Consider the following 57671-nt stretch of genomic DNA (forward strand, 5'->3'; position numbering starts at 1 on the left):
CCGGCGCCGCGCCAGCGACCGCCCCTGACTCGGCGCAAGGGCCTGTTGCAGATGATCGCCGCCGGGGTGCTGCTGATCTACTTCCTGGGGTTGCCGCTGCTGGTGTTGCAGGCGCGCCTGACTCGCGATGACAAACCGGTGCGGCAGGTCTCGCTGGGGGTGGGGGCGCCGGATAAAGCGCAGGGGCAGGCGGGGGGATCAGGTCACTGAGGGGCGCCACGCGCGGCCGTTCGTTTTTTCAGGGGTGCTTTGCGCCCCGACGGGAGCAAGCGCCCTCGCCACAGGGGGTGTGGCGAGGGCAGGCTTCAGGCCAGTGGATGATCGCTCAGCGCGTGCTCGCCTTGAGTGCCGGTCGTTCCTTGCGCGCCGGCAGGCAGGCGGCGTAGGCCAGGGCCTCTTCCCGGGTCCCGAAGGAACTCAGGCGGTCACCCTGGGTGCAGACTCGCCAGGGCCCATTGTTCACGCTGAGCACGTCGTAGCCGTTGATATGCATTTTGTTCAGCATCGCAACGCTCATAGTCACCTCCTTATCGCCACTCCATCTCGACCGAGACCGAGTACATGGCCTGGACTACCTTACACCCGGCTTGGCGGGTCGTGCCCGCCAGACGTCGGGACGGCGCCGGCGCTGGCGCCTCACTTTCTCTTCAGGTTGGCCAGCGGATCGTAAGCCCGGGAGCGCTGCTCGGACGGCTCATCGTGCTTGTCCAGCGGCGCCTTGGCCGGGCCGATGGGGTCGACTTGCGGGTCGGCCAGGTCCGGGGAGTCGGGATCGAACCCCAGATCATCCTGACCTGAACCATGCTCGGACGATCGCGGCCCGGTGGGTGTTCTGGCACTCATGTGCACCTCCTGCTCAGGGCTCGGCAAAAGCGCCGGCCTACAGCTAAGAACCCCCACGGCGTGCAAGGTGCAAGGCACCTGACGAATGGCCGCCGCGGCTTATGGCGTCTCGACCGGGCTCTCCAGGACCAGGCCCTCCAGGCGCTGGCGCATACCGGCACTGGCCGCGGGCCCGGCCTGCACCGTGCACTGGTCCAGGGGCACCAGGCGCCCATCGGCCACATCCACCATCATCGGTTGCAGCGGGCGCCCGCTGCCGCGCTCGACAATCTGCACGCTCTCGCCCTCGGGGGCGTAATGGCGGTTGCCCCAGGCCACCAAGGCCAGCAGCACCCCGGCGAAATCCTCGCCCTTGGCGGTCGGCACATACTGGTAGCGCAGCGGGCGCTGGCTGTAGGCCTGGCGTTCGAGCAGGCCGTCCTCGACCAATGAGTTGAGGCGCCGGGTCAGCATGTTCGGGGCGATTTCCAGGCTGCGGGAAAACTCCTCGAAGCGCCGCAGCCCCTGCAACGCATCGCGCATGATCAGGATGCTCCACCACTCCCCTACCCGCTCCAGGCTCAGGGCAATCGGGCATTCGGCGTGGATCAGGGTCTTGCGCTGCATGGGGTCTCCTTGGACGAGCGGGCGGGGTGGGCCAGGACTTTTATCGCCGTGCCATGTTACTTTCATAATGATAGTGACGTCCATAAGACGCTTCCCCCCAAACGCTGAAGGAGCTGGACCCTCATGAACAAACGCATAGTCGTCACCGGCATGGGCGCGCTGACCCCACTGGGTTGTGGCGTCGAACAGATCTGGCAACGCCTGCTGGCTGGGCAATCGGGGATCCGTCGCCTGCCCGAGGAATTGATCGGCGACCTGGCGATCAGCATCGGTGGCCAGGTCCAGGACCGCGGCCAGGACCCCGAAGCCGGCTTTGATCCCGACGCCCTGCTGGCGCCCAAGGAACAGCGCAAGATGGACCGTTTCATCCTGTTCGCCCTGGCCGCCGCCGAAGAAGCCCTGGCTCAGGCGGGCTGGCATCCCGAGACCGCCGAGGCCCAGGAACGCACCGCCACCATCATCGCCTCGGGCGTGGGCGGTTTTCCGGCCATTGCCGAAGCCGTGCGCACCACCGACAGCAAGGGGCCGCGGCGCCTGTCGCCGTTCACTATCCCGTCGTTCCTGAGCAATATGGCGGCCGGCCACGTGTCGATCCGCCATGGCTTGAAGGGTCCCCTGGGCGCGCCGGTCACCGCCTGCGCCGCCGGGGTCCAGGCGATTGGCGATGCCGCGCGGATGATCCGCGCCGGTGAAGTCGATGTCGCCGTATGCGGTGGCGCGGAAGCCGCGATCCACCGCGTGAGCCTGGCCGGTTTTGCCGCCGCCCGCGCCTTGTCCAGCGATTACAACGACAGCCCGCAGCGCGCCTCGCGGCCCTTTGACCAGGCCCGGGACGGGTTCGTCATGGGCGAAGGCGCCGGCCTGCTGGTGATCGAGGAGCTGGAGCACGCCCTGGCCCGTGGTGCGACGCCGCTGGCGGAACTGGTGGGCTACGGCACCAGCGCCGACGCCTATCACATGACCGCCGGCCCGGAAGATGGCGATGGCGCACGCCGCTCCATGCTCCAGGCATTGCGCCAGGCCGGGGTGCAGGCCGCGCAGATCCAGCACTTGAACGCCCACGCCACCTCGACCCCGGTCGGCGATAAAGGCGAACTGGCGGCGATCCAGACGCTGTTCGGCGCCGGCAGCGGCCTGGCCATCAGCTCGACCAAATCCGCCACCGGCCACCTGCTGGGCGCCGCTGGCGGGATCGAGGCGATCTTCACCGTGCTCGCGCTGCGCGACCAGATCGTGCCCGCCACCCTCAACCTGGAAACCCCCGACAGCGCCGCCGCCGGCCTCGACCTGGTCAGCGGCCAGGCCCGTCCATGGCCCATGGAGTACGCCTTGTCCAACGGCTTCGGCTTTGGCGGGGTCAACGCCAGCGTGCTGTTCAAGCGCTGGGGGTAACTCGCCGGGCCTGCAACGGGCGTTGATCGAGCGCTGAAGTTCCGCCGCCCGCTACCGGGGCGGCGGGATATTCAGGATTTAACCCAACGTATCGACACTCCAAGAATAATCCTATAGTTATATAAGATATTTCTGACAATCAACTTAACTATTGCAATTGCACAATCGATATGAACGTTAATAACTTGGTCCACAGCCGACAGACAGCCCCCCGCCGCTAGTCAAGTGAATGTTATAAAAAGTCAGCCTCATGCAGTGGCTCGTGTATTAATATTGCGACGCCAGCACACATGAGTTATTTACATGATGGATACCGAGAACAGCACTAGGGGCACTACAAAGAACCTTCTCGCGACTGACCAAGTCTGGGTCCTGACGGAGCCACCAAGACAACTGCCCGCTGCCAACCTTACGCAAACTTATTTAATAAGCGCCAAGGACAGCTATGGCCATCCCGCCAACTTTCAAGCTGCCAGCATCGTCGTTGTAACCATCGACAGACCCGCCACACTGGACAAGGGCGTGCAACTTATCAAAGACATACGCAACCTCCCTTCAATGCAACCGGTATTGGCGATACTCAACTACCGAGTGCTACAGGCCAAGATTGAGTGTTACTGGGCCGGTGCCGATCACTGCATCACCGCCAATAACAACCCTGAGCAACTCCAGTCATTGATTAACAGCCTGATCCAGAGTGAAGAATGGCAACCCACCCTCAGGCTGACTCTCGATGAACACTGCCTGCACTTATGTAATGGCGCGCAAAAGCTTGAGTTGACGTACCAGGAAGTTCAGGTATTGCACGCACTGGTCAATACGCAAGGGAATATCCTGCACCATCACCGCATGGCCGAGCTCATGGACTTGAACATCAGGATCTACGGCCCGCACATTCTGGAAAAAGCCGTCAGCCGGCTACGCAACAAAGTCAAAAAAAACTTTGGCGTCAACATCATTCACAGCGTTCGCGGGTATGGCTACCGACTGCTGCGCGGGGTCGTTTCGTTAAAGCAGATCAATAAACACTGAACACAATGCCCTGGGTTCGTCCAACACGGCCCCCAGCGCCGGGAAGCCCTCCTCAACGGACGCCGCTCCCCCACCTTGAGTGACCATCGGCAACGCCCTGCACCTTCACAACCGGTCTGAGTCGGCTGCGGATACCCACTGAGCGAGCAACGCCGATACAGCGTCCCAAGCACCTCATTCACTAGGAAGGAACCCTATTATGAGCACCTTGCATAAGCGATTAGTGGTATTCAACCCAGCCTTGATGGCCCAGCCGTCCATTGAGTTGATGGTTGGCCAACACCTGTACCTGAGGCTTGAAATCGAGCCTGCCCCCCCACCCCCCAACCACCGCTACCTCGTTTATCTACCACCTGAACCATCCGTTGCGTGCGCCGTTGAAGCGTGCGCGATCAAGGCTCTGCCCGACAGTACCCAGCCAAGCCTGAGCCCCCCTGGCCCGGTTCACGCCAAACCGCAACAAATCGCCCGCTTTGGCGTGCGCAGTACGTTGCACCAGCCGATGGCCGATGCGAAGAATGTGACGCCCATCAGTCAAACCCAGCAGGCCAGGAGCCACTCGGAGACGTGGTGGTTCAATGCCGACGCACGCACGCTATTTACAGCTGAAACCACTATCACGCTGACAACTATTGAGACATTAATGCTGGCGCAACTGGTTATCAGTGAGTGTCGCGTACTTAGCCGGGATGATTTGATTCAACGTATCGAGAAAGACCCACAATGCTACAGCGGTCTTGAAATGTGCTTGAGTCGATTGCAAAAAAAGTTCAAGAGTGCCGCCCACGGCGAACGCCTTGTACGCTCGGTTAGAAACCGGGGCTACTGCCTGACACAAAGAATACACCTTGCCTGACTCTCCCATTCAAACCATCAACGCCTGGCCGATGCTTTTTAAACCAGCAACAACCGAACTAACGGCCCCATGACACCCTGTGATCATGGGCCCACTCGCCACCATGGCTTATTACACTCACCCGCTGTTTTCCCGCTGATAAAAATAATCACATCCACGCCCGCCCACTCTTTTAAAACACCCTTCTTTTTATAACTGTGGCCAATAAGGCAATCGTTATAATTGGTCAGACACTGAACAGCGTCGTGTCGTTAATGTATCAAACCAAAGCACGATGTCTTTCTTTGGGCACCGGCTGCCGAGTGCAATCAACTATTGCTTGAGGCTCTATGTCGGCTTTCGTTATCTGCCCAAAGATAAAACCTCGAATGCCAGTGGTACTGGAACACCCCCAGCGCGTGATCGTCACTCACGGTCGACACGCACAACGCGGCGTATGCCCGAGGGAACCCGCCATGATCCATAACCGCATTCAGCGCAACCCCATGACCAGGGGGCTGACATTCTGGGGGCAATGGGCCCTCGCCCTGGTCACCGTCAATGGCTGGTTGTTCGCCCTGACGCTCTACCAGACCGGAGAAATCGCCCCCCACTACCGGGTGCTCGCGGCGCTGACCGTGCTGGGGTCGCTTCCGGCCTATTCGCTGCTGCAGGTCTACCACAAGCGCCACAGCTACCGTGCCGGCCTCGGGCGCTTGCTACTGGGCTGGTTGCTGACCCTGAGCGGGTTGACCAGCATCGGTTTTCTGAGTAAGACCAGCCAGTTGTTTTCCCGGGAAATCATCCTGGTCTGGGCGGTGACCGGCTACGGCCTGCAAGTGCTGCTCTATCTGCCGCTGCATGGATTTTGCCGGCACTACTACCGGCAATTGCACAGTCAATACAACACCCTGATTCTCGGCACCGACCCGCTGGCGGTGAAGCTGGCAGACCAACTGGCCAGCAGCGAATTCCCGCCTCTGGTCGGCCTGATCCGCGCCAACGCCAGCCCGGCGTCGGGCCGCGACTGCCCCCATCGGGTCGTCGGCCACCTGCACGAGTTGCGTGAGCTGATCAGGATTCACCAGATACGCCGCGTGTACATCACCCTCCCCCTGACCGAAGCCAAGCAAGTCGAAGCGCTGTACATCGACCTGCTGGACGCCAACGTCGACATGGTCTGGGTGCCGGACCTGGGGCGCATGACCACCCTCAACCACTGCGTCAGCGAAATGAACGGCTCGCCGGCGATTCACCTGAATGAAAGCCCCTTGACCAGCCACCCCACGGCGGCCCTGAGCAAAACCCTGCTCGACCGGGGCCTGGCGGCCCTGGCGTTGTTGATCTTGAGCCCGCTGCTGCTGGTGATCGCAGTGGCGGTCAAGCTCTCATCCCCCGGGCCGGTGATTTTCAAACAGGCGCGCCATGGCTGGAACGGCCAGATCATCCAGGTCTGGAAGTTCCGCTCGATGCGCCTGCACCACGACCAGCAAGTGCGCCAGGCCGGCCGCGAGGACCCACGGATCACCGCCATCGGGCGCTTTATCAGGCGCACCTCCATCGACGAGCTGCCGCAACTGGTCAACGTGCTGCAAGGGCATATGGCGCTGGTTGGTCCGCGCCCCCATGCCGTGGCCCATAACGATTACTACACCGGCAAGATCCGCGCCTACATGGCCCGCCACCGGATCAAACCGGGCATTACCGGGCTCGCGCAGATCAGCGGCTGCCGGGGTGAAACCGAAACCCTGGACAAGATGCAAAGGCGCGTGGAAATCGACCTCACCTACATCAACAACTGGTCGCTGTGGCTCGATATAAAAATCCTCTGCAAGACCCCTTTCACCCTGTTCTCCAAAGACATTTATTGAAGCCGGGGCCGACCTCACCTGACATTGGAAACTGCATATGCGCCGCCTCAGCCGCCGCCAGTTACTGGCCGCCACCACCTGCGCCGTGAGCGCTCAGAGCCTCGCGGGACTCACCCTGGCGGGCCCCGCCGCCGATGCCCAAGGGCCGCCCATCAACTACACCCCTGACACCGCCGCCGACCACATCGGGTTTATGCAATCCGCCGCCGGCAACCCGCCACGCACGGTCGGCGATCAATTGCGCGAACGCTACAGCCTGCTGGATTTCATGACCCGGGCGCAGCGAGAAGACGTCACCACCGGCCGCTCCCTGCTCGACCATACCGCAGCCCTGAACCTGGCCCTGGCCTCGGGACATGAGATCCACATGCCCGGCGGCGTGTTCAATGCCCGCTACCTGGAACTGCAGGACGGCTCGCGCCTGATCGGCCAGGGCCATATTGCCGGGCGGCAAGGTGTCCAGCCCCACAGCGGGACCTTGATCAGGGCACTGCCCAGCACCGAATCAACCTTCGTGCGCATGGCCGCCGGCAGGGTGCGAGGCGTGTTGCTCGAAGGCCTGACCCTGGCCGGCGACTACCTGCACAACCCCATGCAAGATGGCATCAGCCTGCAGGGCCGAGTGGCCGGGAGCGACGGCGGGCTCTGGGATTTCGAGCTGCGCCGGCTGTTTATCAAGGACTTTGCCGGTGATGGCTTGAAACTGCTGGGCGGCTATCGCGACACTCAGGCGCCCATGCAGTTTGGTTATGTCTCCCACGTGCTGGTCGAACGGCCGGTGGCTGCGGCCCGGTCCTTGGTGCTGATGGGCCAATGCGAACATATCGAGTTCGACGAGTGCCGTTTCGATGGCGTCTACGGCCTGGGGCCCCAAGGTATCGGCTCCTACCTGGGGCGGTTCAGCCCGCACTTCGACATCAGGCCCAACAACCTGACGTTTACCAACCCCAGCTTCCAGCGCGCCAGTATCGGCCTGGATATCGACCGCTGCGAAAACATCGTGCTGGTCGCCCCCTGGTTTGAAACGGTGACCACCGCCATCCGCCAACAACATGCGTCGGTCGGGCTGGAGTTGATCGCGCCGCGCTTCGCCAACGTCGTCACTGGCCTGGAGTGCGGCAGCCACTGCATGGCCTCGATGCGCTCGCCGATTGCCGCCGGCAGCATCGGCAACCTGGTGCTGGGCAGCGGCCATGGCGGCATCCGCCTGGATGCGGTGTCCAAACCTGGCGTCAGCACCCAGGGCGTACATCCGACGCTGGAGTTGCCGGCCACGAGGCAGTTGGAGGTCAAGGCTCACCCCATGGTCAAACTTGAGTGCAGCCCGGGGCAGACACTGGAGACGATCACCGGCCAGCACATGCCCGGCCAGACCCTGACGCTGCTGGTGCACGGCAATCCGCTGCGCGTCGCCGCCGTCGGCGGCAATCTTGCCCTGGGCAACCTCGGGCCCTATACAGTGCTGGCCCCCGGCAGTTGCATCAGTTTTATCCGTACCGACGCACCCGGCATCGCCTCCTGGCAGTGCATCGCCCTGATCTGAGCCGAGCCCGTCATTCAACGCATGCCGCGCCAGGCAATCAGCAACCCGGTCACGACTCCCAGGCTGTTGGCCAGCATGTCGCCGATTGAGGCGGTGCGCAGCGGCAACCAGGCCTGCACCCCTTCGATCAGCAGCCCGAGCAGCAGGCAACCCAGGGCGATCCAGAGCCATCTGGCCCGGGGAAACGCCAGGCGCGCACTCAAGGCAAACACCAGAAAACCCAGCCAGTGGTGCAGCTTGTCTTCCTCGGCGAACATTTGCTCGATCGGCTGCTCACGTAACCCGGCGCACAGCAGCACCAGGGTCACCACGCCCAAGCCCAGGGCCCGTAGCCAGAACGGCCGCTTGAGCAAGTAATGCAACACAACACCCATGGTTCGAGACTCCCGATGCTGGGGTGACGCTCGCACCTTACCGGCTGCTGGCTTCACCCAGGTTATTGGCGGAACTGGCACCCACCCCGATCAGCGTGGCGCTCGGCAGCAGTTGCCGGATCAGGCGGTTCCAGCGTGTCACCCCCGCCGCCCCGACATAGACAATGTCCTGGGGCTGCAAGTCGAACTGGCTGGCCAACATCATGGCCGCCGGTGATCGGGCATTGAGCTGGTAGACCCGGGTCGGTTCACTGAGCGGATCCGCGGCGCCGCGAATCACATACACCGCATTGCCATCGGCGGTGTTCTGGTTCAAACCGCCGACAATGCCCAAGGCATCGATCAGGTTGATCGAACGGGTCTTGAAGCTCAGTGCCCGGGGTTGGTTGACCTCGCCCATCAGGTAGATGCGCTTGCGATCGTTGTAGGGCAGGTACACCTGATCGCCATCCTTGAGGTAGACCCGGTGCAACTGCGATTGCGGCTGATTGAGGCTGTCCAGGTCCAGCCGGTACTCGCGACCGTCGCGGGTCAGAGTCAAGCCGGAAAAATCCGCGTTCATCGGTTCGACCCCGGCCGCCCCCAGGGCTTCGAGCAAACCCAGGGGGCGGCTGTTGATCGACTGGCGCCCGGCGCGGCTCACCGCACCGGATACCACCACGCTCTGGCTGGCGAAGCGCAGGACGCTGACATCGACCTGGGGGCTTTCGATAAATTGCGCCAGCCGCTGGGCAATGAACCCGCGCAACTCTTCGACGGTCTTGCCGGCAGCCAGGACGTTGCCGATGTACGGATAAAACAGCGTGCCGTCCTGGCGAATCAGTCGGCCGTTGGCTTCGGTCTGCTGTTGTGATCCCGAGGGAATGGTCAGGTCGGGGTGGTCCCAGACCGTGATAAACAGCAAGTCATTGGCCCCCACCCGGTAGCCGTCCGGCTCATAGGCCAACAGCTCTGCCGGGACCGACCAACTGATACGAGTCGCCGCCTCCTGGGCGATCCATTGCGCGGTGATGGGAATAAGCTCGAACCGCCCGCCCTCAAGCGCAGCGTCCCCTTGCCACTCGCGCGGGTCCAGATGCTGCCCCGGGGCAAACACGCACCCCTGCGCCCCTGCGCCCATCAACAGCACCAGCAGCACGCGGCCCATCATCGCGGCGGCGCGTCCGTCGCCGGCAGCATCTCGCAGTGGCGGCCAAGGTGCGTCATTGCCCCGGCTCCCCGGCCAACACCTGGGCCAGATACAGGCCGTAGCCGGTCTTACCCAGCGCGCTGGCCTGCCTGGCCAACTGCTCGGCCGACAACCAGCCCTGACGAAAGGCCACCTCCTCCAGACAGGCCACTTTCAAACCCTGGCGCGCCTCGATGGTCTGGACGAAATGCCCAGCCTCCATCAACGAGTCATGGGTGCCGGTGTCGAGCCAGGCAAAGCCACGCCCGAGCACTTGCACATGCAGGTCGCCGCGCTGCAGATAGGCATTGTTGATGTCGGTGATTTCCAGCTCGCCGCGCGCTGACGGCCGGACTTGACGGGCAATCTCCAGCACATCGTTGTCGTAGAAATACAGGCCCGTCACCGCGTAGTTGGACTTGGGTTGCCGGGGTTTTTCTTCGATCGACAGTGCCCTGCCCCGCTGATCGAACTCAACCACGCCAAAGCGTTGCGGATCGCTGACGCGGTAGCCAAAGACCGTGGCGCCATGGCTGCGCTGCACGGCCTGGCGCAAGGTCGCACTGAAGCCATGCCCATAAAACAGGTTGTCCCCCAGGATCAGCGCCACCGGGCTGTGGCCGATAAAACGCTGGCCAATCAGAAACGCCTGGGCCAGGCCATCGGGTGACGGCTGGCAGGCATAACTGAGCTCGATGCCGAAGCAACTGCCGTCCCCCAGCAGGTTGCGGAAAGCGGGCAGGTCCTGCTCGGTGGAAATAATCAGGACCTGGCGAATGCCTGCCAGCATCAGCACCGACAGCGGGTAATAAATCATCGGTTTGTCGTAGATCGCCAACAACTGCTTGGAGACGCCCCGAGTGATGGGATGCAGGCGAGTGCCGGAGCCTCCTGCCAGAACGATTCCTTTCATAGTGGGATTCCTTTACAGCGGGGTAAAAACACCCTGCACGGGCCATGGCATCAGGGGTGTTTGGGGTACCAGTGGTTCAGCAACTGCTCGTACTCAAGCAAGATGCGTGGCCAGGTGAAACGCTGCACGAACCGCCCACGGCTCGCCGCGCGCATTTGCTGCCAGGCGCCATCGTCGTCCAATAAACGGGTAAACAACGCCGCACACTCGGCACCGTCCTTGAAGTACGCCGCGGCGTCTTGCGCCACCCAGCGGTTGAACCGGTTGTCATGGGCAAGCACCGCGCAGCCGGCGCCCAGGGCTTCGACCAGGGACGGGTTGGTGCCGCCGACACGGTGCCCGTGCAGGTAAAAGCGGCAGTAAAAACGCAGCGCCTGGACCACCTCCCTGTCGTAGATGGCCCCGGGGAAGATCACCTCGGCGCTGGCCGCCTGCATGACCTGTCGATGATAGGGATGGCGCTCAGGCTGGAAGTCGCCCAACACCAGCAGGCGATGGTTACGCGGGGCCGCGCTGAAGGCACGGACCATTTCCAGGAACGAGTTTTCCGGTTCCGGCCGGGCAATGATCACCGAGAACCTGCCGGGTTCCAGGCCATAGGCCGCCAGCAGGCCTGCGTCGGCCTCCAGCACCTCGTCGCCGCCGTAGGCAATCATGCTGATCTTGGCCGCCGACACCCGGGTGGCCAGGTGTTCCTGGATCTGTGGGTGATCGGCCACCAGGTGGTTGCCGATCCAGCACCCGGCGCGCTCGTTGAGCCAGAACCAGGTCTTGGCCAGCGCGCCCCACTTGTCCCGGCGCCACTCGACACCGTCCATATTGATCAGGTTGGTCTGGCCTTTCAGCCGTTGCAGCAAGCCGAAGATCGCCGTGTTGTAGCCCAGGGTCAGAAACAGGCCGCTACGCGAGGTTGCATCCAGGGACGCCTTCCAATCAAACACCACGGTGCCCAGCGCGCCGCCCTGGCGCACCGCAATGTGAATCCGCCGGACCCCGCGCCAGGTGCTGTAGATGGTGGCGCCCGGCCCCGGTTCCTGGCAGTAGACATGCACCTGCCAACCCCGCGCGGTGAGGTACAGCGCCAACTGCTGGGCGAAGGTTTCAAAGCCGCCATGTTGCGCCGGCAGCCCGCGTATGCCGAGGATGTAGAGGTTATTGACGGGCATGGCGCATCCCCGCGAACAAGGTCGAGCACTTGCCCTGGAACGCCTCCAGGCGAAAGTCCCCGGCCCGGGCCTGGGCGTTGGCCGAGAGCCGCCGATAGGTGTCGGGGTCTGCGGCCAGGCGACACAGCGCACGGTAAAGTTCCTCGGTCTGGTAGGCGCAGATCAGGTAGCCCTCGACGTCGTCGCGCACCAGCTCGGCGGGGCCGCCCACCGGCGGCACAATCACCGGCAAGCCGTGGGCCATGCCTTCAAGAATGGTCAGGCCGAAGGTTTCCACCCAGCCATCGGTCCGCGACAGGTTCAACAACAGGTCGGCATCCGCGTAAAACTCCGACAGATCGCTTTGCCGCGAATGCAGCGTCAGGTTGCCCGGCACCCCAAGGCGCCGGAAAAAGTGTTCGACTTCAGCGTCGCTGGCATTGAGCACCAGGGTGAAATTCAAGTGCGGGTGGTCGAGGCTGCGCCGGGCCAGTGCCAGGAACTCCAACACGCCCTTGTAGACCTTGAGTGAACAGACCATCAACACCGTAAAATCCGGGCCCTGCCTGATCCGACAGCGTGGTGCAAAAGGTGAGTCCAAGGCGTTGTGAATCACCACCTGGGGCAGCTTGGCAAAACCTTCGACCCGGTGCAGGTAGTGGGACACGAACACCACCTGGGAGCAGGTCCGGGCAATCACCAGACTCAGAAACCGCTTCAGCAGATCGGGCTTTATCGAGGTTTCATGCAGGTGGTAGTACACCGGGATCCCCAGCAGCTTGCCGGCCAGGGCGGCGCCAAACGGCAGCATGGTATTGAGATAGAACACCACGTTCTGCCGCCGATATTTAAGGCACTGCACAAACAACAAGCCCTGGGACACCAGGTAATACCCCAGGGTCAGCAGCTTGTTTTCCGAGCGTCGGTAAAACAGCCGCTGCTGCACGTCGCCCAGCCCGGTCAGAAAGCCTTCGCCCTGGGCACTGGTCAGCACGTGGGTGGGGATGCGCTGGTGGGTGGCCGCCTGGATGACTTGCGACAGCACCTTGGGGCTGCCGCTGCGGTCGTTGAACAGATGAATGAACACCAGCTTCTTCATAGGCATGGTCAGGCTCTTTGGCTGAGGGAACGGCTGAGGGTGCAGAAGCGCTCGGCAAGCGCCATGCACACCCAGAAAATGGCAATCGAATGCGCAGGAATGGTCTGGCTGGAAAAAGCCATCGCCAGGAAGAAAGCCAGCAACGCCGCGCCGATGCGCACCTGATAACGATCGACCGTCGGGTCCACGGCGATTCTTCTCACCGCGCGCAGGCAACGCCGGAGCACCAGAACGATGAAGGTGAAGAACACGATAAAACCCACCACCCCGGTATCGTTGACGATGGCCAGGGGCAAGTTGGAGATCCAGGCGCTGCGGTGGGTGCCCGAACCGACCAGGTCGGGGGCGAAGGAATAGATTTCGCTGAAGCTGTAGATGCCATTGCCGAACAGCGGGTTCTCGACAATCGAGTTCGCCGCCAAGGCCCACATGATGAAACGCGTCTTGGCCGAATGCGTGCGACTCAGCAGCTCGGTATCGGCGAACGCCGAGGCGATGAAGTACGCCAGAAGACCGATGCTCAGCAGCAGCAACACAGCCCCCAGCAGGTACTTCACCAGGTCGCGGTTGCGGTAGGCGCGCGGGTAAATCAGCACCCGATACAGGCCGATGGAAATGATGTAGGAGACCCAGGGCGCCCGCGAAAACGAAAACAGCACCGAGCTTTGCAAGCCCAACACCAGCACCCACCACCAGAGCTTGCGCCGGTAACCCAGGGCCAGCACCGTCAGGCTCATCAACGAGACAAAGACCCCGAACAGATTGGCCTCGTAGATGCCGCCGCGAATACGCGTCCCCCCGCTGCCCTCTTGCAGCCAGTGCAGCGCCAGCGCCGGCAGCGGGAACTTGCTGATCGACAGCAGATAAACCAGCGACAGCACCGGGCCAAAAAACCAGGTCAGCAACAAGTAGGTGCGGGACCGGAAAATGCTGAAGGGGTTGGCCTTGAGCCAGATCACCACGTAGTAAAACGACGCCGCCAGCAGCAGCCCCACATACATCTTCAGCGACCACACCGGCACCGGACCGCAGGCCGAGGCATAGAACGCCAGGGCCAGCCAGACACTGAGGATGGCGCCGGTGGTCGGCAGGCGCAGGGCGACTCTGGAGGCCAGCAGCAACAACACCACGCCGCAGAAAATCGGCGCGCCCAATACTCGCTCGAGGGTCAGATTGTTGCCGCTCAGGGACCATTCGATGTTGTTGAACACCACGGTAAAACCAATGATCACGGCCAGCAGATACTGCAGGCTGAACCCCGATGGCCCGGAGCGGACGCGCTGCTGATCAGTCATGAGCATTCAATCGGCACCCGCCGCCGGGTAGTCCAGCAGGGCCTCGTCCAGGTAACGCCAGGTGCGGCTCCTGAGTTGCTCCAGGCGCCGGTGGCTATGGCTGAAATCCATGGCTTGATCGAGCAGCGCATCGAGCTGGCCCAGGTCGCTCACCAGGCGCGCACCGAGGTCGATCTGGTCGAGAAAACCTTTGATCCGGTTCAAGCCGTTTTCCGGCAGCGCCGTGACAAAGGGGATGCCGAAATTCACGGCAAAAGCAGTGCCGTGGAATGAGTTGGTGATGACAAAAGCCGCGTTGGCGAACAGAGAAACGTAGTCCGCCGGGCTGGCATCCATGATGTGCCGGTTGCAGCGGTAGCCCAGGAACGGATCCTGATCGATGGCCACCAACTCCAACCCCAGCCGGCGCCGGACCTGCTCGATGGTGGCCCGGACCAGAGGACCTTTCTTCAAGGTGTAGACGAGGATATACGGCGCCTGCGCGACCGGCGCCGGCTGCCGCAGATCGAGGCTGTGCAGCCACTGTTGCTTGTCCAGCAGCAAGGTCGGGTCCAGGGTGTGCTCGACCACCCGCGTGCCCAACAACTCGCGCAAGGCCTGGGCCGTGTCGGCTTCGCGCACGGCGATGCGGTCAAGGCGACCCAGGGCCTGGACGACCTGGGCCCGTTCCGGCGCCGAATAGCAGTACGAACCGGCGCTGGAGGAAAACGAGATATTGCGGCGCGCCTGGGAAAACGCCAGCAGGTAATTCAGGTCCAGGCCGCCGGTGATGGTCGGGTTCCATATCTGATCGCTGCCGCACACCAGGCAATCGAACCCACGGGACAAGGCTTGCAGCGCTTGCGCATCGGCGCAGGCGGCGGTCAGTTGGTAGTGGCGCTGCATGAACTGCTTGAACCTGGCGATCAACCGGCGGCGCGCGCCGATCCGCAACACATCCTTGCCGGCGCGCAACAGGCTACGGGGGCTGGCGTCCAGCCGGATCAGGTGCAAGGTGCTTGCCAGGGCCTTGCTTTTGTAGTCGACAATCTGCACCTCACCGTAGCGCGACAGTACGTTCTGGCTGGCGAACGCTTGCAGCGTGCCGCCGTAGCTGTTGGCGTGATGGATGGTGATCAAGGCAATTTTCAAGGGGCAGCGTCCTTTGCGGCTTGAGGGGGCTGAATCAGTGGGCCGACAGCAGGGTGTAGATTTCATGCAGCGGCCGCCGGGGCGAGGCACAGACCCGGTTTTGTTCATTGGGGTAGCCGATGGCCAACATCATCATCACCGAGTGCTGCGCGCTGATCTTGATCGCCTTGCGCAAGCGGCTGTCCGCCGTGCCCGACTGGCTCCAGTTCAAGCAACAGGAAGCGATGCCCAGGGCATGCAAGGCCAGGATCAACGACATGGCAAACATCCCGCCGTCGATCCAGTGCTGGTAGCGTTCGCGAGGCGAAACAAAGGCCCGCAAGTCGCTGGTGATGATCAACAGGTCCTGAATCTTGTGCCCGAAGCCGCGGTTGCCATCCTGGAACGCCAGGGCCCGCTGGGCCATTTCGCCCTTGAGGTGATAGACGTGCCAGGCCTGGCGGTTGCAGGCGGACGGCGCCTTCATGGCCATTTCCAGGGCCCGGCGCAGCTCTTCCACAGGGATGGGCACAGGCGAAAACTCGCGCAATGAATACCGCGACAGAAAGAACTGCTCAGGCGCCGGCAAGCGGCCTTTATCGAACGCCGAGCGGTCATAGTCGAGCGCCCCGCTGTGTTGAAAAAACGGCACGGGTTGTTGGCACTGGGCCTCGACTTTCAACAGGCGCTGCAACAGCCAGGCGGTTTTTTGCGGATGGTGGGGCTGCTCCGCGTCGGCGAATTTTTTCAACACCGAGATCGCCAGCAGGTCGTGACAGCCAATGCCGTGGAGCATGAACGAGCGCTCCAAAGCGAGGATCAGCGCCTGAGCCCCGGCCCAGCCCGAGCCCGGTTTGCGATGGCTGAAACTCAGGCTCTTTTCCAGGGTGTGGTAGAGCTTGACCATGTAATAGTTGCGCGCCTCCACCGACCTTAGCGACGAGCGCCAGCCGCCATAGCGCACAAAGCGGCTCAGGTCGTAGAGGAAGCCGAACCCGGCAAACAGGGTTCGGGCATAGACTTTTACGCGATCCATCATGAGGGGTACTGCTCCCGAAAGCCGGTGGTGAACGGTCATGTCAAAAAATCCGCCGTGACGGCTCGCCATACCGGGTGTGAAACACCAGGCGTCGAGCACCGCGCACGTAGAGCCAGAGCAGCAGCCCATTGCTGAGCACCGTCGCCAGCGCAGCGCCACGCACGTCAAACAGGGCAATCAGCATCAGGTTCAGCGGTACGTTGAGCAGCGCCACCAGCGCCATGTAGCGGACCTTGGTCTTCATGTGTTCCTGGGTCACCAGGGTCGCGCCCGCGCTGAACGCCAGGAAGCTCAACGGTGCCGAGAGCGAGAGGATTTTCAACACCGGGCCGGCCTCCTGATAGGCCTGGCCGAACAGCAACGACACGGCCCAATCCGCCCCCAGCACAATCAGCACCAGGGCCAGGACGCCCAGCAGCAACATCAGCCGATTACCCTGGCGATACACCTGATAGAAGGTCTCGGGCTCTTGCCTGGCCCAGCGATGCATCTTGGGCAGCAGGAAGCGCTGGTACATCACGCCGGGCAGCAGATACACCGCCCCCATGAGGGCGAAAGCAACGCTGTAGACCCCGGCCGCGCTATTGCCGGACAGGTATTTGAGCAACACGATGTTGCTTTGGAAATAAATCAGGTGCGACAGCGCCGCGATACCAAACGGCCAACTGCCAGCGATCACCTGCCCCATGCCCGGCGCCTGGTGCCCGGGCGATGGCGCGCTGCGTGGCCCATGCCCCTGGAGCTGCAACTGGCCGTGGGCCATGCGTCGCAGCGGGGCAATGGCCAACAGCAGAAACACCCCGGCAACCCCGGCAAACACTCCCGCGTAGGACTCCGCCGCCACGGGCAGCGGCAGGGCCAGGGCCATCATCGCCACCAGCAGGCAGCGCAGGAAATGCGGCAGAAACTGCCACAGCGCCAGGTGCAGGTACCGTTCCTCCACTTGCAGCTTGCTGCTCACCAACTCCACAGCTAACTGCCCCAGGCCATAGAGCGAAAGAATCAGCAGCAGCTTTTGGCTCTGGGGCTCGTGCCGGGCCAGCAGCGCCCACGCGCCTATGGCGGCCATCAGCAGCAGACTGCCGAGAGCGATAAAACTCAAAGACGGTCGCAGCCAGCGGATCGCCGCCCAGCCTTCCTGGCCAAATGCCTTGAGCCAGTACTGGGCAACGCCCAGGCCCGCCAATGGCGCGACCAGGGTGATGCTGCCAAGGGCCGCGGAAAACGCGCCGAAGTCATGACGGCCCAAGGTCCTGGCCAGCAGCACCTGAGTTAAAAAGGCACAGCCGGCTCCGGCCAGGGAGCCGAACCAGAGCAGGCAGATAGCCTTGAACGCTGCTGTTTTATTCATCTGCCAACATGGCCTTCATACCCTTGAAGTTCAGAGATTCATACACCGGAAGTTGCAACTGACCGACGATCTATTCGCGAGCTTTTTTAAACGCCGTGGCGGCCAGTTGCTGATGACAAACCAACCAGAGCACTCGGCTCTTAAGTAGCGCGACCGGCCAACAATGGGCCGCAAGTCGCACGAACAATAACGTCGCTCAAACGTTGGCCTGGGCAAACGAGTAATAACCACCGGCGTTATAACCAGACTTGCGCGACACTTTTTTACGGACTCCGTTGAAGATCGCGCCTTTTATGGGCACGCCGTTTTGTTCCAGTCGGCACAGGGTCAATTCGATGTCCTTGGCCGCACTCAGGGCAAACCGCGTGACCAGCAGATTGGTCGCGCATTGGCGCCCGACAATCACGGCATCGGTCACCGCCAGCAGTGGCGGCGTGTCGAGCAGTACCAGGTCATAGCGCGCACTCATCTGCTGCAACAGTGCGGCAAAGCTGACGTGCATCAGCAGCTCCGAGGGGTTGGGCGCAAGCTGCCCACGACTGATGAAATCCACGTTGTCGACCCCGGTGCCACGGATCGTGCTGTCGACTTCGCAGCGCCGGGCCAGTACATCGGCGAGCCCGTTGTCCACCTCAAGGGCCAACACCTCGTGCAAGTACCCCCGGCGCATATCGACATCGATCAGCAACACCCGCAGCCCGGTGCGCGCCATCACCACCGCCAGGTTGACCGAGATAAAGGTCTTTCCCACTCCGGCGCCGGGGCCGAAAATCATCACCCGGTTATCGGCCGCCTGGGGCATGGCGAAATGCAGGCTGGTGCGCAAGCTGCGCAGCGCTTCCACCGCCGGATCACCCGGGTGGGTGATGGCCAGCAATGCGCCCTGCGGAGCGGTGAGTGCCCGGCTGCGACTGCGCTTTTTTTCGTACTGCTGTTGCGCGCGGCTGTAGGGAATCGAGGCGTAGACCGCCAGGCCCAGTTGCTCGATGGCTGCCGGGCTTTCCAGACCGCGACTCATGGCTTTGCGCACCAGCACCAGGGCCACCGCCAGGAACCCGCCCAGGAGGGTCGCCACCAGCACGATCAGCGGCTTTTTCGGTTTGATCGGCTTGAGAAAATTGACCTCGGCAGGGTCGATCAACCGCGCATTGCCAAAGGTCCCGCCGCGCACTACATCCAGCTCCTGGGACTTGTTCAACAACCGGGTGTAGATCGCCGTGCCGACCTCGACATCCCGGGTCAGGTTGAGCAGCTCCTGCTGGGTCGCCGGCAGGGCCTGGACCTTGGCTGCCAGGCTCTGCTGCTGGCGGCTCAAGGCACCGATCTGGTTCAGCAAGGAGCGATAGGCCGGGTGCTGGCGGGTGAATTTGCGGTCCATTTCAGCCTGTTGCTGCTTGAGTTCCAGCAGGCTGGTGTCGAGGCGCACCATCTGTTCGAGCAGCGCCCGGGTCTCCAGGGTGACGTCCACCAACTTGCTGCGCCGCTGGTAGGCATTCAAGGCATTGCCGGAGGTCGCCAGTTCGCTTTTGACCAAGGGCAGTTGCTCCTTGATAAACGCCAGGCTGTGCGCTGCCTCCCCCGAGCTGCGCTCGACGTTTTGCCGCACATAGATCGCGGCGATTTCATCGAGGATCCTGATCGCGCGAAAGGGGTCGTCACTGTCCAGGGACAGCACGATCATGCCCGAGTCCTTGCCGTGCTCACTGACCTCCAGCGCCTCCTGATACTGAAGAATGCTGGTCAGGCGCGTATTGCGCAGCACCTCGAAACGGGTTCCCGGACGCGCACGCAATCGCTCGACCTGGATCGCAAAGCCGTTGCCTTCAAGGCGCTCACCGACCGCTCCTGCCAGTTGCTCGCGGCCCTGCTCATCCGTCAGGCTGAATTGCCCCTGCTCACCCGCCGTGAGGATCATCTTGCGTCCGCGCAGCGCATCCGGGACCTGCAATTCGAGGATCTCCAGCAGTTCGCCGCCCCAGGCAAAACTGTCCAGCCCCAGCCGGGGTTCGGCCAATTGCCCGGGATTATTCAAACCAAAGCGCCGCGCCAGGTACGGGCCCACCAGCGGCCAATACAGCGGCCGGCTGACGATATCCAACTGCAGTTTATCCACGGCCTGGCCCACCACCGAACGCGACTGGATCAACACCATTTCGGTGGCCGAAGGCGGTTCGCTGTCCGCCACCCCGCCCGCCTGGGCCAGGCCGAGCGGGTCGTTGCGCCTGACCTCTATCTGCAGCATCGCGCTGGCCTGGAACACGGGGGTCGCCAGCAACGCGTAGGCGACGCCGATGCACATGAATGCACCACTCACCCCGACAATCAGCCACTTATGATCGAGCAGTGCCGCCAACAGGCCGAGCACATCGATCTCGTCATTGTCGTCCGCCCGTCCGTTGACTACTGGCACATGCTGCATAAGTCGGACTCTTTGCCTTAGTGCGATTCACGAAATAATTGTCAGCAAACTAAACGCTGTTCCAAAGATGGACAGTTGAACCCCCGATCAAACAGCAAAATCACCCACTTTATTGTTAAGCACGCCGCACTCAGGGCGAGTGTCGGTAAAGGGAGACTCGAACGGTTACTTTGAATAACAAGCAGAATGATTGCAGGCGCCATTTAATAGCATGAGCACTTCACAACGCCCATCATTCACAGCTGCCGAAAAATAACAGTGCTCTTTTAACCTCGTGAAAAAACACTCATCACAACTAACCAGACCATTTTTAACAGTGGGTGTATTAACCCAGGCAAACCTTCTAGATTAAAAACCGGGTCGCCCTTGGCAGCTCTTTATTTTCCCCACCGAAAAGAACCCCGCTGTCTCTGACTCCATGGATCCGGACTATGAAAACATCGAGCGCTTGCCAGATAGATAGCCCACCCCAGCCAGGCGACTCGCTCCGCCAACGCAGCCTGGCGTCCCTCATCGTTCGCGCCTACGCCCTGGAACTGATCTTGCCTCGTGCGCCGAAGCCGTCGCTGCTGATAGAGCGGATCGGCGTGTTCCCGGCCTCCGGGGAAATCCGCTGTCGCGCCCAACATGGCGCCACCCTGCTGGCGGGCATCAAGCAGCGCTACGCAGCCGAGGCGCTGGACATCGATGAGCGCAACGGATTGAGCCTGGTGTTTGCCGATTGGCGCTTCTGGCTGCGGCTCTGCGCGGCAGGCAACGAAGCCTGCCTCAATGTCCAAAGCCGTGGTGATCTGGCCCTGATGCACAGCAAGACCCGCGAACTGCTGATGCAGATCGCACCGCAGGCCGAGCTTCCTCAGTCGCAATGACTGCCGGTAGCGCACCCCACGACCAGACCGGGTGCCGGATCCAGTCCAGTCCCGCCCCCGCCAAGATCTGCACCACGTCCGCTCTCTGAGCCAACACCGGCCTCTGTCGCTGCCCCTTCAGCGATATGCAGGGCTCCTCACTCAAGCAGGATTGTTGAACATCGACAGTCGGATGCACCGGCGTCCTCTTGTATGATGGCGCGCTTCAAGCGTGGGCCGCGGATTCAGACTTGCCAATGACCACCGGAGCAACTCCGGCCTGACGCCCTCAGGGCACGCATCGCTTTTTCCTGTGTTAACAACACGGCTCCTTCCTGGAGCGCGCCTGGGGCCTTGCGCCCGGCACGCGCCTGGCCCGGGATCGCAGTCGTCGAGGAGCTTTACATGGATACGCTTTACCGGACGGCCCGCCCAGGAGTGTCCGCCCCGCGGTTCACACTGAACCTGCTGACCCTGGGCCTGCTGCTGGCCAACGCGATGCCGGCGGCCCAGGCCAGCGAAACCGAACTGCCGGCGATGACCGTCACCGGTGAAGACACCTCGGGCTATCAGGCCCACAGCGCGTCGGTCGGCGGCTTCGAAGCTGCGCCCCTGCTCGACACCCCGGCCTCGATCACGGTGATCAACGAGGCCATGATCAAGGATCAGCAGGCCCGCCTGCTCAGCGAAGTGCTGCGCAACGATGCCTCGGTGGGCGACAGCTACGCACCGGTCGGCTACTACGAAAACTTCGTGGTGCGCGGCTTCTCGCTGAACGCCGCCAGCAGCTACAAGATCAACGGCCGCACTATCACCGGCGAGCAGAATGTGGCCCTGGAAAACAAGCAGCAGGTGGAACTGCTCAAGGGCCTGGCCGGCCTGCAGAGCGGCATCAGCGAACCCGGTGGGCTGATCAACTACGTGACCAAGCGCCCGACCGACGTGCGCTCGGTGACGGTCTCCACCGACGATCGCGGCAGCGGCTACCTGGCCACCGATGTCGGCGGCTGGTTCGGCAGCCAGCAGCAATTCGGCCTGCGCGCCAACGTGGCCCATGAAGACCTGCATTCCTACGTCGAGCACGCCAATGGCCAGCGCGACTTCGTGTCCCTGGCCTTCGACTGGAACATCAGCCCCGACGCCCTGCTGCAACTGGATGCCGAGTACCAGACCAAGGAACAGCGCTCGGTGCCGGGCTACCAACTGCTTGGCGGCACCCAGCTGCCGCACCACGCCTCGCCGAAAAAACTGCTGGCGCACCAGAGCGGCTCCAAGCCGGTCAGCAGCGAGGCGCTGAACCTCAATGGCAACTTCGAGTACCGTTTCAACGAACAGTGGAAAGGCAGCTTCAGCGCGTCGCGCAGCCAGGTGGTGATCGACGACTACAGTTCGTTCGCCTGGGGCGGCTGCACCGTCGGCTGCATCACCCCTGGCGTCGCCAACTACTTCAGCCCTGAAGGCGACTACGACATCTACGACTTCCGCAGCCCCGACGACACCCGGCGCACCGACGAAGCCCAGGCCATGCTCAGCGGCCGCTTCGACACCGCCGGCCTGGGCCATGAACTCAGCGTCGGCACCAGCGCCTTGCGCCGCGTGGTGGATAAACGCAAGCCGATCAACGAATGGCTGGGCAGCGGCAACATCAACAGCGAACCGGCGGACCTGCCGCGCTACAGCGGCCCGCTCAACGAGTCCCACACCCGCCTCGACAGCCGCCAGTACGGGCTGTTCATCAATGACCGGATCAGCTTCAACGAGCAATGGCAGACCGTGCTCGGCGGGCGCGAAGTGCGCCTGGACGAACAGGCCTTCGACGAAAACGGCAGCGACGCCCGGCACACCCAGCAATACGTGTTCCTGCCCGAGGCGGCGCTGATCTACAAACCGGCGCCCAACCTGGCGCTCTATACGCGCTACAGCAAGGGCCTGGCCCTGGGCCGCGAAGCGCCGTGGTTCGCCAGCAACTCATTTGAAATCCTGGCGCCCAGCGTGTCGCGGCAGATCGAGGCCGGGGTCAAGTATGACTGGCAGCGCATCAGCTTCGCCGCCGCGCTGTTCCAGCTGCGCCAGGCCTACCAGTACTCGCGGCCCAACGATGACGTCGCCAACCCCTTCACCTTCGTCCAGCAGGGCCAACAGAAAAACACCGGGCTGGAGCTCTCGGCCAATGGCTGGGCCAGCCAGCGCCTGCAGATTTCGGCGAGCGTGGCAGCGATCCGCGCCCGGGTCAGCGACAGTGGCACCGACGCCTATGACGGGCACCAGGCAATCAACGTCCCCAAGCTGCGGGCCAGCCTCTACGGTGACTATGCCCTGCCCTGGTTCGATGGCCTGGCCGTGCTCGGCGGCGTGCAATACAGTGCCCGCAAGTACGCCGACAACCTGGGCCAGGTGCAGACCGGGTCCTACGCCATCTTCAACCTCGGCAGCCGCTACAGCACCCGCATCGACGGCTACGACACGGTGTTTCGCCTGACGGTCGACAACCTGTTCGACAAGCGCTACTGGCGTGATGCCGGCGAATACATGGGCGATGCCTACCTGTTCCAGGGCGCGCCGCTGACGGCCCGCCTGAGTGCTTCGATCAACTTCTGATAGCCCCACTGACGTGTGAGTTAAGGAACCTGCTATGTCCGATCTCGAAATAGCTGCCGTCATCACCAACATCCTTGGCGTCTGGCTGACCGCCCGGCGAATCCGCTGGTGCTGGCCGGTCAACGTGCTTGCGGTGCTGCTGTACGGGTGGATTTTCTATGAGGCCAAGCTCTACTCCGACACCCTGTTGCAGGGCGTGTTCGTGGTGTTGCAGGGCTACGGCTGGTGGCGCTGGAGCCAGGGCGGCTTGGCCGACGGCAAGGTCCGGGTGGCGCGCCTACCCCTGCGCGAAGGCCTGCTGGGCCTGCTGTGTGGCGCTATCGGCGGACTGTTGCTGGGAGCACTGATGCACCGCTACACCGACGCCTCGGCGCCCTGGATGGACGCGCTGTTGACTGCCTTCAGCCTGGTGGCCAGTGTCTGGGCGGCGCGCAAGTACGTGGTCAGCTGGTGGCTGTGGATCGTCCTCGACTGCCTGTATGTCGGCCTGTTCCTGTTCAAGGACCTGCACCTGACGGCCGGGTTGTACGCAGGCTTCGTGGTACTGGCGGTGTACGGCCTGCGTGCCTGGCAACAGGACCTGGCGCGCCAGGAACACCCGCGCCCCGCCTGCCAGCCCTCTTGATACGCCGGGGACCTGACCTGCTCCTGACAGAAACTGACACCTGACTCGGTTAGGCTGACGGCGATTTCAGGCTCCTCGACGCCAGAAGCAGGCCTCAACCCTCATGAGAAGGACACTCCAATGACACGCGCCCTCACCCTCCTCAGCGAAAATTTTGCCGATTGGGAAACCGCCCTGATCAACTCCACGGGCCGCGGTTACTTCGGCTTCCAGACGCGCTTTGCCAGCCCTGGCGGCGCGGTGGTGACCTCCTCCGGCGGCATGCGCATCCTGCCTGACCTGGCGATCGAAGATATCCAACTCGATGAGTTCGATCTGTTGATCGTATGTGGCGGCACGGTCTGGCAGTCCGCGCAGGCCCCGGACATCCGCGCCCTGGTCAGCACCGCCCATGCTCAAAACCTGATCGTCGCCGGCATTTGCGACGGCACCCGGGTCCTGGCCCAAGCCGGTGTGCTGGATGCGGTGCGCCACACGTCCAACTCGGCAGAAAACCTCTTGGCCCTCAATTATGCGGGGGCCGCCCACTATCAGGATGTGCCCTATGCCGTGGCCGACCAGCGTGTGGTCACCGCCCCGGGCACCGCGCCCGTGAGCTTTATGGCGCAGATCCTGCGGGTCGTGGGCATCCACGATGAACGCCTGGACGCCTACCTGGCGATGCACGCGGCAGAGCACCGTCAGCCTGGCTGAACACCCAAAAAAGCATGCTCCAATGGCGTAATGCCAGTCAGTTAAGGGCAAGCACTGTCATGGTGGCGAGGGAGCTTGCTCGCGCTGGGCCGCGCAGCGGCCCCAAAAAGGGCACTGTTACGCCCCAGAGCCCCGGCCGGCCCCACGGGAGCAAGCTTCCTCGCCACAGGTTAGGTGTCGTTCGCTCTGGCGCTTAACTGATCGGCATTGCTCTAATAGCGCCCTTTTTTCAACTGACCGGACCCCGCCCATGGCTGCCCAACGTATTCGCCCGATTGCCCTCTGCGTCTTTCACCACAACGGCAAAATCCTGGTCAACCAGGCGTACGACAAGGTCAAAGACCAGCACTTCTTCCGCCCGATCGGGGGCGGCATCGAGTTCGGTGAGCTGAGTGCACAGACGGTGGTTAGGGAGGTCCGGGAGGAACTGGGCGTGGCCATCAGCGGCGTTCGGCTGCTCGGCACCCTGGAAAGCCTGTTTATGTACGACGGCACCCCGGGTCATGAAATCGTGCAGGTCTACGACGCCGACTTCGACGACCCAAGCCTGTACCAACAGCCTCACCTGGATGGCCATGAAACCGACGGCATGGCCTTTACCGCACGCTGGCATGCCAGCTCAAGCTTCACCCAGCAGGCGCCACTGGTGCCCGTGGGGCTGTACGAGCTGCTGAAGAAGGCCGGGCTGCTCGACTGAGCCCGCGCCGTTTCAGGTATCCAGGCGTGGGTAGCGGCTACCTGTCTCGGGATGGCGGATCTTGTGCAGGCGATACAGCGCCTGCTCCTTGATCACCTCGTCCTCGGATTCGGCAAACGCCTTGATCACCGCCACCGCCTCGCGGGTGCCGATCGCCCGTAGCGCCCAGAAGCACTTCTTGTAGTAGGCGCCATAGTCGTCATATTCCAGGTACTCCAGGAGCGGCTTCAACAACACCGCCTGGCGCAGGAACGGCACGCTGTAAGGGTCGGCGGCCTGCTGCAGCGACCAGATGATGTCTTCATGGTCCTGGTGGTCGGTCTTGATGAGGCATTCGCAGGCCTCCTTCAGTTGCTGGGTATCCATGGGGCGTGATCCGCAAAACAGGCGCGAAATGGCGACCGCGGGCAAAAATACAACAGAGTGCGCGTCCAGCGCGACCTCCCGGGGCATGCAAGGTGCCAGCTTGCAGGTGAACGTCACAGGTCCGTAAAGGTCGAAACCTTTATGAAGACGCTGCTGATACGGGCGAGAGTCGAGATGTCGTCATCAGCGATAAGCGGATTCAGACGCAGCGAAGCACTCTGGCAATCGAGTACTTCGCCTGATCGAGCGAGCACCCCAGGCTGTTCCGGGTGCCGCCCGCTTAACGAAGGAGACACCCCATGGTCACCCACTACAAGGTCGCAGGGCACCTTGCCTGCGGCCACCACGGCACCCACCTGGTTTCAAGCTCCGAGCTGACCCGGGTCAAATGCCGTAGCTGCAGAAATACCGACGCCTACAAACAGGCCCGCAAGGATGAGCGCAACGCCACCCGTCGCGCCGCCCGCAAAGCCAGGGCCGCCCACACCGCCAATGATTGGCGCGCCGCATGGCGCGAACGACTGACCGCCATGAAGGGGCCGCAACGCTTGCCTCGGGGGTTTGCGTCGCAACCGTTTGTCTAAGACATTCGGGCGGCCAAGGCAAACGGGGGTGCAGATCCAGCCCCTGCGCCGCGCTGACCTGAGCGCTGATCCGCCAAAGCCCGCCGAGCGCGGGCTTTGTTGTCCAGGCCAACCCTGCAACTGCCTGTCTGTACGAATTTCCAGTAACGCCCCGAGCCGCGCAAATAGTAGCCTCAACCGCCCACCCGGGGTCTTGCTCAGCGTGCATGCCCCAAGGCGCATGCACGCTGTTTTGATCAGGGACGGCCAGCAGAAAACAGCCCACGCGCAGAGCTGGAAACGACCTCGGGTGGGGCACGTTAATTGCAAAAAAAACAATAACCATAACGAGAGCACGAACAACGAGTCGCGCTCCTTTCGCCTGATGTGCAGTTCAGAGGTCGCCCTTGCATGGATCTTTCACGACTTACGCCGTCCCTGGAGTTTCAGGACCAGCGGCTGAAATACCTCTTTCTCAGCTATCAACTTGGGTCCATGCGCGCTGCGGCAGACCAGCTGGGGATCGCCCCGTCATCGGTCAGCCGGCAAATTAATTTACTGCAGACAGAGCTGAGCATCGATCTGATCGAGGCCGGCACTCACCGCATTCGCCTGACCGAAGCGGGCCTGGTCACGGTGGATTACTACCGTGCACGGGCGAGCCAACATGAGGCGCTGCTCAACCGGCTGGACGATTTGCGCGAGCAGCACCTGGGCAAGACGGTGGTAGCCGTGGGCGAAGGGCTCTTCGGTGCACAGCTGATCGGCAAGCTGCAGAGTTTTTTCAAGTCCTACCCGGGCCTGCGCACCGAGATCCTGATTGCCCCGACCCTTGAAGTTCAGCACATGGTGATGGAAGACCAGGCGCAGATCGGCGTGCTCTTCGCCCCCCATCCCAACCCTGCATTGCGCCGCCAGTTCGGTATCAAGCAGCCGCTGCGGGCCATCGTCCACCCTGATCACCCGCTGGCCCGACAGCCATCCATTAGCCTGGAACAACTGGCGAGCACCCAGTTGGTATTGCCCAACCACGGCTATCGGGTGCGGGAATTGGTCACCCTGTCGTGCAAGGGCAAGCCGTTTGAAATCGAACCGGCGATCACTGCCAATTCACTGCAAGTGATCATCGACTTCGTCAAAGCCAACATGGCCAGCACCCTGCTGGCCGAGGTCATGATCCTGCCGGAGCTCAAGGCCGGAACCCTGGTGGCCCTTGAGGTGGAGTGCCCGGAGATGAACAGCACCGAGCTGCAGATCATTCGCCGCCAGTCACGCAAACTGCCCCCCGTCACCCAGGAGCTGATCCGCCACCTGGCGCGTTCAATCAGCAAATTGAGCAACGCCGGCTGAACCGGAAGCACAAAAAAGGCGGAACGTCGAAACCGTTCCGCCTTTGTTTGTCGGGGCAAGGTCAGTGAGGCACATCCGGTTTGCATCGGATGCTGAACAAGGTGCCCGTGGTGATCAGGCCAAACACAATCAGCATCACCGACACCGGCCAGGCCGAGTGGAAGGCCCCGAACAAGGCCGTTGCCGCCAACGGTGCGAGCCCACCGGAAAAAATCGACGCAATCTCATGCCCCAAGGCCATGCCGGAATAGCGCACATGGGCCGGAAACAACTCCCCCATCAACGCCGGCTGGGTGCCGATCATGGCGCCGTGGCAGAAGGCCAGGCCCACCAGCAGTGCCAGGTAGACGTAGCCGCTGACATGGGTGTCGATCAACCAGAAAAACGGGAACGCGAACAGCACCAGGCTGATGGAACCGATGGCGTACACCGTACGCCGGCCAATGATGTCGGACAGCCAACCCCAGAACAGAATGGTGAAGGCCTCGACTATCATCGCGACCATTACCCCGCCCAGCACCACTTGCGTGCTCAAGCCGGTCAGTTTGGCGTAAGCCATGACGAAGGCGAGAAAGATATACGCGCAGCTGTTTTCGGCCATGCGCAGCCCCATGGCCTGGAACACTTCCCGGGGGTGCTTGCGCAGGACTTCCATCGCCGGCGGATGCTTGACCTTTGCCCGTTGCGCCGCGGCATCCTCGAAATCGCGGCTCTCCGGCAGGTTGCGGCGAATGTAGATACCGACCCCGAACACCAGGACGCTGGCCAGAAACGGCAGGCGCCAGCCCCAGCTCAGGAAATCCTCGGTGGGCAGCATCTGCACCAGGTAGAACGCCGCGGCCGAGAGCACAAACCCGCCGGAAACACCAAGCTGGCTCCAGGCCGCATAGAAACCGACGCGATTGGCCGGCGCGTTTTCGCTGATCATCAACACGCCACCGCCCCACTCGCCCCCTGAGGCGATGCCTTGGGCGATACGCAACAGCACCAGGGTGATGGGCGCCAGATAACCCGCCTGTTCGAATGTCGGCAGCAAGCCCATCAGGAATGTCGAAACGCCCATGATGCTGAGCGTCATGACCAGCGCTTTTTTGCGCCCGTCCCGGTCGCCGATATGACCAAAGATAATCCCGCCCAGGGGGCGGGCAAAAAAGCCCACGGCAAACCCTGCGAACGCGCCCATGGTGCCCAGCACCGGATCAGTCCCGGCAGGGAAGAACAGCGGGCCGAAAATCAGCGCCGCCGCCGTGCCGTACAGGAAGAAGTCATACCACTCCAATGCGTTGCCAAACACCGAGGCGATGACAATTCGGCGCATGGTGGAAGAGCTGGGTGTTTGGCTAACGCCTGCTTTGAAATTACTCATCTACTTCTCCAAACCGAGCCAGCGGCTCACCAGATCTTCCAGGTGTATGAGGTGACGAGGCGGTACTCGTCATAGTTGTTGCCGTACTTCTGCTTGGTGTTGAAGTTCTTCAGGTCAACGCTCAACCCCTGGAGCGCACCGCTTTGCACCACATAAGACAGGAAGATGTTGCGTTCACTTTCCTGGTCATGGCTCAACCCGGCACCACGGTCGATGGCGGTGCCCTTGATGTAGCGCGTGAACAGTTTCAGGCCGGGGAGCCCCATGTTTGCGAAGTCATAGCCATAACGCACCGACCACGATCGCTCGTCCGGCCGGATGAATGGCAGGCCTGCCCAGTTCGGCAGATACGGTTGCGGAACATAGCCATTGAGAGTCGGGAACACCGTTTCACCCAGCATTCGCTGATAGCTGACGCCAAACAGATGGGCGCCTTTTTGCAGGGTCACCAGGCCGCTGTAGGATCGGTTGTCGACCTTGCCTGCAAGGGCGCTGCCATCCTCACTGTTGTTGAAGTAACCCAGGTCAGTCTTCAGGACGTAGCCGTCCCCCAGGTCCAGCGCATGTTTGAGACCGGCGTAGTGCTGGCGGTAGATATCGTTGAGCACGCCATAAAAGTAAGTGCCTTGCAGGGTCGGCGTGAACGAGTAGGTGCCGCCGCCGAAATCCAGCCCCTTGCTGTCCAGATCGTCGGTCGAGCCGTACTTGTAGAGCTGCTCGTGGTTGGAAGACTGCCGGGTGACGCTGGACCAGAAGCGCCCTCCCGTCAGTTCCAGGCGGTCTATGTCCCGGGAGTTGACCACTGCGCCCTGGTAGATGGTATCGAGCTGCCGACTGGGATCGTTGGAGGCGATCGGCAGGTTGGGTTTCTGATCACCGATTTTCACTTCGGTTTTCGCGTAACGCAGCTTCAGCGTGCCACCGGCGCGGCTGTAGTCATCGGCGGCCTTTTGCTCGTAGGAGCTGTAGGGCAATGAACCATCGTTGCCCGTGGAATCGAGCCGCAACGCGTACTGGGCGTTGGCATCGAAACCAATGGCCAGGGGGGTGTCGGTGTAGCCGGATTGAAACTGCAGATCAAAGCCCTGGGACCAGTTGCCGACTTTGGAGGTGGGCGCCTCGCTGTTGGTGAAATTGCGGTTCAGGTACAGGTTCCTGAAGTTCAAGGACAGGTGACTCTCGTCCATCAGGTCAGCGTGGGCCGACCACGGTATTGCTATCCCTATAAGCCCTAAGGAGTGAATTGCATGCACACGCAAAGCTCGCTTTGACATAGTTACATCCATACAGGTTTGCCACGGTTGGGGGCAGAGCTTCAGAGACATGGCAGTGAATGACAGCGCCGATCTGAACGCCCGCGGCTGTCATGTTTTTTATTGTTGTTTTGTGAATCAGATATCCAGCACCAGGCGCCCGGAGCGCGCCCTTGAACAGCACAGCAACATTTGATCGTTCGCCTCGCGCTCGTCTGCCGTCAGGTAGACGTCACGGTGATCGGGCTCGCCTTCCAGCACGTCACACAAACAAGTGCCGCAGACGCCCTGCTCGCACGACACGTCAATGGCGATGCCCACTTCGGCCAGGGCCTGCACGATGCTTTGCCCGGCATGCACCTGCAGGGTTTTACCGCTGCGGGCGGTGTGGACTTCGAAGGCCTCCCCGGAACCGTCAACCTCGACCTGGAAATACTCGCGATGCACCTGCTCATTGCCGTAGCCAGCCGCCGTGGCCGCGTCGATCACCCAGGTCATGAACCCCGACGGCCCGCAGGTGTACACATGGCAGCCTGGAGCCGCCGCGCCGAGCACGGCATTCAGGTCGAACTTGCCGGCCGGCTCGTCATCGAAATGGGTGCTCACCCGCTGGGAAAACGCTGCACTGGCCAGCTCTTGCAAAAACGCCGCCTGGCTGCGGGAGCGACCGCAATAGTGCAACTCGAAATCAGCGCCCCGGGCATGCAGCGCATGGGCCATGGCGATCATCGGCGTGATGCCGATTCCGCCACCGATCAACAGTGAACGCTGGGCATCAACCGCCAGGGGAAACAGATTGCGCGGGGCGCTGATGGTCACCACACTCCCCTCGCGCAACGTGGCATGCACCGCCTCGGAGCCACCGCGCGAGGCCGGATCCTTGAGCACCCCCAATCGATAGAAGCCAGGGTCTGCCGGATCGCTGCACAGCGAATACTGGCGCACTAGGCCATCGGGCAAATGCACATCCACGTGAGCCCCGGCCTCGAACGCCGGCAACGGCGTGTCATCCGCGGCACACAGGTCCAACACCAGCACGTTGCCGCCCTGCTGCCGGGCCTTGTGCACCACCACCTTCAATACGCTGTCAGTCATCGATTCACGCCCATGCTCAGAGGATGTAACCGATACCGGCGAGGGTATCGTCGGAGTTGATCAGGCGAATCAGCTTGCGCTGAATCTTGAAGGTGCCTGCGTCCCGTTCCAGCTCATAGACGATGTCGGCGCTGTAGTGCTTGAGCGAGTCTTTGCGAAACTCCCGCAGGTTCTGCGCACAGCGCACCGTTACCTGTTGCGCGTTTTCCGCCAGCACGCGAAAGCGCGACAACGTGCGCACGGTACGCGGCTGCGGGCTGGTGGAAATCGACTCGCCGCTGGTCAGGCGCTGCACCCGCAACTGGCGCATGCCGGCGTCGTCATAGGCGTAATTGAGGGTGTTTTCGAAGTCCTGCTCATGGGGGTCGATCGGGATGATGTAAGTGCCCTTCTCCATCCACAGGTCCAGCCAGGCATCGAATTCGCCATGGTCGAGCATGTCGCCTTCCTGCCAGATAAAAGCGGTGACTTCGTTCAGTAAATTCAGGTTCATCAAGGTTCTCCGCCGGTTACGCCGACATCATCTTTTTCCACTGCTGGTAGGCCGCGCGCATTCCGGTCTCGGCACTGACATCACTGACCCGGCCATCCTCGGTCGCCCGTTCGCCGGGCAAACCACGGTTGAGCATGATCCACAGGTTTTCCCCGGCACTGGCGCCCTTCTGCACCCGCTCCCAGGCTTCGGAGTCGTCCGGGGTGCCAAAGCCCATGGGGCCCTGGAAGTGCTCGTGCAGCCGCAGGCGGTAGCGGTTGGCCGCCACCGGGCCGCCGTCCATGGTGATCACCGAATGATGGATTTCGGTCTCCAGCACCGAGATCGGCTGCAACACGCGAAAGAACGCCATGGAGCAGGCGACATTGGGAAACAGGTTGAGGTTGAAGCCCGAACCACCCACGGCGCGAACAATGCGCCGCACCTGGTTCTCTTCCAGGCCTTCATCGCGCAACTCGGCAGCCAGCCCGGCGAAACGCTCCGGGATCGGCTTGTCGAGGTCGGCTTCCAGGTCCACCAGGTCGGGGATCATCACCATCACGCTGTGGCCGTTGCCCAGGTCTTCGACGTAGCCCGGGCCTTCGACAAAATCGAACAGCGCCAGGGTCTGTTCATCCACGGACGACAGGAACGACTTGTGCACCAGGGGGAAGTGGTAGGCGTCGGTGGTGTTTTCCAGCTGGATCTTCCAGTTGCCGGGGAAGCGGAAACGGTGCTCGCCCGGGACCTTGATCGGATAACCGGCGCCCTGCTTCATGAACAAGTCCATCCACTTTTTCGCCGGGCCGAGAAAGTCCACCAGGGGTTCGATGTCGTCCTTGAAGGTGGCGAACAGCATCCCGGCGTACTCCTCCACCCGCAGGCTCACCAGGGGCAGTTCGCCTTTATCCAGGCAATCCCCGTAGCTCTCCGGATGCGGCACACCGCGCAACGACCCATCGAGGGCGTAGCTCCAGCCGTGGTAGGGGCAGACGAAACTGTTGGTCTTGCCCTTCTTGTGCTCGCAGACGGTTGCCCCGCGATGACGGCAACGATTGAGGTGCACGTGCACCTGGTTCTTGCGATCACGCACCACAATCACCGGCTGCTTGCCGATGTAGGTGCTTTTGTAACTGCCCGACTCCGGGATCTCGCTGACATGCGCCACCCAGACCCAGGTGCTGTAGAAAATCTTTTCAAGCTCTGCGTCGAACAGCTTGGCGTCGGTATACAGCGAAGTGTGGACACGGTCCGGCTTGACCAGGTCAGCGGGGTTGATGCCCAGGTTCACGGCGTCGATAAGTTGGGTCACGGTCAGGTCCTATACGTTGATGTCGAGCAGCGTTTTTTATGAGTCAGGCGTTCGCGATGGCGCACAACTGCGCATCGCCGCCCTTGCGCCCGATCAGTTGCAGGCTGGTTTTCAAACAGGTTTGTGGACAGGGGATGGGCACACTCAGGGCCGGGTGGCCACTGAGGTTGAACGGGCGTAGAAAACGGGTCATATCGATTACCGGCGCACCAGCGCGCACATCCGCCAGCAAGGGCGGCAATCGCGGCAGGCTGGGCAGCACCAGGGCGTCGAACTGCGCAAGCAACCCGTCCACCTGTTCACTGAACGCAGCGCGGACAGCCTCGGCGGCGCGCAGCTCGTCGTCATCGGTGGCGGCTGCACGCAGCAGTCGGGCTTCGATGTCTGCACCCAGCAGGCCGCGACCGGTGTATTGGCCAAATGCGGCCCAGGTTTCAGCATTGATCACGGTCAACGCCGCGTCGAAGGCCGAGTCCAGCAGCGTCAGGCTGACGACCTCACAGCCCCAGCCACGACGGCTGATTTCCTCGTCAATGGCAGCGCGGATGTTGGAGTCGCAGGCCACATCCACCAGGCCGATGCGGACCCGCTCAGGCGCCCGGGGCATCACGAAGGTGGTGTCCATGGCGCGCATCGCGGCGACCAATGTGTCGAGATCGCGGGCCATGGGCCCTACACAGTCCAGGGAACTGAACGGCGGGGATACACCTTCCCGGCTCAAGCGGCCAAAGGTCGGTTTCAGCCCGTACACACCGCAGCAGGCGGCAGGCATACGCACCGAACCGCCGGTATCAGTGCCTAGCGCAGCATCGACCGCGCCTTGGGCGACAATCACCGCAGAACCGCTGGACGAGCCACCCGCAATGCGCTCGGGAGCCTGAGGATTGATCGGCGTACCCGCCCAGTCGTTGATCCCGGTGACGCCAAAGGCCAGCTCGTGCAACACGGTTTTACCGACCACCTGCCAACCCGCGTCCAGCAGCGATTGCACCACGGTAGCGTTGCGCTGGGCCGGCGGCGCCGCTTCAAAGGCACGGCTGCCACAGCGGGTTGGCCAGCCGGCCACATCCAGCGAATCCTTTATGGCCACGGTAGGCCCTGGTCCCCGCTTATGAGTTTCAACAACCAGCGGGCTCATGACTGTCCTTCCTGTGCGTGCGCAAGGGGGCAGACATCGAGTCGCTCGGTGGTGAAAGACGCTATGCGCCAGGCGCCCTCCTCCAGGCGAAAACTCAGGTTCAGCGCAGCGACAATGGCTTCCCCCTGCCCCGAGTCATAACGCGAGAGCTGCTGCAGCAACCAACGGCCAGTCACCTCAAGACCGTCAACGGCAATTTGCTCGCCCGCCAGAAAATGCGCATTGAAGCGAAAGTGCGGGTTAGGCGGCAGATAACCCGCAAGCATCGCCACAATCGCCTCACGCCCCTCAAGCCGACCGAACTTGCGGGCATAACGCGACCCCACACCCTGCCAATACGCATCGCTGCAAAACAACTGGCGCAGCGCCGGCAGACGATCTTCCTCACCGGGAACGTCGCACAACGCCATGTAGCGATGCAGCACCCGCCGCACCGCCGACTCAGCCTCAAGCACCCTGACGCGCTCGGCCAGGACCGTAATATCTGCAAGGGATGAATTCATAAGAGAGCACCTGCCAGCGTTTACATTGCGATGACAGGAAATTAGCGATGAGCTGGAGGGGCAACAATCACAGGGCGTGAGTAACTTGTTGCGTTTTATGCAACGAGTTGAGGGTTGGGGGGCGGGTGGTGAGGGGGCATGGCGTTGGGTAGGTGGGAGCGGATCAGTCTGCTGGAAGCTGGTGCACGGCTATCCCATGAAAGAGGCAACAACAGAATTTAATTTCATGAGGGATAACCTCCAGACATAAAAAGCCCCGCTAAGGCGAGGCTCTTGAGACGTATTTCTTATCACCGCCCTGAAGAATCTGAAGTTTCTTCAATAACATTTGAAGGAGCTTTGACAGGCTGAGCATCAACAGCTTTAGACATCAGTTGGGGCTGTGAACTCTTCCGATCTTCCAACGGCTGAGCTTCCTCACGAAGCTGCTTGGAATCAACCCAGTAGGACGTCAACGCCATAAAAACTTTCATTACCTCCAGCCCCCCGATCCCGCCTGCCAACTCGACGGGGCCCGTATCAACATCTGGCGAGTCCTGTTGTCGCTGTAAACGTTCCTGAACTGCCAACTGCCGAACACTCTCACGGTACTCTTGATAATCGAGCGCATAAGGCAGAGCCACCATACAAGCCTTCATTGCCGCCAAACTCGCAATCACTCCCACCAACGCGTTGGCCCAAAACAAAGGAATACGACCACGCAAACGGATGGTTATATTGGCAACCAAAGTCCAAACCAAATAAAAGAGCTGAAAAGGGAGTGCGAGTATTGCGATAGACTCAAAAGCATCCCAATGGAACAACACCCAAAGCGTCTGTAACACCGATAACTCTCCATAAACCAAATGCCGTAGGGAAGCCGGACAGCACTTGCTTGCCTTCTATTCGAACCGCACATATCGATAGACATTCATATCAAATGGTACGTACTGCGTTCTGAACTTTTTGAAATTGAATGCGAGTTCAAAAAACTACGGGAGCCCATTGCCAGGCTGAACCTCGTCTTTTCGCTTGCCAGTCCTCCTCGCCCAGGTAACCAACCCCTTTACTCGCAATGAATACTGTCAATAGTTGCGTCGCCAGTAAATTGCATACAACTAAACGACCGATCATTCCGTTTGATCTCCTTCCGAGGACCAAGGATCGTAGCGCATCTGCAGAGCAAGCGTTACCGACATTCAAACTAAGGTGCTAGCAAAGCAGGCACCGAGAAAACTTTTAACACCAGAACTTGAGTTATGCCGCGTGTGGACTATTTGCTTATCAAACGATTTGATTCGCCCACTCCCCTGACTCTCACTCAGCGACGCCGCCAAACGCGCACCAGTGGTTCCGCATCCGGGTGCGAGCGCGGTAAGGTAATTACATTACAAAACCAATGAAGAAGCTTGTGGACAGGAATATCTAGCACACAGACTACCAACCACTCAAAGCAAGCAAACCACAGCCTCTACTGGAGCAGAGACCGGAGTAGGGATAAGAAATCTAATAAGCCCCCTGATAGGACGCTGTGTCCCTGCAATTCGCAAAATTACTGTGTGGGGGATGTGAGAGTATTTTCTGGAAATGAAAAAGTCCAACCTGTGAAGATTGGACTAAGTCATTAAAAATATGGTCGGGGCGGAGTGATTCGAACCCTCGCCCCCGAGCCCCCATCTTCTTTTTCATACTTCTTGAAAGCTTCCAAAATTTTGTACAGGATTTTTCCAAGCCAGTATTTACGTGAGTTCCAGCGGTGTTCTGCTCTACGCGAGTCCGATAACGTCCATCAGGAACCGACGTTTTTGTGGGGGCAAAAATAGGGAACGCCCGTTTCATGGCCAAAATCACCATCAAAGAACTCGAGTCGCTGACCGCCAATGATGCCGGCCGCATCCTAAGGGAGGATGGCAAATTCGCCGGGCGAATCTCAGTGCGTAAGGCCGGTGTGTCGGTCAGCTTTTTCAATCGTTATCGCTGGGGCGACCAGAACAAAAAGTACGCCTGCGGAACCTGGCCGCGCAAATCCCTGACAGACATCAGTAATTCGCGTAACCGGCCAGGGTGCTTGATGAGCAGATCAATCCCAACGAACACAAGAAAACAGCCAAGGCACAGGCATACGCCGCGGCTACCCTAGCGCATTCAACCCATAGCCAATCGGCGAAAGACTATCCCGACGCCGATTTGCCACCCGGTTCCTAGTGTCGACACAGTAAGACTGCACACGTTCTAAAAGTAGTATTTGGCTACCAGCTCATACTCATCAACCCCGGTACTGTCACCCTGCTTGTTCCGGGCCATATCGAACTTTCTCTCAAGGCCAATCGCAAGGCTGTCATGCAAGGTGATCAGGGCAAAACCTGCCACCGAATACCCGCTGCGACCGTCACTGTTTTTGTCGGAAAACAGATTGATCCCGCCATACGCCTTGAAAAACCCCAATTCGCCCATTTCCGGAAATGAGTAGCTGCTGTAGGACTCCACGGCCTTCGCTTCACGGTAGCCGCTGGACGTTGGCGCTGAAGCGTTGAGGTTGCGGTACTCGCCGTACACCAGCGCGTGGTACCAGGGCGCATTGGTATACGTCACCCCCGACAGCCAGCCTTCGACGTTGGGGTGACGGGTGTTGAGTTGAGCCCTGGTGTCCAGCGAGCGTTCGCTCATTTCGGTGACGCCATAGGCCAGGCGCAACGACCAATTCTGCGCCGGGCGCCAGATGGTACCGACCTGGTACAGCGAGTCCCGCGAGCTGTCGACAAACTTGCCGGGGCCCACACTACTGGGGTTGACGGAGTTGTGCACCGGACCGGTGCCAAAGCCGTACATCGCCCCGAGCTCGAAATCGCCGCTACGCACCCGGTAGTAAAGCGATTTGTTCGGCCGGGAAAAGCCCAGCAACTGGTTGCCGCCATAGCCGTTGAACGTGCCCTGGCCCTTGGTGCCATAACCCAGGTACCAGTCAGTGACGGACCCGACCATGTCGAATGTCAGGGACTTTTGCTGCCCGTAACTCAACTGCCCCCAGCGTGCATTGCGCACAAACACATACTGGAAACGTTTGATCTGGGCGGCCGTGTGATCGTAGTAAAACGGGTCGTAGGCCCATTCCTGGCGCATGCCCACGGCCCACTCAGTACTAAGCTGGTGGGTGTAGATCATGTTGATGCGGTGGCCGATGCTGCCGGTGTGGCGGCCCTGGATGTAGACCTTGTCGTTGGCGGCAAAAATGCCTTGGGCGTGCAGTTCCAAGCGGTCACTGTCGGTTTTGATCAAGTCAATTGCCAGCGCTGACTGGACAACACCCAGCGCCAGGAGCGCCGCCAGGATAAAACGATGGAGCACGCAAAAGCCTTGTCCAACACGACGAACAGAGGAAATCATGGGGGAAGCTCCCGCTGCGCCACCAGGCAATGGCGCAGACGTTCAAGAGGTAGGTAGTGCTAAAGCCTGGATATTTTTATTTTTATGGGGTGTAACGGTCAGAACGAAACGGCTTGGCTCACCCTCACATTGTCCGACGCACTGGCTAGCTTCAAGGTGCGCTCGCCCTTTGGCAGTTCCCAGGTTTGGTTGTTGACCGCCCAATACTGGAGCTTGCGCAGCGGTACCACGATGGACACGGTTTTGGTTTCGCCGGCCTTGAGGCTTACCCGATCAAACCCAACCAGGGTCTGCGGTGCGAACTCGGCGCCTTCGACCGGTTGTGAGGGAGCCCCGAGGTACAGTTGCGGCACTTCATCCCCCGCTACGCGACCAATGTTGGTCAATTTGAAATCGACCTTGAGGTCGCCATTCGCCAGGCGATGCGTCTGCAAGGCGTGGTAGTCGAAGCGGCTATACGACAGCCCGTAGCCAAACGCAAACAGTGGCGTTTTGTGCTGCGATTCGAACCAGCGATAGCCAATGTTCACGCCCTCGGTATAAGTGACTACGCCGTCAAGTTGCTGGCCACGCTCGGGGTAGCGCGGGTCAGTGGCCGGGTAATCCTGCAGGCTGTGGGCCCAGGTGAACGGCAAGCGACCTGCCGGATTACTGCGCCCTGTGAGGATATCGGCGGTAGCCGGGCCGCCTTCGTCGCCGGTCCACCACATCTGCACCAGGCCCTTGACCTTGTCCAGCCATGGCATGGCTACCGGCGTGCTGGTGTTGAGCACTACCACGACGTTGGGATTGATCGCGGCGATTTCTGCGATCAACGCGTCCTGGTCACCCGGCAAACCGAACTGCGGGTCGGTGCGCGCCCAGGCGAAAAACACCACTTTCTTCGCGCTGCGCGCCGCAGCCAACGCCTGTGCCCGATTGGCTTCGCGCATGGCCGGCGTGACCCACGCCAGGCGCACTTGGACCGGCTCGCCAGAGGTGTCGTTGTAGGTGCTGACTTCGATCAGGTGCTCGCCACGGCTGAGCTTGACCATGCGTCGCACGTTGTTGAGCCCGTCCGTGGTCGGCATCAAGGCGTCTTGACCGGGATGCACAACATCACCGTGCAAGGCATTTTTCAAAGAGCTGCTTTCACCGATGACTTTGCCGTCGACTTTCAATACCGCGCCGGCGCCGAGCATTTGTAGGTTGAGGTTGTAATCGCCTTCCTGCTCGATGGTCAGGTCCGTCTTCCAGGCCGGCAAGGTGTTGGCCGGCAAGGCATTGGCCTGCGTAAACGCCAGTTGGTTGTCGCGCGGGGACAGCCCTTCCCTTACCCACCCCGGCTTGCCTTCAAACGACACGAACTGCGCCGGAATCGCGACGCCGGTCATGTCGTTGGCCACGGCCACACTGACCTTAGCGGTTGGCTCCAGCGCACGCAACGCGTTGGCCGGGCCTACTTGCAGCGCTGGCACACCGATCGCGTGCTCGGCGGAAACGCCCAGCGCCACTGGCTGCAACGCCCCCGGACCGATCATGGCCAGCCCCTTGAGATCCTCCTTGGACAGCGGCAGCACGTTGTCCTGGTTTTTCAGGAGCACCGCCGAATGCTCGCTGGTCCGGCGCACGATCTGCGACAGCCCGGCAACCATGGGCGTCGACTGCGGCTGATGACTGCCCTTGTCCAGCATGCCGAAACGCTCGATCTGGCCAAGCACCCGCCGGGCGGCCTTGTCGATATCCTGCTCTTGCACGGTCTTGTCGCGCAGGGCCTCAAACAAGTTGCTCGGCTTCTCGTCGTTGGGGAACTGCCCCAGCAGCACATTTGGCCGCTGGCCAACCATCCACTCTTCCGGCATGGGGCGGGCAAATACCTTTTTCATGCTGCCCATCGAGGTGTGCAACGCCGGCTGTTGTTGCTCGGTATTGTCGTAGTAGGAACGCATGATGTCCCAGAACGGGTGCTTCTCGTCGATGCGGCCGGGCATTTCCATGTCCATGCCCTTCTTGACGTACTGGGCACTGTGCACGCCACCCCAGTCGGAGGTGATGAAACCCTTGAAGCCCATCTGGCCGCGCAGTACCTGCTCCAGCAACTGTTCGTTGCCACAGGCGAACTCGCCGTTGAGCTTGTTGTAGGAGCACATGATCGAGGCCACACCGGCATCGATCGCGTCCTGGAAGGGTGCCAGGTACACCTCGCGCAAGGCCTGCTCGGGAATGCGCGTGTCATAGCCGGTCATGTCGTAGCCGACCAAGTGTTTGGCCTGGGCCATCACGCCCTGGCCCTGGATACCCTTGATCACCTCGGCGCCCATGCTGCCGGTCAGCAGCGGATCTTCGCCGTACGTGTTCCAACCACGTCGGAAGCCCGAGTCACGGAACATATTGATGAAGGGCTCCAGCGCGACATCGATGCCCAGGCGCTTGGCCTCCTCGCCGATTACCGCGCCGTTGTCATAGGCATCCTGCTTGCTGAAGGTCGCGGCCAATCCCATGGTCGAGGTCGGGATGATCGAGGCTTTGCGGGTCAAGATACCGGGCGGGCCATCGGCCAGGCGCAACGCAGGCACACCGAGGCGCGCCACGCCAGGCAAGTAGCCGGCCTGGCCCTGGTTGGTGCTGTCGTCCTCGGTCACGCCGCGGATCAGGTTGAATTTTTCGTCCAGGGTCATCTTTTTCAGCAGTGCATCCACCCGCGCCGTATCCCCATCAGGGCGGACTTCAGCTTGGCTGGCCATGGCCGCACCAGCCAAGGATGCGCACACCACCGCCGCCGTCAGCATCGACAGTCGGAAAAGTCGCGGGCGAACGCGCCCGTACCGCGTAATAACGCTAGTCATGATTAGCTCCGTTACTTCTGGGTTAACGTTGAATGGGTTCTTTGACGAGCAGGAGACCCAGCAGGGAAACCAACCCGCAAACCATCAGGTAGAACGCCGGCGCACTGGGGTTGCCGGTGAGTGATATCAACAGCGTGCAGAAGAACTGCGCAAAGCCACCGAAGATGATGCTGGCCAACGCATAAGTCACTGAAAGCCCCGTGGCCCGGACCTGCGCCGGAAAAATTTCCGCGAGTAACACCAGCGACGGCACGGTATTGCACACCAGCAGGGCTGCCAGGGTGCTCGCCACGATCACCAGCACCGGTAAGGTCGGCGACGCTTGTAACAGCACGAACGCCGGGTAGATCAAGACCAGCAAGGCGATCCTCGACCACAGGATCATGCGTTTGCGTCCCCAACGGTCGCAGGCGCGCCCGGAGGCCAGTGCCAGCGCCACTTGCACGGCGCCCGCTGCGCAACCGGTCCAGATCCCTGCGGACAGCGGCAAGTGCAACTGCGCCACGGCAAAGTTGGAGAGGTAATGCAGGATCACGTACGAGCCAGAGGTGCCACCGATCGCGATCAAGATCCCGGCGACCAGCGCCCGTTTGTGCTCGCGCCAACTCAAGCGATGGCTGACGTTGTGCTTTACCTGTTCGCTTTCCTGCAGGTGCCGGCGCATGTAGGAACCCACCGGAATCACCAGCAGCCCGATCACGAAAGGCAGTCGCCAGCCCCAGGCCATGACCTGCTCTTCACTCAGCGCGTAGTTCACGCTCAAACCGACCAGCGCCCCGAGCAGGACGCTCAAGCCTTGGCTGAAAAACTGCCAACTGGTGAAGTAACCGCGCTCGTGACTGTCGGCTTTTTCCATCAGGTAGGTGGTGGATGCGCCCACTTCGCCGCCAATCGCAAAGCCTTGCAGCAACCGGGCAAACACGATGAGTAACGGCGCTGCGATACCGATTTGCGCGTAGGTGGGCGTCAGCACAAATATCAGCGAACCAATGGCCATCAACCACAGGGTCAGTACCATCGCGGCCTTGCGCCCTACGCGGTCGGCGTATTGGCCGAGCAAAATGCTGCCCAGCGGCCGCATGAAAAAACCAATGCCGTAAGTGGCGAACGCCAACAGCAACTGGTTCGTACCTTCCATGGGGAAAAACTGTTTGCCGATCACCGTGGCAAAAAAGCTGTAGACCGTGAAGTCGTAGAACTCCAGGCCATTGCCGATGGTCACCGCGGCGATGTTCTTTTTCCGGCTGGGCCGGACCGGCACCGATGAGTCAACGGGCACGGCAGACGCTTCAGATGAAGGAGTGTGCATGATTGAATCCGGGCCTCATTGAACAGACGGAGCAGGCTTCAGCATTTTTTCCACCAGCTTGACCCAATACGAGGCACCGACCAACAAACACTGGTCGTTGAAGTCGTATTTGGGATGGTGACACATGACGTTCTCGGCACTGTCACCATTGCCAATGATCAAGTAGGAACCGGGGCATTTGGCCAACATGAAGGCGAAGTCTTCACTGCCCGTGAGCGGGCGCATGTCCTGGATCAAACCCTCCTCGCCGACCCATTCCAGCGCGGCACTGCGGGCCAGTTCGGTTTGCGGCTCATCATTGACGAGTACGGGATAACGCCGGTTGTAATGCACCTCGGCGTCGCCGCCATAACTCTGTGCAATGTGCTGCGCCAGCGTGGTAATGCGCGTTTGCAGGGTGTCACGGGTTTCTGCGCGCAACGAGCGCACGCTCACTTGCAGCGTGGCCGAGGCCGGAATCACATTGGCAGCAGCGCCCGCATGAATCGAGCCAACACTGACGATGGCGGTGTCCAGCGGGTCGATGTTGCGCGACACGATGCTTTGCAGGCACAGGGTCAAGGTGGCCGCGATGACTACCGGGTCCACCGTCTTGTGAGGCACTGCGCCGTGGCCGCCAACGCCGTGCAAGGTAATCGTCGCGGTGTCGGATGAGGCCATGAACGGCCCCGCCAGAAAGCCCAGCTTACCCTGAGGAAAACCCGGCATGTTGTGCATGGCGAAGATCGCATCGCACGGAAATAGCTCAAACAAGCCTTGTTCGACCATTTCGCGAGCGCCACCCAAGCCCTCTTCCGCCGGCTGGAAGATCACATTCAAGGTGCCGTTGAAACGTCGGGTATCAGCCAGCACTTTGGCTGCCGCCAGCAGTGTAGCCGTGTGGCCATCGTGGCCGCAGGCGTGCATTTTGCCGGCCTGGGTGCTGGCGTATTGCAGGGCGGTCTCCTCGTTGATCGGCAGCGCATCCATGTCGGCACGCAAGCCGATGCGCGGGCCGCTGCCATTACACAACTGGCCAACCACGCCAGTGCCCGCCAAGCCGCGATGCACCTGATAGCCCCACTCTTCAAGTTTTTGCGCCACCAAGTCACTGGTGGCGAACTCTTCGAAGCCCAATTCCGGATGCGCGTGGATAGCGTGTCTGATCGCTATCATCTCCTCCTGAATCTGCTCGATTTCTGCCAGTATTGTCATTTTTATTGTCTCCTCAGACTGAACATGGCCCTGATTCTGACCCGTATTGACAGGATGAAAAGACAAGGTTTAGGCTCGATGACAACTTTTAGTTGTCATCGTGGAGCGGCATGAAAACCAATCAGTTCGTAGCATTGGTGGCGGTTGCCGAGACCGGCAGCATCCGCAGCGCAGCCAAATCGATAGGGCTGACGCAAGCAGCAATTACCCGCACATTGCGTGACCTAGAGCAGCAGCAGGGAATGGCGCTACTGGAGCGAACGCACACGGGTGTGCGATTTACCGAAGCGGGCAAAAGCCTGCTGCACCATGCACGGTTGATTCTCAGCGAGATAGACAAAGCCAAGGCCGACTTGAATTTGATTCGCAGCGGTCAAACGGAGCGTTTGCGCATCGCCATCTCGCCGATGGTCAACTTCACTTTTTTGCCGGAATGCCTGAGCCTTTATCAGCAACAACACCCGCACGTGTTCCTGGAAGTGTATGAGGGACTGCACGGTATTTCCGTGCCACAACTGCGAGACGGCTATCTCGATTTTGCGATCATCCAGGCCAGTAATTTTGCCGCCGAAAATGAGTTTTCCATCGAGCCGCTATTTTCCTACCAGGCTCATGTGGTCGCGCGCAAAAACCACCCGCTGCAACACTCCAGCTCCATCGACGAACTCAACTCGATGAAATGGCTGGCCAACTACCCACCCTCGCTGCACAACAACTTCATCAACGACCTGAACCGAGAATTCCGCCTGTCTCCACCGCCTAGTCACGTCGTCAGCGTACATTCGGCCGGAATCCTGCTGCCGATACTGCTGCAGACAGACTCGCTGACGGTACTTCCCGATGTACTGCTCAAGTCGCCGTTCTTTTCCACCACCGTAGAACCCATGAGTGCGTTCAAAGCGTCGAAATCCAGAATCCTCGGCGCCGTCAGCCGGCGCGGTACCGTGCGCAGCAAAGCCGCTAACGGCTTCATCTCGCTCTTGAAACAGGTGATCAAGCAGCACACCCGAAACTCAAACTCGCCCTACGGTGAGATGCTGTCACCCAAGGATCTGTTTTTTTGAGCGTCGATCTAAGCTCGACCCGGCAAACCCTTTGCCGGCGGTTATGCACTGCAAACGCCGTTCGGCACGTTGCTGGCGAGCAACATCACCTCTGACAGGAACGCCGGTATCGGCGCATGGTCCGAGCAGGAGTTCAACCGCGCGGTGCGCGAAGGCAAAGGCCGGCATGGCGAAAACCTGTACCCGGCGATGCCCTACAACGTCTTCGTGAAAGTCAGCGACCAGGACATGCACGACCTCTGGGCGTATATGCAAACGGTGCCGGCGGCGGACAACGAAGTCGGCTCCAACCAGTTGCCTTTCCCGTTCAACATCCGCCTGATGATGGGCTGGAACCTGCGGTACTTCGATAACACGCCGTTCAAACCGCTGGCTGGCGCGTCTGAGCAGATCAACCGGGGCGCCTACCTAGTGCAGGGCCTCGGCCACTGTGCAGCGTGTCACACATCGAAGAATTTTCTCGGCGGCGACAAGGGCGACGCGTTCCTGCAAGGCGGCGAACTAGCGGGCTGGCATGTACCGGAAATCACCGGCAACCCGTATGTCGGCGTCGGCGGCTGGAGCGACGCGCAGCTCGTGCAGTACTTGAAAACGGGCAGCAACTACGTCGCAGTAGCCTCAGGACCCATGGCAGAAGCGGTCACCAACTCGACCCAGCACATGCGTGACGAGGACCTGTACGCCATCGCCGCCTACCTCAAAGAGCTGCCCGGCTCGGCTACCCGCAGCCCCGCAATGCCCAAAGCCAACACCTCGCTGATGCAGCAAGGCGCCAATGTCTATTCGACCAGCTGCTCGGCGTGCCACAACAGTGCCGGCAAGGGCATCAACCAACTGGCCTCGAGCCTGGCCGGCACGCAAAACCTCAGGATGGGAAGAGAAAGGAGCGACAGCATTGGTACAGAGACCATGCGCGAGTGCTAAAGCCTGCGTCCGTCCGCGCGGAAGTCGTAAGGATTCCACCCAGAGCCAGAAGTTTTGCGGGGGTAAAAAGCCTTAAAAGTAAAAAGGGGTCGCGAGATAAAATCTCGCAACCCCTTGAAATATATGGTCGGGACGGAGTGATTCGAACACTCGACCCCTAGCACCCCATGCTTGAAAATGGGCACAAGGCCCAGCATTTACTGACTCTCCCTCTGGCGCTCGCTGCAAACGGTGCCTAACAGAGCCGAGCGGTAAATAGCGAATCCCCGAAAAAGTCCCCAAGCCATTTTGGCCCCTCCCCCGGCGTCCTGCCGAACGAACACCATCCCAAACCTCTACAGCTCGTCGGCGTGAATCGCGCTTTGCTCACGCCTCAATTACTGTATGTACATACAGCACTTAAAAAGCAGTTGCCCCCATGCACAAAACAGAATGGATGGCCAAGTGGCGCCAGCACCTTGATGACCACGAATTACGGATGGCGAACCCAGAGGCCCACAGAATCATCTGTCGCGCCAATTCGGGCGACATGCTCGCCGCCGGCGCCATCGACCAGATGGAAAAGCTGGAAATGGACGAGCTCGCCAACGCAGCGTATTGGCACGCGGTCGAAACCCTAATCGACTGCGAACCCGGGTTCCTCGCCTGGGGGTTCTATGACCTGGTGCCGAGAGCTGGCGGCCCCCGCATAGGCAAGCTCAACGGCAGCATCTACTTTCCAGAGGGAGCGGCCGGCCAGATGGCAGCGCAGGTATTAGAAGAGAAAGGGGTCCGCCGGTTAGCTTTCCGGATCAACGCCGAAGCCTGGGCAATGGATGGCATGACGATCACAAAGCCAGACGGCAGCATTTATGACCTGGTGATCACCGGCCAGCGCATCAACGGGAAAGAGTATTCGAACATCGAGGACCCCGACGCATACCGGACGCTGCTCGACACCGCGCAGGTTGCCCTAGAAAACCACGACTTTGAGACATACCGCCGGGCCCGCCCTCTTCTTCTCTCTGCGGCTTTCAGCCGGTGCACAACGTGCCAGGATCGCTTTGCACTGAGAGAGGACTGCCAGGCCTGCGCCGGCCTGGGCTTTGTGGCGAAGGAAGGCTCACGCCAAAACCATCATGCTCAAAATGACGAGGAAGGCTAGGCTGAGTGGGTACTTGGAGGGTTCACCATGTGCGGAAGACTTTCGCAGTACCGTGGTATTCACGACTTCGTAGCAGCCCTGAGCATGCCCGGCGCTCTGATCAACAACGTCGGTGACCAGCCCCTGGGGCGCTACAACGCGGCGCCGACAATGCAAATCGCCCTCTTCCATGCTGGCGAAGACACCTTGGTCGCCGATCCTGTTCGTTGGGGCTGGCGACCACACTGGGCAAAAGATAGAGCCGCGCCGATCAATGCACGCGTAGAGAAGGTGGCCCACGGCCCCTTTTTCCGCCAGATCTGGCCGCATCGCGCGATATGCCCAATCGACAACTGGTTTGAGTGGGTCGATGAAGGCGGCCCAAAGAAGCAGCCCTATCTGATCCGTCACCGGGATGGCTCGCCTATTCTTTGCGCCTCGATCGGACAGTTGCCAGATCCAGATGAAGGCCGCGGTGAGTATGATGGGTTCGTGATCATCACCGCCGATGCCCAGGGTGGCATGGTCGACATTCACGATCGCCGACCGGTAGTCCTAACCCCAGAATTGGCTCGAGAATGGCTCGACCCGGCCACGCCCAAGGGGCGTGCTGAACAGATGGCCCTGCACCAGGGCGAGCCAGCGGAGGCCTTCGAGTGGTTCAAGGTCAGCACCGCCGTCGGCAACGTCAGGAATCACGGGCCGGAACTGATCGAACCCTTGGCGACACCGTCATAGGCCTGCTGGCAAGTCACTCCCCTGCTCCGGCTTTGATCAGCATCTGCCGCCAGGTCTCCCGCTCTTTCATCAGCGCGCTTGAACACGTCGGCAAGCACCAGGACGGCGCGGGAAGCTGCCTCGCTTGCGGCGGCAGTGCAGGAATGGCTGCCGGCCTGGGCTGCGAGACGGCCGGCGAGGTCGTCGACTGACCGCTGCAGGCTCCCAGCAGAAGCGCGAGCGGAAGCAGCATCAGCAGTTGCTTGGTCGATAATCTGTTGCCCATCTTGAACCACCTTGTTGATTGCATTCTGCCGGGACTGTTCCTTTTCGCGCTCGGCGACCTCGGCCAGGGCCCAGGCCTGTTTGTCACCGGCGTCACGGGCGGCCCAGCGGTTTTGCCACTCCTCATCCATTGTTGAGCGGCCATGCTCGTAGGCGCCCCATACGGCAACAGCCACAAGCGCCAGGCAGATCGCAGCACCCATGGTGCGAAGGCTGATCACGCCAGCACCTTCGCGGCCAGGTCGCGCAGCGCCACGCGGTCCGCCTGGCCGGTCAATCCGCCGTTTATCACTCGGGTGATCTTGGCGAACTGCCCTGAGTCGGCCAGTTCATTGAGGCCGTTCGACTGCCAGAACCACCCGGCGACCAGGGCGGCAGTCTCGGGCTGCTCCACCAGTTCAGGGTGATTAACCAGGTCCAGGCCCAGGGCGGCGCCGGCGGCGCGGTAGTTGTTCGCACCGGTCAGCTGGATCAGGCCGCGCCCGCGATATTTGAAGCCATCACCGGGCTTGTCGTTTCCCATTCGACCGCCGTAAACCGCCTCAGCAAAAGCTCGCGGATTGCGTTCAATCGCCTTCGCCTGGGCCACCAGAGAGCGCCAGCGCGTGCCCGGCGCTGACGCGTTACCCAGTTCAACGATTCGCGCAGCGCTGTAGTTCAGGTTCTCGGCCATCCGGGTCAATTGACCAGACTCATGCCCGACCTGGGCGATGAAGGCAGCCATGCGCACCGGGGAGTTGATCTTGAAACGGGCCATCGCTGCATTCAGCGCGGGCACAAAAAAGCCCGCGACTTGGCGGGCTTGGGGAAGGATCTGCAGCAACTGCTGCTGGGTGATGGGCATGGTGTTTCCTCAGGCAAAAATAAACCCGCTCGATGGCGGGGCTAAAACTCTCGGAACAGGTTTTGATTACAGGCCGGTCACGTCCGCGACCAAGATCGGGCCGCCAAGGTAGTAGGCATCGCCATCTGGCGGCCTTGCTCCGTTGGAAAACATGGAGACTTGTGCGTACCTGAGTACAGCTGAAACGCTAATAGCGCCGGTAGACGGCACTACAACCGGCCCATATCGAAAAATAAACCCTTCCCATGCAGCTGGACCGCCCCCGCCAGGCCCCCAAATCGTGGTTATTCGTCCGCCCCATTGGGAGTAGATAACCGCATACTCACGCCCAGGAGTTAGGGGGTAGGTTTGTCCCGGCTGGCCTACCTTTAAATCTATAAGCCTTTCACCAGAAAGGTTATTTGCGTTTGCATCAAAAACCAGTTCCCCGTCGTCGTTAAATACTTGTAGGCCTTCAGTCGACTGCATCTGGATTCCGGGCCGGAAGAGGAAAAGAGTCACTGTTTGACCCAGCCCTTGGGTGGCTATCCCGATTCTCCAGCTGTCCGAAGTCATTGTTTGCAGTCTTGTAAGAGTACTGCCAGTTTTACACTGAACGGCAACTACCGTATCCAAGCCAGCAACGGTATAAAGAATACCGTCGTAGCTATTACTACTTCCAAGAATACGGGATGAAGTGAGGGTAATTTTCTCAGAAAGCGTATACGACGAAAAACGGTCGTCTATCTGGATGGTATTAAGCTCATTAAATACTTGAAGTCCAGCCCGCATCAGAAGACCCCGTAAAAAATGGTGGTAGGCTGTTGTCCGGCTACGGAAAACGTCCAGGAAATGGTTATCCCTGACAAAGTTACGCTCGGCCCAAATATCCCGTTGCCAGAGCCGTCAGCAATTGAAGACTGATAGAAAAAAGCCTCCCCCAAGGCCAGGCTTTCATCAGTACGGCTTCCACTGGTTGATCCTGTCGAAATAGTGCCAAGTATCCTAAAAAACCGTGTTGTGATATCGGTTTTTATAGACCCATCGTTATTAAAAGACTGAAATCCAGCCGGCATAAAACTACCCCCATATACCAAGTCTAACTTTCAGAGTTCCAGCGGCATTGAAAACCTGAACCAACTGGTTATTAACTGAAAGCCTGCCTCCCCCCTCCACCGGCCCGTTGAATTCAATTTTGCCGGTTTTCCATAACTTCCAGCCCCGCTGCTCTTCAATGAAGTCGTCCGACTGAATGTAATCGCCGATTTTGGCGTTGGTAATCGATCCGTTCTCGATGAATGCCGACTTGATGTAAGCCGCATTGTTTTGCACCACAAACGGATAGAACACGTCGGTGGTATTGGGATCGATGATGGCGAACCGGCTTGCAGCGATCAGCACCTGGCTAGTGATGATCCCCTCATCGTTCTCTACGCCGATCCCGATGCCGGCCAGGTAAGGCTTATTGTCGACAGTGAGCTGGGTCTTGATCGAGTACATCGCTGCCAGTTCGGTCTTCAGCGCTTCCACCTCCACCGACGCACCACCGCCCGAGTCGATCTTCTCCAACAGGTGCTGGCTTAACTGGGTCTCGGTGATCTGGTCGTTGAGGTAATCCAGGATCGGGCCAGCGTCCGACGACGACTGCCCGGTGACCGGCCCGAAGAAGGCGCCCTCGTTGCCGATACGGTCGACCAGGCGGGCCCAGAAGAAGAACTGCACGCCGGCGGCCAACCCCATGATCGTCAGGTCTGTCTGCGGATAGGCGTAATCGCCGAACTTTATCGCCGTGCCGACCTGATTGGTCTGGCTGTACCAGATCTCAGTCCGTTGAAGGTCGGCCGTGCTGAGCCCGGCCGGAATACCCCACTTCAGCTTGATGCCGAACACGATCGACTCCGCGGTGAACGAGGACGGCACCGGCGGCGGCGTGGTCTTGCCGTTCAGCACGGTCTCAACCGAAGTGGAGAACACCGAGCCGATATCGAGCGAGTTGATGGCCCGCACCTTCGCCACGTAGCGACCGGCGTAGATGCCGCTCACATCAATGGACGTGGTGCCGGTGCGGCCGGCAAAGATCCAGTCGCCGTCGTTCTTGCGCCAGTAGACCTCGTACGCGATCGCAGCCTCTGGCTTCTCCCAGGCGATGGTCATCACGCTGATTGCGCTGCCCTGGTCGACGAAGTGGTCATTGCTGACCGTGACGTTCGTCGGCGGACGCTGGACGCTCGGAGGGATCACCGTCACCGGCGGCCGCTCGATGCGTGTGCCATTGTCGATGGCGCCGAACTTGCTGGCGTTGTGGCGCACCGCGGTTATGGTGAACTTGATCTCGGTGTCGGAGAAGTCCTCTGCCACTGACATCACGCGGAACAACTGCGTGGCCAAGGTGGCGGAGTCAATCGCCCACATCGAATGCTGTGGCGGCAGGTCGTCCAAGTCCTCGGCCAGCACCACCTGCTGGACCTCAGCCGGAAAGCCCGTGGTGTCAAAGGTGATGCTGCCGTTGTCCCATTTGATGCCGCTGCTGTCCCAGGTCAGCGGATAGCCCGACGACTTGATGACGCGGGATACAGCTTTGCCGCTGGGCATGATGATCGTGATGGTGTCGCCCGGGTACGCTTTCACGTCCGCGTCGAGCACCAACGTGTTGATCGTGGACGAGCGCAGGCGCCCACCGATGCGCCGGCCGGCCCGATCATTGTCGGCAATGCGGATAATCTGCCCGGGGCGTGCCAAGGTGCCGTCGAGGCCCACGGAGAAGCCCACGCTTTCCGTCTCCAGGCGGTTGGTCAGCAGCGCCCATTTGCCCACGCGCTGGGCCTGGGCCTGCGATGTGCAGCCAGTGGCAGTGATCTCGGTCTGCTGGATGCCATACCGGGTGATACCCGCTTGATCATCGACATACTCGACCTTCTGCCGGTAGAAGTCCGTCGGGTCGTTCCAGCTCACCAGGGCCACTGTGTAGCGGCTCTTCTTCGCCGACCCAAAATAGCCGAACTTGCCTTCAATGACGTTGGCGTTCGAATAGGTGTAGACCGGGTCTTCGGGGATGTCGGCCACGGCCATAACAGAGCCCGCCGCCCAGTAGGCCATGCCACGAAACGTAGTGGCCAGGTCCTGCAGCACCTTCAGGGCGTCGGCGCGAACCGACAAGAACAGGTTGCATGTGAATCGCGGCTCGGTACCACCCTTCCCGTCCGGGACCGGCTGATCACAGTACTGGCCGATCCGGTACAGCTCCCACTTGTCGACCTGGCCGGCGTTCAGCAGGTGGCCCAGGCCATAGCGGAAGTGCAGCAGCAGGTCGTAGAAAATCCAGGCGGGGTTGTCCGTCCACGCGGTCTTGAAACTGCCATCCCACACGCCGGTGTAGATCCGGTTCTCTGCGTCGTAGTTGCTCGGGACCTTGATGATCCGGCCGTACAGGTCAAATGAGCGCGTCGGGATCGACTGGAACTGCGAGGCATCGAACTGCAGTCCAATAATGGCAGAGCCGGGATAGCGCAGCTTGGCGTCGATGACCTCGGTGATCGCGTCGATGTTGGTGGTGTCAGCGACCGCGCTGCTGGTCGAGTTCTGTGTCTGGCGAGTTACACGCACCTGCCAGCCCGACGTCGCCGGCGGCAGATCAACACGGTGCGATCGCTCGTACTTGGTCGAGGTCTTGCCGCTGAAGGCCGAGGTCAAAACTGGAACATATGCACCGCCATCCGTGGCCACCTCGATCAGGTACTGGACTGTGTAGCCGTTGGTGTCGCCATTACTGGTGTTGGTCTGGGCCAGACGCGGCACCGAAAGGCGAATACGCACGGCGGAAAGCTGAAGGTTGGTGACCGCACGCACCCAGGGCTGGCCATAACGCAGCTCGACGCCGATGCTGATCTCGCTCTCCACGGCAGGGAAGCCGGGGATATGCAGTTGATCCTGGCTGCCTGCGCGCGCATCCAGCGTTACGCCGCTGAAGTTGATCCCGCCATCAGCGTTCGACAGCGGGGTCTCGTCGAGGAATACGGAGCGCATGCCACTGGCGAGGCCGCGGATCTCCCCCTCGCTTACCAGGTCCAGGATGCGCGCGTAGGCAGTGCTTTGCAGGCTATCGGGCGCCTCAACAGACGGGCGCGGCTTCGACTCGCCGCCCTTGCGGCCGGTGATTTTCTTGGTGGTCATGGCTTTCCTTCACACGAAAAAAAGCCCGCTCATTGGCGGGCATATTGAATGTTGTGAGTTCTACGCGGCATCCAGACCCAAAGTGAGCTGCAGCTGATCGCGCCAATACTCGACTTGATGAATCAAGTCAGGCTTCTTCCAGCGGAATCTCGCGAGTTCTTTACCGCTGAGACTGGCGACTTTCTGAGCATCGCCAAGGGTCTTGCAGGCTCGATCGAATTGCTGCCTTTCGTTAAGTTCGCCGCGCAGCAAGGCATCAATGTGCAGGTCGCACCAGACGGCAAACTTCAGATCGAGCCAGCGAGCAAATGCCACCGCCAGCTTCGGATGAAACCATGTGCCGCCGCCACGATCCGAGCGAGCCTTGCTGGTTTCTACAAGTGATCCAGCGTCACATGTAAGCGCCTCGGCTAGCGCACTGAGGTATTCCTTTGTTTCGGCCTGCTTTAGCCAGTCAACAGGGCGCTTGCCAAATCTCTTGGCCACATCGGTCGCGTTGATCCATCCTTCGCTATTGAACCGAACAGCTTTGCCTTGATAGTGAAACGGAATGACGTTGTTCATAGATTGCTCCTTCCGCCTTGGAAAGGAGTGCAGGCAGGGGCGTAGGCGGAGCGAAACCGTCCCTTTTCGGTAGCGAACCTAGCCTGCACGGGTATCCCTTTCGGGATCTTTGGGCACAAAAAAGCCCCGGTGCGCAGAGCGCGTCCGAGGCTTCTCACTGCCCGGATGACCTGATGATCATTTCCGGTTCAGGGTGTCGGTTTCCCGACTATTTTCTGTCCCGGTTTGGGTGAGGGTTTTTACTCTCGGCCAAACTCGGGTTGTATTTCTGGAGCGTTTAAGGTTTTGCGGGGTGTCACCCAAACAAAAAAACCCAAGCTGGATGGCCTGGGTTTCGAGCGGACACAAAAAAAGCGCCTTATGGGCGCCCTGCTTACAACTTCTTCAACGTAGCGGAAAAGTACCGGTACTGGGCCAGGACGTCAAGGGACTACATCTGGTCTTCGGAGTAGATCCCGGCGCTGATCACCGCGCTGCCGACGATCATTCGACCGTAAAGCAGAGGGACTGGGTTGCCCTGGACGCTGGTGTTCACCGGGCCGTTGAAGCTGTAACTGGGCCGGTTGTTGGGGCTGTCTTGGGTTCCAAGGCCCTTGGCTTGAGGGCTGAGCATTTGGATAACGCCGCCGGCAACCAGAGCTAAACCAACCCCGAAAAGTGGCTGAAACCCTGGAATAAATGAAACGGCGATGAGCACAGCACCAACAATCGTTTGAAGCAGCCCTGCTCGCTTTGACCCAGTAATTACCGGCACGATACGGATTACATCTCGGCCGGTCGGCTTACCAAGGTCATCCTCTCCGATGTTTTCCTTTCCATTAAAGATGGCAAAACGAAGACCTTTGTCCTTGCTCTCGAGCATGAACTTTTCAAATCCAACAAATTGCTTGAAGTAACCCATGATGTCGCCCCACCCGGCACTGGTGGTCATTCGATGCTCACGCTTGCCAGTGATCTTTTCGAGCTGCTTGGTCACTATGACGGTTTGCATTTTTTCGGCGAATTGCGCCATATTTTCTCCAGGCAATAAAAAACCGCCCGAAGGCGGCTTGTTTGATCAATTCAAAGGCATCGATTTAGGGCCGGCAGTAGCCCGCCGCGACCAATCTGTGACCAAGAAGCACGCTGATAGTGCTTGATAATGCTGCCAGAGCCCTGGGCCCCCAGTTCAATATTCAAAACGTCGTCCGTCTGCCCAGTATCTGAGCCTGCAACAATGCGATAGCCGCTTGTTGTCTCGCTCATTACGGCGTTTGAACGGTAGTCTTGCCAGGCCGGATATACACATAAAGCCACGTCTCGAGGGGACTTTGTAGTGAGCTGCGTACTCACGGGGTTCTCAGCCATCAGATCGGAAGGTGTCGAACACCCCGCCAAAACCGCCAGCGCCATCGCGCCAATCAAAATCCGCATAGATCCAGCTCCTTTTGAGATCGGCAGACGATAGCATTTTCAGGCTGGATGAATCCTCAGTAACTGGCGGGAGGCGTGCGGTAGTAGCCTTCCTCTGCTTCATACAGCCAAGGACAAGCACATGCCAATGAAACAGGACTTCGATTCAGACCACTTCAAGCGGTGGCCATATATTCCCGAGCTTCGAGAGGACGGGAACAACAATAATGGCGGCATAGATCTAATTGAGCACCCCGAGCGGATCACGCTCATCCATGAGGCCACCGACGAAAACGGCCTGCGACCTCTCCTTATTGAGATGAACAAGCCAGGTGGGCAGTTCATGTCTCTCGGCTGCGCCTCTGGCATGGATGGTACGTACGACTCATACATCGAGTTCACTCTTCGAGACCATGAGCGGGCTCTGAGCATTGACGCCGTTCACGCCTTTGATTTGGCATGGAAGGATTGGGTTAAGTCAAAATACCCAGGCTACGCCGCACCGATTCTGGCAAACGTGGTATTGGCATATCGTTCATTTTCACTCCGCGGAAGTGAGCCGCAATATCTGATAACCGCTTACCATCGCGCGACGGAAGAATCGACTCATCGTCAGCTTGTGGAGCTTTTCCATCTATTTCTGCACGACTTTCAAGAGCTTCCGACATTTTAGCCTCCAGTATGACTAAGCGTTCTTGAGTGCATCCCTGTGTCGCCAGTAGCCCACCGTCACCTCCCCCCAGTACCCGCCATAGGTGTCACGCTTGCTGTCCCGCCCATAGAGGTGGTGCAGGATCGACCCTGGCGCTGGGAAATGCTCGGGCTCAGTCTTCAGCACGCCGTTAGCCAGGTAGATCCCGGCGTGGTTCGGCACTGGCGACCGGATCTGCATCAGCACAATGTCGCCATGCTCGAGGGTTGAGACCTTCTCGAAGCCGGCGGCCGGCAGATTCTCCAGGTAGAGGTTGCCGCCTTTGTCCCACCAGCCATCCTCGCGCTCGTAATCGCCCAGATCGATGCCCATCTCGCGCCGGTAGAAGTCGAGGATGATGCTCAGGCAGTCGTGCACGCCGTGGGCAAACTTGCGGCCCATCAAAGGTGCCTCGTAGCCCTCGGGCGTGAAGCTGACCAACTCGCCGGCGCGCAGATCACCATCGTCACCCTTTCGGACTTCCAGGATGTGCCAGGGCAGGCCTGAGGCCTCGCAAGAGACGCGATCAGCCTCACTTGGGGCCGCTGGGTAGTCAGGGTGGCTATGCACGACAGCGAGTACCCGCCCGCGGTCTTCGGCGGCTGCATAGTCCCCGGGCGCCAGGCGGAAGTGTTCGCTCGGTGTGGATGCAGTGTTGCGGCAAGGCACATAGACCTCCTTGCGCCCTTCTCGCACCAGGAGCCCGCAACACTCCTTGGGATATTCGGCCAGGGCATGCTGTTCGATTGCTGCTCTATTTGCTTTGTTCATGGTCAGCTCCGAAGCAGGCCGGCGGCCGGGAATGAGCCGAAAGGCAATGGGTTGTTCTCGCCAAAACGCAGCTTGCAGCTCGTCAGGCGGCCGCCGCATTTGTCCTTGGCTGCATCCGTGACAATGACGTCGTTCTCATCAGCCACGGGCGGCCCGTTGTAGCCGCAGTACGGCCCGCGGTAACCGCCACAGCTCAACCACCAGCAGACATTGGCCACGATCTGCCGGCGCGGGAGCTGGACACCCGCGAAGTCCAAGGCCGTGGCCAGTTCGAACTGCACGGTTTCGTTGTTCTCGGCCGACTTGCGCTCGACGTACCAGATGTCGGGCGGGAGCTCTTCGTCAGGGTCAGCCTCAGGCTGGCCGTCCAGGTACTTGCCCAGGGTTCGATGGCGGATCAGCTTTGACCCGACCAGGTCCTCGAAGTACAACACCAGCGCCGTGATAAACCCGCCAACGTTGCCGACAGAAAGCGTTGGAGTCGGCTGGGCACCCTGCCCCGTCATTTCGAACCCCTCAGCCTTGATCGGCCAGGGCGAGTACTCGTTGCCTTGCCAGAAGATCGAGGCCTGCTGGGGGTAGCCGTGGAAGCGGTATAGCTCAGCGCCCAGAACGGTGGCGTCGAGCTCAAAAAGCTCCACCCACGCGCCAGGCTCCAGGGTCTGGATATCGGCCGTGATCGGCATGGTGTTTCCTCAGGCAAAAATAAACCCGCTCGATGGCGGGTGGCGGCGTATCAGGTTGGCTGGACTGGCCGGTGGGTTGCGTCCGGGTAGCCCTCGGCGCCTTCGGTCCAAGCTCGCAGTGCAAGCCAGTAGGCCTTCCACTGTGCGGCGGTGCCGGGGATTGAGTCGTCACCAAATTCGATGGCGGTTACGTTTTCGCGTGCGATCGGCATTTCTGCGGCGCGCCAAGCGGCTTCGATCTGAGTTTTAGCAAGACTGCTTTCGCTCCACCCAGGAAACAGCCAGATCTGTCCGCCATCGGTATCAGGAGCGGGAACTGCTATTGCCCCTTCTGGCGGATCCGAATTCCACGCACCCAAATATGTCCCAGCAGAGTCAACATAGAACCGAACTTCTTTGCTCACAGCTCCGCCCTCACAATCAGTCGAACGTTTGACATAGTTGGGGTCTGCCCGTTACTAGGACTCCCTTTAACTGGAAGCTGGATAGATGGGGCTACAGAAACATAAACCTGGGTATCCGTAACGCTGATACTGACCCCGCTATTCGCCGAGGCGATAACCGTCGTATCGTTAAACTTTATTTCTTCGCCAACTACATATCCGTGCTGGGCTATTACGAAAACAAAATAGGCTGAATATTGTTTGGGTTTTGCAGCCACTCCCAAAGAATCGGTAAGTCCATGTGTAAAATAGTATGGCGAGTTGTAGACAACAGTGGTTTGCGGGCTTTCATATCGCTTAGTAAAAATCGCTGCGGTTTTATCAAGTTTAGAATTCAGAGCTGTCTGCAAGTCTGCTTGCGCCGAAAGTGTGCCACCTATCCCGCCCCAGGCAGCAGAGGCTGTGACCTCCTT

At 60.6% G+C, this 57671-nt stretch carries 55 protein-coding genes and 1 pseudogene (1 of these 56 running past the window's edge); 19 read left to right on the forward strand and 37 right to left on the reverse strand.

Translation table 11 applies throughout. The features are described 5' to 3' along the window. Positions 1–210, forward strand: a 210-nt coding sequence (locus CF161_RS33235; RefSeq protein ID WP_020300050.1) for a hypothetical protein, incomplete at its 5' end; no start/stop codon positions are given. A 115-nt stretch (positions 211–325) separates the two neighbouring features. Here the strand turns inward: CF161_RS33235 and CF161_RS28230 are convergent. The 3 genes from CF161_RS28230 to CF161_RS28240 all read right to left on the reverse strand — a co-directional run bounded on the left by CF161_RS28230 (position 326) and on the right by CF161_RS28240 (position 1449). Then, positions 326–517 (reverse strand): hypothetical protein, encoded by a 192-nt coding sequence (locus CF161_RS28230; RefSeq protein ID WP_020300051.1) that lies wholly within the window; start codon positions 515–517, stop codon positions 326–328. Positions 518–636: 119 nt separating this feature from the next. Next, the gene (locus CF161_RS28235; RefSeq protein ID WP_020300052.1) at positions 637–843 is read right to left on the reverse strand and encodes a DUF6021 family protein; all 207 of its coding nucleotides are present in this window, start codon (positions 841–843) and stop codon (positions 637–639) included. A 99-nt stretch (positions 844–942) separates the two neighbouring features. Then, on the reverse strand, positions 943–1449 hold the full coding sequence (locus tag CF161_RS28240) for a helix-turn-helix domain-containing protein (RefSeq protein ID WP_020300053.1): 507 nt from the start codon (positions 1447–1449) through the stop codon (positions 943–945). A 123-nt stretch (positions 1450–1572) separates the two neighbouring features. On the opposite strand from CF161_RS28240, the gene fabF reads away from it, so the two are divergent. From fabF to CF161_RS28265, 5 genes are all read left to right on the forward strand, one after another. Continuing rightward, a complete protein-coding gene (gene fabF, locus CF161_RS28245) occupies positions 1573–2841 on the forward strand; it encodes a beta-ketoacyl-ACP synthase II (protein ID WP_020300054.1) in 1269 nt (422 codons plus the stop codon). A 303-nt stretch (positions 2842–3144) separates the two neighbouring features. Further along, positions 3145–3873, forward strand: coding sequence for a winged helix-turn-helix domain-containing protein (locus tag CF161_RS28250; RefSeq protein ID WP_020300055.1), 729 nt, complete (start codon positions 3145–3147; stop codon positions 3871–3873). A gap of 199 nt (positions 3874–4072) precedes the next feature. Next, positions 4073–4729 carry a helix-turn-helix domain-containing protein gene (locus CF161_RS28255; RefSeq protein WP_020300056.1) on the forward strand — a complete coding sequence of 219 codons (657 nt, stop codon included), beginning with the start codon at positions 4073–4075 and terminating at the stop codon, positions 4727–4729. Positions 4730–5184: 455 nt separating this feature from the next. Beyond that, the gene (locus tag CF161_RS28260; protein WP_020300057.1) at positions 5185–6579 is read left to right on the forward strand and encodes an undecaprenyl-phosphate glucose phosphotransferase; all 1395 of its coding nucleotides are present in this window, start codon (positions 5185–5187) and stop codon (positions 6577–6579) included. Between the two features lie 37 nt (positions 6580–6616). After that, positions 6617–8122 (forward strand): hypothetical protein, encoded by a 1506-nt coding sequence (locus CF161_RS28265; protein ID WP_020300058.1) that lies wholly within the window; start codon positions 6617–6619, stop codon positions 8120–8122. 14 nt (positions 8123–8136) lie between these two features. Here the strand turns inward: CF161_RS28265 and CF161_RS28270 are convergent, their stop codons facing one another. From CF161_RS28270 to CF161_RS28315, 10 genes are all read right to left on the reverse strand, one after another. After that, a complete protein-coding gene (locus CF161_RS28270; RefSeq protein WP_020300059.1) occupies positions 8137–8496 on the reverse strand; it encodes a VanZ family protein in 360 nt (119 codons plus the stop codon). A 37-nt stretch (positions 8497–8533) separates the two neighbouring features. Next, entirely contained in the window at positions 8534–9646 is a 1113-nt protein-coding gene (locus CF161_RS28275) for a polysaccharide biosynthesis/export family protein (protein ID WP_020300060.1), read from the reverse strand. Between the two features lie 52 nt (positions 9647–9698). After that, on the reverse strand, positions 9699–10577 hold the full coding sequence (gene rfbA / locus CF161_RS28280; protein ID WP_020300061.1) for a glucose-1-phosphate thymidylyltransferase RfbA: 879 nt from the start codon (positions 10575–10577) through the stop codon (positions 9699–9701). A gap of 50 nt (positions 10578–10627) precedes the next feature. Continuing rightward, positions 10628–11743, reverse strand: a complete 1116-nt coding sequence (locus CF161_RS28285; protein ID WP_020300062.1) for a DUF1972 domain-containing protein — start codon at positions 11741–11743, stop codon at positions 10628–10630. After that, positions 11730–12827 (reverse strand): glycosyltransferase family 4 protein, encoded by a 1098-nt coding sequence (locus tag CF161_RS28290; protein ID WP_156882745.1) that lies wholly within the window; start codon positions 12825–12827, stop codon positions 11730–11732. The genes CF161_RS28285 and CF161_RS28290 overlap by 14 nt, the downstream gene beginning before the upstream one ends. A gap of 2 nt (positions 12828–12829) precedes the next feature. Further along, positions 12830–14116 carry an O-antigen ligase gene (locus CF161_RS28295; protein WP_156882746.1) on the reverse strand — a complete coding sequence of 429 codons (1287 nt, stop codon included), beginning with the start codon at positions 14114–14116 and terminating at the stop codon, positions 12830–12832. A 6-nt stretch (positions 14117–14122) separates the two neighbouring features. Further along, positions 14123–15247: a polysaccharide pyruvyl transferase family protein gene (locus tag CF161_RS28300; RefSeq protein WP_020300065.1), complete on the reverse strand. Its 1125-nt coding sequence runs from the start codon at positions 15245–15247 to the stop codon at positions 14123–14125. A gap of 34 nt (positions 15248–15281) precedes the next feature. Beyond that, positions 15282–16265: a nitroreductase family protein gene (locus CF161_RS28305; protein ID WP_020300066.1), complete on the reverse strand. Its 984-nt coding sequence runs from the start codon at positions 16263–16265 to the stop codon at positions 15282–15284. A 40-nt stretch (positions 16266–16305) separates the two neighbouring features. Then, a complete protein-coding gene (locus CF161_RS28310) occupies positions 16306–17616 on the reverse strand; it encodes an oligosaccharide flippase family protein (protein ID WP_020300067.1) in 1311 nt (436 codons plus the stop codon). A gap of 196 nt (positions 17617–17812) precedes the next feature. Next, entirely contained in the window at positions 17813–20035 is a 2223-nt protein-coding gene (locus tag CF161_RS28315; protein ID WP_020300068.1) for a polysaccharide biosynthesis tyrosine autokinase, read from the reverse strand. A gap of 542 nt (positions 20036–20577) precedes the next feature. On the opposite strand from CF161_RS28315, the gene CF161_RS28320 reads away from it, so the two are divergent. From CF161_RS28320 to CF161_RS28340, 5 genes are all read left to right on the forward strand, one after another. After that, a complete protein-coding gene (locus CF161_RS28320) occupies positions 20578–20904 on the forward strand; it encodes a phosphomannomutase (protein WP_256206965.1) in 327 nt (108 codons plus the stop codon). 384 nt (positions 20905–21288) lie between these two features. Further along, positions 21289–23481: a TonB-dependent siderophore receptor gene (locus CF161_RS28325; protein WP_020300070.1), complete on the forward strand. Its 2193-nt coding sequence runs from the start codon at positions 21289–21291 to the stop codon at positions 23479–23481. Between the two features lie 34 nt (positions 23482–23515). Beyond that, positions 23516–24106, forward strand: coding sequence for a nicotinamide riboside transporter PnuC (pnuC, locus tag CF161_RS28330; RefSeq protein WP_020300071.1), 591 nt, complete (start codon positions 23516–23518; stop codon positions 24104–24106). A 120-nt stretch (positions 24107–24226) separates the two neighbouring features. After that, the gene (locus tag CF161_RS28335) at positions 24227–24799 is read left to right on the forward strand and encodes a type 1 glutamine amidotransferase family protein (protein WP_020300072.1); all 573 of its coding nucleotides are present in this window, start codon (positions 24227–24229) and stop codon (positions 24797–24799) included. A 250-nt stretch (positions 24800–25049) separates the two neighbouring features. Continuing rightward, a complete protein-coding gene (locus CF161_RS28340; RefSeq protein ID WP_020300073.1) occupies positions 25050–25496 on the forward strand; it encodes an NUDIX hydrolase in 447 nt (148 codons plus the stop codon). 12 nt (positions 25497–25508) lie between these two features. Here CF161_RS28340 and CF161_RS28345 read toward each other — a convergent pair whose 3' ends face one another. Beyond that, a complete protein-coding gene (locus CF161_RS28345; protein WP_020300074.1) occupies positions 25509–25862 on the reverse strand; it encodes a hypothetical protein in 354 nt (117 codons plus the stop codon). Positions 25863–26161: 299 nt separating this feature from the next. On the opposite strand from CF161_RS28345, the gene CF161_RS28350 reads away from it, so the two are divergent. Continuing rightward, positions 26162–26446, forward strand: coding sequence for a hypothetical protein (locus CF161_RS28350; protein WP_020300075.1), 285 nt, complete (start codon positions 26162–26164; stop codon positions 26444–26446). Between the two features lie 390 nt (positions 26447–26836). Further along, entirely contained in the window at positions 26837–27775 is a 939-nt protein-coding gene (locus CF161_RS28355) for a LysR family transcriptional regulator (protein ID WP_043230663.1), read from the forward strand. A gap of 61 nt (positions 27776–27836) precedes the next feature. Here CF161_RS28355 and CF161_RS28360 read toward each other — a convergent pair whose 3' ends face one another. The 8 genes from CF161_RS28360 to CF161_RS28395 form a co-directional block, all read right to left on the reverse strand. Further along, a complete protein-coding gene (locus tag CF161_RS28360) occupies positions 27837–29093 on the reverse strand; it encodes an MFS transporter (RefSeq protein ID WP_020300077.1) in 1257 nt (418 codons plus the stop codon). Between the two features lie 74 nt (positions 29094–29167). Further along, complete coding sequence (locus CF161_RS28365; RefSeq protein WP_020300078.1) at positions 29168–30328, reverse strand: OprD family outer membrane porin; 1161 nt, start codon at positions 30326–30328, stop codon at positions 29168–29170. A gap of 204 nt (positions 30329–30532) precedes the next feature. Continuing rightward, positions 30533–31489 carry a PDR/VanB family oxidoreductase gene (locus CF161_RS28370; RefSeq protein WP_020300079.1) on the reverse strand — a complete coding sequence of 319 codons (957 nt, stop codon included), beginning with the start codon at positions 31487–31489 and terminating at the stop codon, positions 30533–30535. A 16-nt stretch (positions 31490–31505) separates the two neighbouring features. Continuing rightward, a complete protein-coding gene (locus CF161_RS28375; protein ID WP_020300080.1) occupies positions 31506–31982 on the reverse strand; it encodes an aromatic-ring-hydroxylating dioxygenase subunit beta in 477 nt (158 codons plus the stop codon). Positions 31983–31998: 16 nt separating this feature from the next. Next, a complete protein-coding gene (locus tag CF161_RS28380; protein ID WP_020300081.1) occupies positions 31999–33273 on the reverse strand; it encodes a Rieske 2Fe-2S domain-containing protein in 1275 nt (424 codons plus the stop codon). A 43-nt stretch (positions 33274–33316) separates the two neighbouring features. After that, positions 33317–34411: an amidase gene (locus CF161_RS28385; protein WP_043230674.1), complete on the reverse strand. Its 1095-nt coding sequence runs from the start codon at positions 34409–34411 to the stop codon at positions 33317–33319. Next, on the reverse strand, positions 34408–34914 hold the full coding sequence (locus CF161_RS28390) for a nuclear transport factor 2 family protein (RefSeq protein ID WP_020300083.1): 507 nt from the start codon (positions 34912–34914) through the stop codon (positions 34408–34410). The genes CF161_RS28385 and CF161_RS28390 overlap by 4 nt, the downstream gene beginning before the upstream one ends. A gap of 290 nt (positions 34915–35204) precedes the next feature. Beyond that, positions 35205–35738 carry a hypothetical protein gene (locus CF161_RS28395; RefSeq protein WP_020300084.1) on the reverse strand — a complete coding sequence of 178 codons (534 nt, stop codon included), beginning with the start codon at positions 35736–35738 and terminating at the stop codon, positions 35205–35207. Positions 35739–36730: 992 nt separating this feature from the next. On the opposite strand from CF161_RS28395, the pseudogene CF161_RS32575 reads away from it, so the two are divergent. Continuing rightward, positions 36731–37032: pseudogene (locus tag CF161_RS32575) on the forward strand (site-specific integrase); the annotation flags it as partial. A gap of 93 nt (positions 37033–37125) precedes the next feature. Here CF161_RS32575 and CF161_RS28400 read toward each other — a convergent pair. From CF161_RS28400 to CF161_RS28415, 4 genes are all read right to left on the reverse strand, one after another. Further along, positions 37126–38277: a porin gene (locus CF161_RS28400; protein ID WP_256206966.1), complete on the reverse strand. Its 1152-nt coding sequence runs from the start codon at positions 38275–38277 to the stop codon at positions 37126–37128. Positions 38278–38375: 98 nt separating this feature from the next. Further along, positions 38376–41102, reverse strand: coding sequence for a beta-glucosidase (locus tag CF161_RS28405; RefSeq protein WP_256206967.1), 2727 nt, complete (start codon positions 41100–41102; stop codon positions 38376–38378). 22 nt (positions 41103–41124) lie between these two features. After that, positions 41125–42411, reverse strand: a complete 1287-nt coding sequence (locus CF161_RS28410) for an MFS transporter (protein ID WP_052027232.1) — start codon at positions 42409–42411, stop codon at positions 41125–41127. Positions 42412–42426: 15 nt separating this feature from the next. Then, positions 42427–43605: a M20 aminoacylase family protein gene (locus tag CF161_RS28415; protein ID WP_020300088.1), complete on the reverse strand. Its 1179-nt coding sequence runs from the start codon at positions 43603–43605 to the stop codon at positions 42427–42429. Positions 43606–43715: 110 nt separating this feature from the next. On the opposite strand from CF161_RS28415, the gene CF161_RS28420 reads away from it, so the two are divergent. The 4 genes from CF161_RS28420 to CF161_RS28435 all read left to right on the forward strand — a co-directional run bounded on the left by CF161_RS28420 (position 43716) and on the right by CF161_RS28435 (position 47454). Next, on the forward strand, positions 43716–44669 hold the full coding sequence (locus CF161_RS28420) for a LysR family transcriptional regulator (RefSeq protein WP_084471763.1): 954 nt from the start codon (positions 43716–43718) through the stop codon (positions 44667–44669). Positions 44670–44738: 69 nt separating this feature from the next. Continuing rightward, entirely contained in the window at positions 44739–45593 is an 855-nt protein-coding gene (locus CF161_RS28425) for a cytochrome c (RefSeq protein ID WP_020300090.1), read from the forward strand. A 418-nt stretch (positions 45594–46011) separates the two neighbouring features. After that, positions 46012–46737, forward strand: coding sequence for a hypothetical protein (locus tag CF161_RS28430; protein WP_020300091.1), 726 nt, complete (start codon positions 46012–46014; stop codon positions 46735–46737). Between the two features lie 27 nt (positions 46738–46764). Then, positions 46765–47454: an SOS response-associated peptidase family protein gene (locus CF161_RS28435; protein WP_020300092.1), complete on the forward strand. Its 690-nt coding sequence runs from the start codon at positions 46765–46767 to the stop codon at positions 47452–47454. On the opposite strand, the gene CF161_RS28440 is transcribed toward CF161_RS28435, so the two are convergent. The 7 genes from CF161_RS28440 to CF161_RS28465 form a co-directional block, all read right to left on the reverse strand. After that, complete coding sequence (locus tag CF161_RS28440) at positions 47412–47921, reverse strand: DUF2514 family protein (protein WP_043230732.1); 510 nt, start codon at positions 47919–47921, stop codon at positions 47412–47414. The two genes, CF161_RS28435 and CF161_RS28440, sit on opposite strands and share 43 nt — an antisense overlap. Positions 47922–47935: 14 nt before the next feature. Further along, a complete protein-coding gene (locus tag CF161_RS28445; RefSeq protein ID WP_020300094.1) occupies positions 47936–48562 on the reverse strand; it encodes a glycoside hydrolase family 19 protein in 627 nt (208 codons plus the stop codon). A 66-nt stretch (positions 48563–48628) separates the two neighbouring features. After that, the gene (locus CF161_RS32950; RefSeq protein ID WP_156882747.1) at positions 48629–49333 is read right to left on the reverse strand and encodes a hypothetical protein; all 705 of its coding nucleotides are present in this window, start codon (positions 49331–49333) and stop codon (positions 48629–48631) included. Positions 49334–49621: 288 nt separating this feature from the next. Next, entirely contained in the window at positions 49622–52711 is a 3090-nt protein-coding gene (locus tag CF161_RS28450; RefSeq protein WP_020300095.1) for a host specificity protein J, read from the reverse strand. Positions 52712–52771: 60 nt separating this feature from the next. Further along, positions 52772–53275, reverse strand: coding sequence for a KilA-N domain-containing protein (locus CF161_RS28455; RefSeq protein ID WP_020300096.1), 504 nt, complete (start codon positions 53273–53275; stop codon positions 52772–52774). 430 nt (positions 53276–53705) lie between these two features. Beyond that, a complete protein-coding gene (locus tag CF161_RS28460; protein ID WP_020300097.1) occupies positions 53706–54287 on the reverse strand; it encodes a tail assembly protein in 582 nt (193 codons plus the stop codon). Positions 54288–54337: 50 nt separating this feature from the next. Then, a complete protein-coding gene (locus CF161_RS28465; RefSeq protein ID WP_020300098.1) occupies positions 54338–54688 on the reverse strand; it encodes a hypothetical protein in 351 nt (116 codons plus the stop codon). Positions 54689–54809: 121 nt separating this feature from the next. On the opposite strand from CF161_RS28465, the gene CF161_RS31840 reads away from it, so the two are divergent. Further along, a complete protein-coding gene (locus CF161_RS31840) occupies positions 54810–55340 on the forward strand; it encodes a hypothetical protein (protein WP_020300099.1) in 531 nt (176 codons plus the stop codon). Between the two features lie 12 nt (positions 55341–55352). On the opposite strand, the gene CF161_RS28475 is transcribed toward CF161_RS31840, so the two are convergent. The 4 genes in view from CF161_RS28475 to CF161_RS28490 are tightly spaced (at most 50 nt apart) and all read right to left on the reverse strand, a layout consistent with a single transcriptional unit that may run on beyond the window. Continuing rightward, positions 55353–56129, reverse strand: coding sequence for a C40 family peptidase (locus tag CF161_RS28475; RefSeq protein ID WP_020300100.1), 777 nt, complete (start codon positions 56127–56129; stop codon positions 55353–55355). Positions 56130–56131: 2 nt separating this feature from the next. Then, entirely contained in the window at positions 56132–56815 is a 684-nt protein-coding gene (locus CF161_RS28480) for a phage minor tail protein L (RefSeq protein ID WP_020300101.1), read from the reverse strand. A 50-nt stretch (positions 56816–56865) separates the two neighbouring features. Continuing rightward, positions 56866–57219 (reverse strand): hypothetical protein, encoded by a 354-nt coding sequence (locus CF161_RS32955; RefSeq protein ID WP_156882748.1) that lies wholly within the window; start codon positions 57217–57219, stop codon positions 56866–56868. Then, positions 57216–57671 carry the final stretch of a hypothetical protein gene (locus tag CF161_RS28490; RefSeq protein WP_020300102.1) on the reverse strand. Its footprint extends 780 nt past the window's final position, so only the last 456 of its 1236 coding nucleotides appear in the window; its start codon lies beyond the right edge, outside the window; the stop codon is at positions 57216–57218. The genes CF161_RS32955 and CF161_RS28490 overlap by 4 nt, the downstream gene beginning before the upstream one ends.

This window comes from Pseudomonas sp. CF161, from assembly GCF_000416215.1.
In the GTDB taxonomy this organism is placed as follows: Bacteria; Pseudomonadota; Gammaproteobacteria; order Pseudomonadales; family Pseudomonadaceae; genus Aquipseudomonas.

Coding starts and splice junctions, on each gene's coding strand:
- CF161_RS28230 (WP_020300051.1), bottom strand. CDS start 517: ATGAGCGTTGCGATGCTGAACAAAATGCATATCAACGGCTACGACGTG.
- CF161_RS28235 (WP_020300052.1), bottom strand. CDS start 843: ATGAGTGCCAGAACACCCACCGGGCCGCGATCGTCCGAGCATGGTTCA.
- CF161_RS28240 (WP_020300053.1), bottom strand. CDS start 1,449: ATGCAGCGCAAGACCCTGATCCACGCCGAATGCCCGATTGCCCTGAGC.
- fabF (WP_020300054.1), top strand. CDS start 1,573: ATGAACAAACGCATAGTCGTCACCGGCATGGGCGCGCTGACCCCACTG.
- CF161_RS28250 (WP_020300055.1), top strand. CDS start 3,145: ATGATGGATACCGAGAACAGCACTAGGGGCACTACAAAGAACCTTCTC.
- CF161_RS28255 (WP_020300056.1), top strand. CDS start 4,073: ATGAGCACCTTGCATAAGCGATTAGTGGTATTCAACCCAGCCTTGATG.
- CF161_RS28260 (WP_020300057.1), top strand. CDS start 5,185: ATGATCCATAACCGCATTCAGCGCAACCCCATGACCAGGGGGCTGACA.
- CF161_RS28265 (WP_020300058.1), top strand. CDS start 6,617: ATGCGCCGCCTCAGCCGCCGCCAGTTACTGGCCGCCACCACCTGCGCC.
- CF161_RS28270 (WP_020300059.1), bottom strand. CDS start 8,496: ATGGGTGTTGTGTTGCATTACTTGCTCAAGCGGCCGTTCTGGCTACGG.
- CF161_RS28275 (WP_020300060.1), bottom strand. CDS start 9,646: ATGATGGGCCGCGTGCTGCTGGTGCTGTTGATGGGCGCAGGGGCGCAG.
- rfbA (WP_020300061.1), bottom strand. CDS start 10,577: ATGAAAGGAATCGTTCTGGCAGGAGGCTCCGGCACTCGCCTGCATCCC.
- CF161_RS28285 (WP_020300062.1), bottom strand. CDS start 11,743: ATGCCCGTCAATAACCTCTACATCCTCGGCATACGCGGGCTGCCGGCG.
- CF161_RS28290 (WP_156882745.1), bottom strand. CDS start 12,827: ATGCCTATGAAGAAGCTGGTGTTCATTCATCTGTTCAACGACCGCAGC.
- CF161_RS28295 (WP_156882746.1), bottom strand. CDS start 14,116: ATGACTGATCAGCAGCGCGTCCGCTCCGGGCCATCGGGGTTCAGCCTG.
- CF161_RS28305 (WP_020300066.1), bottom strand. CDS start 16,265: ATGATGGATCGCGTAAAAGTCTATGCCCGAACCCTGTTTGCCGGGTTC.
- CF161_RS28310 (WP_020300067.1), bottom strand. CDS start 17,616: ATGAATAAAACAGCAGCGTTCAAGGCTATCTGCCTGCTCTGGTTCGGC.
- CF161_RS28315 (WP_020300068.1), bottom strand. CDS start 20,035: ATGCAGCATGTGCCAGTAGTCAACGGACGGGCGGACGACAATGACGAG.
- CF161_RS28325 (WP_020300070.1), top strand. CDS start 21,289: ATGGATACGCTTTACCGGACGGCCCGCCCAGGAGTGTCCGCCCCGCGG.
- pnuC (WP_020300071.1), top strand. CDS start 23,516: ATGTCCGATCTCGAAATAGCTGCCGTCATCACCAACATCCTTGGCGTC.
- CF161_RS28335 (WP_020300072.1), top strand. CDS start 24,227: ATGACACGCGCCCTCACCCTCCTCAGCGAAAATTTTGCCGATTGGGAA.
- CF161_RS28340 (WP_020300073.1), top strand. CDS start 25,050: ATGGCTGCCCAACGTATTCGCCCGATTGCCCTCTGCGTCTTTCACCAC.
- CF161_RS28345 (WP_020300074.1), bottom strand. CDS start 25,862: ATGGATACCCAGCAACTGAAGGAGGCCTGCGAATGCCTCATCAAGACC.
- CF161_RS28350 (WP_020300075.1), top strand. CDS start 26,162: ATGGTCACCCACTACAAGGTCGCAGGGCACCTTGCCTGCGGCCACCAC.
- CF161_RS28355 (WP_043230663.1), top strand. CDS start 26,837: ATGGATCTTTCACGACTTACGCCGTCCCTGGAGTTTCAGGACCAGCGG.
- CF161_RS28360 (WP_020300077.1), bottom strand. CDS start 29,093: ATGCGCCGAATTGTCATCGCCTCGGTGTTTGGCAACGCATTGGAGTGG.
- CF161_RS28365 (WP_020300078.1), bottom strand. CDS start 30,328: ATGGACGAGAGTCACCTGTCCTTGAACTTCAGGAACCTGTACCTGAAC.
- CF161_RS28370 (WP_020300079.1), bottom strand. CDS start 31,489: ATGACTGACAGCGTATTGAAGGTGGTGGTGCACAAGGCCCGGCAGCAG.
- CF161_RS28375 (WP_020300080.1), bottom strand. CDS start 31,982: ATGAACCTGAATTTACTGAACGAAGTCACCGCTTTTATCTGGCAGGAA.
- CF161_RS28385 (WP_043230674.1), bottom strand. CDS start 34,411: ATGAGCCCGCTGGTTGTTGAAACTCATAAGCGGGGACCAGGGCCTACC.
- CF161_RS28390 (WP_020300083.1), bottom strand. CDS start 34,914: ATGAATTCATCCCTTGCAGATATTACGGTCCTGGCCGAGCGCGTCAGG.
- CF161_RS28400 (WP_256206966.1), bottom strand. CDS start 38,277: ATGATTTCCTCTGTTCGTCGTGTTGGACAAGGCTTTTGCGTGCTCCAT.
- CF161_RS28405 (WP_256206967.1), bottom strand. CDS start 41,102: ATGACTAGCGTTATTACGCGGTACGGGCGCGTTCGCCCGCGACTTTTC.
- CF161_RS28410 (WP_052027232.1), bottom strand. CDS start 42,411: ATGCACACTCCTTCATCTGAAGCGTCTGCCGTGCCCGTTGACTCATCG.
- CF161_RS28415 (WP_020300088.1), bottom strand. CDS start 43,605: ATGACAATACTGGCAGAAATCGAGCAGATTCAGGAGGAGATGATAGCG.
- CF161_RS28420 (WP_084471763.1), top strand. CDS start 43,716: ATGAAAACCAATCAGTTCGTAGCATTGGTGGCGGTTGCCGAGACCGGC.
- CF161_RS28430 (WP_020300091.1), top strand. CDS start 46,012: ATGCACAAAACAGAATGGATGGCCAAGTGGCGCCAGCACCTTGATGAC.
- CF161_RS28435 (WP_020300092.1), top strand. CDS start 46,765: ATGTGCGGAAGACTTTCGCAGTACCGTGGTATTCACGACTTCGTAGCA.
- CF161_RS28440 (WP_043230732.1), bottom strand. CDS start 47,921: ATGGGTGCTGCGATCTGCCTGGCGCTTGTGGCTGTTGCCGTATGGGGC.
- CF161_RS28445 (WP_020300094.1), bottom strand. CDS start 48,562: ATGCCCATCACCCAGCAGCAGTTGCTGCAGATCCTTCCCCAAGCCCGC.
- CF161_RS32950 (WP_156882747.1), bottom strand. CDS start 49,333: ATGCGGGCTGGACTTCAAGTATTTAATGAGCTTAATACCATCCAGATA.
- CF161_RS28450 (WP_020300095.1), bottom strand. CDS start 52,711: ATGACCACCAAGAAAATCACCGGCCGCAAGGGCGGCGAGTCGAAGCCG.
- CF161_RS28455 (WP_020300096.1), bottom strand. CDS start 53,275: ATGAACAACGTCATTCCGTTTCACTATCAAGGCAAAGCTGTTCGGTTC.
- CF161_RS28460 (WP_020300097.1), bottom strand. CDS start 54,287: ATGGCGCAATTCGCCGAAAAAATGCAAACCGTCATAGTGACCAAGCAG.
- CF161_RS28465 (WP_020300098.1), bottom strand. CDS start 54,688: ATGCGGATTTTGATTGGCGCGATGGCGCTGGCGGTTTTGGCGGGGTGT.
- CF161_RS31840 (WP_020300099.1), top strand. CDS start 54,810: ATGCCAATGAAACAGGACTTCGATTCAGACCACTTCAAGCGGTGGCCA.
- CF161_RS28475 (WP_020300100.1), bottom strand. CDS start 56,129: ATGAACAAAGCAAATAGAGCAGCAATCGAACAGCATGCCCTGGCCGAA.
- CF161_RS28480 (WP_020300101.1), bottom strand. CDS start 56,815: ATGCCGATCACGGCCGATATCCAGACCCTGGAGCCTGGCGCGTGGGTG.